This is a genomic window from Arachnia propionica (assembly GCF_003859805.1).
Lineage (GTDB): Bacteria > Actinomycetota > Actinomycetes > Propionibacteriales > Propionibacteriaceae > Arachnia > Arachnia propionica_C.
Genome location: NZ_RQZG01000012.1, coordinates 56516 through 109289, shown reverse-complemented (window position 1 = coordinate 109289; position 52774 = coordinate 56516). Strand labels below are relative to the sequence as shown.

42 protein-coding genes (1 of these 42 only partly in view) are annotated in these 52774 nt (G+C 67.5%); 14 read left to right on the top strand and 28 right to left on the bottom strand.

Features of this window, described 5'->3' with window-relative positions:
• Window positions 1-140 precede the first annotated feature (140 nt).
• The 3 genes from EII34_RS10935 to eccCa form a co-directional block, all read right to left on the bottom strand.
• Window positions 141-3047: a hypothetical protein gene (locus tag EII34_RS10935; protein ID WP_124845193.1), complete on the bottom strand. Its 2907-nt coding sequence runs from the start codon at window positions 3045-3047 to the stop codon at window positions 141-143.
• The gene (locus EII34_RS10930) at window positions 3029-3385 is read right to left on the bottom strand and encodes a hypothetical protein (RefSeq protein WP_124845192.1); all 357 of its coding nucleotides are present in this window, start codon (window positions 3383-3385) and stop codon (window positions 3029-3031) included. The genes EII34_RS10935 and EII34_RS10930 overlap by 19 nt, the downstream gene beginning before the upstream one ends.
• A 98-nt stretch (window positions 3386-3483) precedes the next feature.
• Window positions 3484-7461, bottom strand: coding sequence for a type VII secretion protein EccCa (gene eccCa, locus EII34_RS10925; protein WP_260425132.1), 3978 nt, complete (start codon window positions 7459-7461; stop codon window positions 3484-3486).
• Between the two features lie 125 nt (window positions 7462-7586).
• Here eccCa and EII34_RS10920 point away from each other — a divergent pair, with 125 nt between their 5' ends.
• Both EII34_RS10920 and EII34_RS10915 read left to right on the top strand, forming a co-directional pair.
• Window positions 7587-8927, top strand: coding sequence for a hypothetical protein (locus EII34_RS10920; protein ID WP_124845190.1), 1341 nt, complete (start codon window positions 7587-7589; stop codon window positions 8925-8927).
• A complete protein-coding gene (locus EII34_RS10915; protein WP_124845189.1) occupies window positions 8924-9853 on the top strand; it encodes a hypothetical protein in 930 nt (309 codons plus the stop codon). The genes EII34_RS10920 and EII34_RS10915 overlap by 4 nt, the downstream gene beginning before the upstream one ends.
• 388 nt (window positions 9854-10241) lie before the next feature.
• Here the strand turns inward: EII34_RS10915 and EII34_RS10910 are convergent, their stop codons facing one another.
• Entirely contained in the window at window positions 10242-10535 is a 294-nt protein-coding gene (locus tag EII34_RS10910; protein WP_124845188.1) for a WXG100 family type VII secretion target, read from the bottom strand.
• A gap of 24 nt (window positions 10536-10559) precedes the next feature.
• Window positions 10560-10871 carry a WXG100 family type VII secretion target gene (locus EII34_RS10905; RefSeq protein WP_185711303.1) on the bottom strand — a complete coding sequence of 104 codons (312 nt, stop codon included), beginning with the start codon at window positions 10869-10871 and terminating at the stop codon, window positions 10560-10562.
• A 251-nt stretch (window positions 10872-11122) separates the two neighbouring features.
• Between EII34_RS10905 and EII34_RS10900 the strand changes: the two genes are divergently transcribed.
• The 3 genes from EII34_RS10900 to EII34_RS10890 are packed head-to-tail and all read left to right on the top strand — an operon-like array spanning window position 11123 to window position 15002.
• Window positions 11123-12436, top strand: coding sequence for an EsaB/YukD family protein (locus EII34_RS10900; RefSeq protein ID WP_124845186.1), 1314 nt, complete (start codon window positions 11123-11125; stop codon window positions 12434-12436).
• Entirely contained in the window at window positions 12436-13800 is a 1365-nt protein-coding gene (gene eccB, locus EII34_RS10895; RefSeq protein WP_185711302.1) for a type VII secretion protein EccB, read from the top strand. Before EII34_RS10900 ends, eccB begins: the two co-directional genes overlap by 1 nt.
• Window positions 13776-15002: a S8 family serine peptidase gene (locus EII34_RS10890; RefSeq protein WP_124845184.1), complete on the top strand. Its 1227-nt coding sequence runs from the start codon at window positions 13776-13778 to the stop codon at window positions 15000-15002. Before eccB ends, EII34_RS10890 begins: the two co-directional genes overlap by 25 nt.
• A gap of 606 nt (window positions 15003-15608) precedes the next feature.
• Here EII34_RS10890 and EII34_RS10885 read toward each other — a convergent pair.
• Window positions 15609-16799 carry a Gfo/Idh/MocA family protein gene (locus EII34_RS10885; protein ID WP_395858084.1) on the bottom strand — a complete coding sequence of 397 codons (1191 nt, stop codon included), beginning with the start codon at window positions 16797-16799 and terminating at the stop codon, window positions 15609-15611.
• Window positions 16800-16999: 200 nt separating this feature from the next.
• On the opposite strand from EII34_RS10885, the gene EII34_RS10880 reads away from it, so the two are divergent.
• The 6 genes from EII34_RS10880 (at window position 17000) to EII34_RS10855 (ending at window position 23525) form a co-directional block, all read left to right on the top strand.
• Window positions 17000-17929, top strand: coding sequence for a TIM barrel protein (locus EII34_RS10880; RefSeq protein ID WP_124845182.1), 930 nt, complete (start codon window positions 17000-17002; stop codon window positions 17927-17929).
• Between the two features lie 9 nt (window positions 17930-17938).
• Window positions 17939-18943 (top strand): Gfo/Idh/MocA family protein, encoded by a 1005-nt coding sequence (locus tag EII34_RS10875; RefSeq protein WP_124845181.1) that lies wholly within the window; start codon window positions 17939-17941, stop codon window positions 18941-18943.
• A 12-nt stretch (window positions 18944-18955) separates the two neighbouring features.
• Window positions 18956-19822 carry a sugar phosphate isomerase/epimerase family protein gene (locus EII34_RS10870; RefSeq protein ID WP_124845180.1) on the top strand — a complete coding sequence of 289 codons (867 nt, stop codon included), beginning with the start codon at window positions 18956-18958 and terminating at the stop codon, window positions 19820-19822.
• Window positions 19823-19941: 119 nt separating this feature from the next.
• A complete protein-coding gene (locus EII34_RS10865; protein WP_124845179.1) occupies window positions 19942-20973 on the top strand; it encodes a sugar ABC transporter substrate-binding protein in 1032 nt (343 codons plus the stop codon).
• A 43-nt stretch (window positions 20974-21016) separates the two neighbouring features.
• Window positions 21017-22540, top strand: a complete 1524-nt coding sequence (locus tag EII34_RS10860) for a sugar ABC transporter ATP-binding protein (protein WP_124845178.1) — start codon at window positions 21017-21019, stop codon at window positions 22538-22540.
• Window positions 22533-23525 (top strand): ABC transporter permease, encoded by a 993-nt coding sequence (locus tag EII34_RS10855; RefSeq protein ID WP_124845177.1) that lies wholly within the window; start codon window positions 22533-22535, stop codon window positions 23523-23525. The genes EII34_RS10860 and EII34_RS10855 overlap by 8 nt, the downstream gene beginning before the upstream one ends.
• Window positions 23526-23574: 49 nt before the next feature.
• Here the strand turns inward: EII34_RS10855 and EII34_RS10850 are convergent, their stop codons facing one another.
• A complete protein-coding gene (locus tag EII34_RS10850) occupies window positions 23575-24537 on the bottom strand; it encodes an aldo/keto reductase (protein ID WP_260425131.1) in 963 nt (320 codons plus the stop codon).
• Between the two features lie 75 nt (window positions 24538-24612).
• On the opposite strand from EII34_RS10850, the gene EII34_RS10845 reads away from it, so the two are divergent.
• Window positions 24613-25209 carry a TetR/AcrR family transcriptional regulator gene (locus EII34_RS10845; protein WP_185711301.1) on the top strand — a complete coding sequence of 199 codons (597 nt, stop codon included), beginning with the start codon at window positions 24613-24615 and terminating at the stop codon, window positions 25207-25209.
• 85 nt (window positions 25210-25294) lie between these two features.
• Here EII34_RS10845 and EII34_RS10840 read toward each other — a convergent pair whose 3' ends face one another.
• Genes EII34_RS10840 through EII34_RS10810 form a run of 7 tightly spaced genes read right to left on the bottom strand, consistent with a single transcriptional unit; the run spans window position 25295 to window position 33092 of the window.
• Window positions 25295-26467: a levoglucosan dehydrogenase gene (locus EII34_RS10840; protein WP_124845175.1), complete on the bottom strand. Its 1173-nt coding sequence runs from the start codon at window positions 26465-26467 to the stop codon at window positions 25295-25297.
• Window positions 26468-26496: 29 nt separating this feature from the next.
• On the bottom strand, window positions 26497-27336 hold the full coding sequence (locus EII34_RS10835; protein ID WP_124845174.1) for a sugar phosphate isomerase/epimerase family protein: 840 nt from the start codon (window positions 27334-27336) through the stop codon (window positions 26497-26499).
• Window positions 27337-27357: 21 nt separating this feature from the next.
• Window positions 27358-28278, bottom strand: a complete 921-nt coding sequence (locus EII34_RS10830; RefSeq protein WP_124845173.1) for a sugar phosphate isomerase/epimerase family protein — start codon at window positions 28276-28278, stop codon at window positions 27358-27360.
• Window positions 28275-29348, bottom strand: a complete 1074-nt coding sequence (locus EII34_RS10825; RefSeq protein WP_124845172.1) for a Gfo/Idh/MocA family protein — start codon at window positions 29346-29348, stop codon at window positions 28275-28277. Before EII34_RS10825 ends, EII34_RS10830 begins: the two co-directional genes overlap by 4 nt.
• Window positions 29349-29352: 4 nt before the next feature.
• On the bottom strand, window positions 29353-30336 hold the full coding sequence (locus tag EII34_RS10820; protein WP_124845171.1) for an ABC transporter permease: 984 nt from the start codon (window positions 30334-30336) through the stop codon (window positions 29353-29355).
• A 3-nt stretch (window positions 30337-30339) separates the two neighbouring features.
• Window positions 30340-31875: a sugar ABC transporter ATP-binding protein gene (locus EII34_RS10815; RefSeq protein WP_260425130.1), complete on the bottom strand. Its 1536-nt coding sequence runs from the start codon at window positions 31873-31875 to the stop codon at window positions 30340-30342.
• A 50-nt stretch (window positions 31876-31925) separates the two neighbouring features.
• A complete protein-coding gene (locus tag EII34_RS10810) occupies window positions 31926-33092 on the bottom strand; it encodes a substrate-binding domain-containing protein (protein ID WP_124845170.1) in 1167 nt (388 codons plus the stop codon).
• A gap of 186 nt (window positions 33093-33278) precedes the next feature.
• On the opposite strand from EII34_RS10810, the gene EII34_RS10805 reads away from it, so the two are divergent.
• Complete coding sequence (locus EII34_RS10805; protein ID WP_124845169.1) at window positions 33279-34511, top strand: ROK family protein; 1233 nt, start codon at window positions 33279-33281, stop codon at window positions 34509-34511.
• 197 nt (window positions 34512-34708) lie between these two features.
• Here the strand turns inward: EII34_RS10805 and EII34_RS10800 are convergent, their stop codons facing one another.
• The 3 genes from EII34_RS10800 to EII34_RS10790 all read right to left on the bottom strand — a co-directional run bounded on the left by EII34_RS10800 (window position 34709) and on the right by EII34_RS10790 (window position 38595).
• On the bottom strand, window positions 34709-35377 hold the full coding sequence (locus EII34_RS10800; RefSeq protein ID WP_221620276.1) for a nucleotidyl transferase AbiEii/AbiGii toxin family protein: 669 nt from the start codon (window positions 35375-35377) through the stop codon (window positions 34709-34711).
• A 117-nt stretch (window positions 35378-35494) separates the two neighbouring features.
• Complete coding sequence (locus tag EII34_RS10795) at window positions 35495-36049, bottom strand: type IV toxin-antitoxin system AbiEi family antitoxin domain-containing protein (protein ID WP_124845168.1); 555 nt, start codon at window positions 36047-36049, stop codon at window positions 35495-35497.
• A 59-nt stretch (window positions 36050-36108) separates the two neighbouring features.
• Entirely contained in the window at window positions 36109-38595 is a 2487-nt protein-coding gene (locus EII34_RS10790) for a hypothetical protein (protein ID WP_124845167.1), read from the bottom strand.
• 148 nt (window positions 38596-38743) lie between these two features.
• Here EII34_RS10790 and EII34_RS10785 point away from each other — a divergent pair, with 148 nt between their 5' ends.
• Window positions 38744-39646 carry an SRPBCC family protein gene (locus EII34_RS10785; protein ID WP_124845166.1) on the top strand — a complete coding sequence of 301 codons (903 nt, stop codon included), beginning with the start codon at window positions 38744-38746 and terminating at the stop codon, window positions 39644-39646.
• Between the two features lie 376 nt (window positions 39647-40022).
• Here the strand turns inward: EII34_RS10785 and EII34_RS10780 are convergent, their stop codons facing one another.
• From EII34_RS10780 to EII34_RS10730, 11 genes are all read right to left on the bottom strand, one after another.
• Window positions 40023-40928 (bottom strand): aminoglycoside phosphotransferase family protein, encoded by a 906-nt coding sequence (locus EII34_RS10780; RefSeq protein ID WP_185711300.1) that lies wholly within the window; start codon window positions 40926-40928, stop codon window positions 40023-40025.
• A gap of 130 nt (window positions 40929-41058) precedes the next feature.
• Window positions 41059-42252, bottom strand: a complete 1194-nt coding sequence (locus tag EII34_RS10775) for a DUF418 domain-containing protein (protein WP_124845164.1) — start codon at window positions 42250-42252, stop codon at window positions 41059-41061.
• 224 nt (window positions 42253-42476) lie between these two features.
• The gene (locus tag EII34_RS10770; RefSeq protein ID WP_124845163.1) at window positions 42477-43121 is read right to left on the bottom strand and encodes a response regulator; all 645 of its coding nucleotides are present in this window, start codon (window positions 43119-43121) and stop codon (window positions 42477-42479) included.
• Window positions 43121-44311 (bottom strand): sensor histidine kinase, encoded by a 1191-nt coding sequence (locus tag EII34_RS10765; RefSeq protein WP_124845162.1) that lies wholly within the window; start codon window positions 44309-44311, stop codon window positions 43121-43123. The genes EII34_RS10770 and EII34_RS10765 overlap by 1 nt, the downstream gene beginning before the upstream one ends.
• 101 nt (window positions 44312-44412) lie before the next feature.
• Window positions 44413-45438 (bottom strand): NAD-dependent epimerase/dehydratase family protein, encoded by a 1026-nt coding sequence (locus tag EII34_RS10760; protein ID WP_185711299.1) that lies wholly within the window; start codon window positions 45436-45438, stop codon window positions 44413-44415.
• Window positions 45435-46847, bottom strand: a complete 1413-nt coding sequence (locus EII34_RS10755) for a GH1 family beta-glucosidase (RefSeq protein ID WP_124845160.1) — start codon at window positions 46845-46847, stop codon at window positions 45435-45437. The genes EII34_RS10760 and EII34_RS10755 overlap by 4 nt, the downstream gene beginning before the upstream one ends.
• Window positions 46844-47794, bottom strand: a complete 951-nt coding sequence (locus EII34_RS10750; protein ID WP_260425129.1) for a carbohydrate ABC transporter permease — start codon at window positions 47792-47794, stop codon at window positions 46844-46846. Before EII34_RS10750 ends, EII34_RS10755 begins: the two co-directional genes overlap by 4 nt.
• Window positions 47791-48810 carry a carbohydrate ABC transporter permease gene (locus EII34_RS10745; RefSeq protein WP_124845159.1) on the bottom strand — a complete coding sequence of 340 codons (1020 nt, stop codon included), beginning with the start codon at window positions 48808-48810 and terminating at the stop codon, window positions 47791-47793. The genes EII34_RS10750 and EII34_RS10745 overlap by 4 nt, the downstream gene beginning before the upstream one ends.
• 62 nt (window positions 48811-48872) lie before the next feature.
• Window positions 48873-50144, bottom strand: coding sequence for an ABC transporter substrate-binding protein (locus EII34_RS10740; RefSeq protein ID WP_124845158.1), 1272 nt, complete (start codon window positions 50142-50144; stop codon window positions 48873-48875).
• A gap of 119 nt (window positions 50145-50263) precedes the next feature.
• Window positions 50264-51301, bottom strand: coding sequence for a nucleoside hydrolase (locus tag EII34_RS10735; protein ID WP_124845157.1), 1038 nt, complete (start codon window positions 51299-51301; stop codon window positions 50264-50266).
• 453 nt (window positions 51302-51754) lie between these two features.
• Window positions 51755-52774, bottom strand: the 3' portion of a protein-coding gene (locus EII34_RS10730) for a CoA-acylating methylmalonate-semialdehyde dehydrogenase (RefSeq protein ID WP_124845156.1). 477 nt of this gene lie beyond the right edge of the window; 1020 of the gene's 1497 nt are visible here — the last part of the coding sequence; its start codon lies beyond the right edge, outside the window — the gene reads right to left on this strand; the stop codon is at window positions 51755-51757.

Here is a 52774-nt window from a genome sequence, read left to right as displayed (position 1 = left end):
GCTGCGTCGCCCAACTGTTCGGCAGAGCCTCCTCCTTCGGAAACACCTGACACCCAGCAAGACACAGAGCACCCCCCAGCACCATCACCACAGGCCACACCACACGACCCGGCCATCGAAACCGGAGTGCCACGCCCCACTCACCTCCTCCTCTGACGACTCGGATGCTCCGCATACTCCTGCCTCTCGTCATTCAACTTCTCATCGACCACGCTGATGAGCTCGTCATACCCGGCGCCAAACCCATCCCTTTGACTCAGATATGTTCTGTAGGCCTCCCGGGCCTTGGGGTGGGTGTCCCACCACCTCTCGGCGAACATATTCTCTGAGATATCTTGATGGTCAACCTGAGCCCTCTTCACAAAGTCCACTGGGACCTCCCCGGACTCAGCGGGATGTCCACGCAGCCTCCCGCCCTCATACACGACCCCAGCCAGGATGGATTTCATGACATCTTCCAATGAATCATCGTGCTCTGCCCTCTTGGCTCGCGCATCAGCAGCAGCATTCTCCGCAAAGATGTCCGTCATGGCGTCGTTGGCCGCCTTGTGGTAGGCCCGATCCACCCACGGCTGCGCCGATTTGCTGAAACCAAGGGCACCACCAACTTTGGTGCCACCGACAACGAACTCCGCCATCGCCTTGATCCGGCGCTTCATCGCGTCCTTGGCCTCTCCGATCGAGACATCAGCATCCGAATCAGAGGCATCCATCAGCAGCAACACACTCGCGGAGTCGTCAATGACCTTGTCCACATCCTGTTTCCGGGTTTCATTCAGTTCCTTGTCCCCCGCCTGCCACAGAACACCTTCCAGCAGTTCAGGATCATCCTTGGTCGGCGCCCGGAACGCATGCCACAGGTTTTCCTCATACCCCTGGAAGGCTGCATGCATCAGGACCTCACTGGCCGGGGGCTTCCCATGGGGCATCACATCATCCGTTGGATCGTCCGGAGTTGAATTGACATCGACCCTGTCATCCAGGGCAATGTCGGTGAAGATCCCATCATAGCCACGCAGCTTCTCCAAGAAGCCTCGAGACACGAGCAGCTTGGGACGATCCCGCAAGTCGTCACGGACCACGGTGACACCTTCATCCCCACCGAGACCGCCAGCGGAGATCGACTCCCCCATGTCCGAGATGTACGGGGCGAGGATCTGCCCAGACCAGTTCCGAAGCGCCTTGTTGCCCTCACCAAAATCATGCCGCCCAGTGACAGCGTTGCGTCCCGAGCGCTCCAGACCGTCCTGATAACCCTCCATGAACTCTGCGGCCACGACGGCAGCCTTCCGCTGCCTGCTGTCGAACCACGCCCCCCGCTCATCCCCGATCACCTCGGTGGCGACATGTCTCGTGCCGAAATCCGAGAGCTCAGCGATCAGCCTCCCCAAGGCATCCCCACCATCCGGCGGGATGTGGTGTGGGCTCCAGCGATGTCCGGTCAGGTACCGGGTCATGGTCATCGGATCATCCTCGGTCTCCGCGACATCCAGTTCCTCCGGAACATCACGGAGCATGAACTCCTGAACCGCATCGAATCGCTTCGCATCAGCCTCCTCGAATCCCTGCCATGACCGCGGAATCCTCGCCGGACCATGCTCAGGGACCACCGGTGCGTCCATCAGCGAGAACATTCCCTCCACGAAACCAGCACGGACCCGCTTACCGTCCACCGTGATCTCTGGCATGAGCCGATCCTGATGATCCTGCACACCAGGCCCCTGAGCTTTCTCAATGTCCGAGTAGTAGCGGTGTTCGAAGATCAACAGGTCCTCAGCAATTGACTGCCCAGCCTCAGGCTCTTCGAAAAAGTCTGGCCCAAATGCCAAGCCCTGATACTTGTTTCCCGCAGCCGCAAACATGAGCCCAAGATATTCATAGCCCTGGTCACGCTGGATGTCGGCGCTGCTCATGTTGCCAGCCATGGCTTGGTTGTACCGATCCATGTCCAGTCTTGCGTTCCCCGCTGTCTTCCACTCTTCCGCACGCTGCTGCCACAGCTCTTCCATCGTCAGTCCACCCGACGTCAGCAACCCCGGCCGGAACGCCTGATACGTTTCCCATCGATTCGGGTCAGCAGCCGCATCAATACCCCCAGTCGACATCACGAACGCATACCCCAGGCCAGCAGCCAACTCCTCGACGACATCCCGGTATTCATCAGTCGTCGATGCTTCCCCGAACTCATATGGCGCCCCACACCGCATGTGATCAGCATCACTGAGAAACTGCAGGATCTGTTCCGGTGACACGTACTCGTTCAGCGCGGTCATGAAGTACGGATCATCGAAGCGATCCTTGTACCTGTCATAGAACTCGACCACCCGATCCGCGTCCACCGTCTCATGATCGTCGAAGTAGTCAGCCGCATCCCTCGCCTGCTCCCGGGCGAACTCGTACTCCGTCTGCGCATCCACCAGCGGGATGTCATCGAAAAACAACGATGCCAACTCGGCCCGGCTGCCACCACTCTCGGTCCAACCATCCACCCCGATCTCCTGATCCAGCACCGCCTGCATCGCCGTCGCGACACGAGCCGCCAGATCATCAAGCTCCGTCATCACCCTCTTGTACTCAGTCAACACCTCCTGCTGCGCCGCTTCACGCTCCGCATCCGCAAGGAAACACTCAAAGATGGACGTCTCTTCAGGGTCGCGCGGCTCGAACACACCGCCCTTGCTCCCACGCATCCAGTCGTTCAGCGCCTGAATCCTGCGTTCATACACGCGCTGCGCCTCTTCATACCGCTCATGCAGCTCCGGCACCACCCGCACCGTCACATCCCCCACCTGGACCGACCACTCCTCCAGGTGCGACGCACACACCCCGATCGCACCCGCAATCCCCCTCACCTTCCCACCCAAGGCCCGGATCGACTCCGTGTAGGCATCCGCCGCCTCACCGATCCACCCCGGCACCTCCCCCTGGAACCCCGCCACCTGGGTGTCCGACAACCGCCGCACCACCTGCCCCAGCATCGTGGCCACCCCTCCGGCACGCATGTGGTTCACACCCTCCGGCGGCGGCATCAGATCGGCTGCACCCACGTCGGACCTCCCATCCGCTCGCTGATCTGCTGATACGCCCCAGAACTGGCGCTCTCCGTGGCATCCATGTCCACAATCGCCGACTCCTGCCCGGACCCCAGGATCGCAGCGGCATCAGAACACTCCGCCACCATCATCTGCACCGTGGTGAAACACCGACCCACCGCAGCCTCCAAGGCCGAGGCACCAGAGGCCAGGTACTCACCCACCGGCGTCGCGACCCCGGAGACCGTCACACCGACGAACGACCCCGCGATCTCACCGATCGTCGCCGCATCCGTCCAGTCCCGCTTCGCACTGACCCCCACGGCATCACGGTCAAACACCAGATCCGACACCACACCTCCTCATCGAGTCCGCTGCCAACAGCAGGACCAATGTAACGGCCCCCGGGAGCACCGGACAAGACCGCCCCCAGCTCCCCGACCCGCGGCGCTCACTCCACCGGCGGGCAGAACGGCAACTGAGCCATGAAATGGCCCAGATCCCGGTGGAACACCTGGGCGCGACCCGCCGGGAGCTTCGACGGCTTCGCCCGCCCCAGCAACATCCCCTCATCCGGGTTCCCGGACATCATCAACCCCGTCGCGTCGAGGTCCCGCAGCCCCTGCAGCAGCGGGTCGTACATCGCACGCGACGCCCCGCCCATCCGTCGCGCGATCACGACGTGGAAGCCGATGTCCAGGGCCTGAGCCAGCAACGGCTGCAGCACCGCCAGCGGATTGCCGGACTGTGTCGCCACCAGGTCGTAGTCGTCGACGATGATCCACCCCTCGGCGCCACGCCACCAGGAACGCTCCCGCAGCTGCTTGGTCGTCACCCCCGCACCCGGCAGCCGACTCCGCAGGTACTGGGCCAGCTCCTTGACGTACCCCTCGGTCTGATCCGGATTCGTCAGGTACTGCGCCAGGTACTCCTCCGGCACATCCCCCAGCAGCGACCTCCGGTAGTCGACCACGAAGAACTGCGCCTGATCCGGGGTGGCAAGACGCATCACCTCCTGCACCACCCCGCGCAGGAACGACGTCTTGCCGCACCGGCCGTCCCCGAACACGAACAGGTGACCCTCACGACGCGGATCGAAGGTCCACGCCCCCAGCCGGGTCTCCTCCACCCCCAGGGCCAACCGCCCGGGGTCCGTGCTGAGCGCCCGCACCTCGTCCAACGACACCATCGTCGGCAGCAACCTCAGCTTCGGCCCCGGCGACGGCGCCGCCTCCGCAATCGCGGCAAGCGCATGCGTCACCCCGTTGACCAACGTTCCCGGATCGGGGTCACCGTCGATCCTCGGCAACGCCGACAACACATGATGGTGCCCCGCATCCTGGCCCCGCCCCGGACGCGAGTGCGGCACCGTCCCGGCCACCTTCCGGTCGAACTGGGAGTCGAAGGAGTCGCCCAGCCTCAGCTCCACCCGCGACCCGAGCGCATCCGCCACCTGCTGCCGCATGTCCATCCACCGGCTCGTCGCCACCATCACGTGCACCCCGAACGACAACGCCCGGCCCATCAGCCCGATGATCCGGCCATCCATCCCCTCGAAATCCGTCTTCAACGTCGCCCAGCCGTCGACCACCAGGAACACGTCACCGTACCCGTCGTCGAACCTGCCCTCCGCACGTCCCGTCCGGTAGCTCTCCATCGAATCGATCCGATGCTGCCTGAAGAACCGCTCCCGATCATCGATGAGCGCCTCCACCTCCGCCAGCATCCGGTTCATCACGTCCCGCCGGTCCCGCGACGCCACCCCGGCCACGTGCGCGGCCCCCTCGAACGGCGTGAACGTGCCACCACCCAGATCGATGATGTAGAACTGCACCTCCTGCGGGGTGTGGGTGAGGCTCAGCGCCATCACCACCGAACGCAGCACCGTCGACTTCCCCGCCAACGGGCCACCGATCACCCCGAAATGCCCCTTCGCCCCCGAGAGGTCGAACTCCAGGACATCACGACGCTGCTCCAGCGGCAGGTCGACGACACCGGCCGGGAACCTGAGCGGCCCCTTCGCCCGCCACGACGGGGAGTGCAGCCCCAGCACCGGGTCCGCCACCAGATCCGGCATCAACTCGTCGAAGGTCGCCGGCACCTCCAACGGCGGCAACCAGATCTGGTGCGCCGGGGTTCCGTGCCCCTTCATCCGTGCCACCGCGATGTCGATCTGCGAGCGGCCACGCCACACGTCATCGCCCGCCACCGGGAGCTCCTCCGGGATCGCCGTCGGCTCCGGTCCATCCACCCGCCCGGTCGTGAACGGCAGGATCTGCACCGCCCCGCCCGGACGCGCCTCACCACCGCCACCCCTGCGAGCCGGGGGCGGGGCCGCGACGTACGACGCCCGGAACCGCACCATCTGCTCCGTGCCGGTCTTCAGATACCCGACCCCCGGGTACGGTGGCAGGTCGTAGGCGTCGGTGACCCCCAGCACCTCGCGCGACTCGGCGCCGGAGAACGTCCGCAGCCCGATCCGGTACGACAGGTGCGAGTCCAGCCCGCGCAGCCTTCCGGACTCCAACCGCTGCGACGACAACAGCAGGTGGATCGCCATCGAACGCCCCAACCGGCCGATCGCGACGAACAGCTCCACGAACTCCGGTTTCGCACTGAGCAGCTCCGAGAACTCGTCGAGGATGATGAACAGCACCGGCAACGGCGGTCCGTCGTGCACCCCCGCCAGCCGACCCTGCTCATAGTCGGTGACATTGGCGTAGTTCCCGGCACGGCGCAGCAGTTCCTGCCGACGCACCATCTCACCGCGCAGCGCCTCCTGCATCCGGTCGACCAGCGACAGCTCCGACTCCAGGTTCGAGATCATCGCGGAGACGTGCGGCAGGTCCGCCATCCCCGCGAACGTCGCCCCGCCCTTGAAGTCGACGAGCACGAAGTTCAGCTGGTCCGGGCCGTGCGTCAACGCCATCGCGAGCACCAACGTGCGCAGCACCTCGGACTTGCCCGACCCCGTCGCCCCGATGAGCAGGCCGTGCGGCCCCATCCCCTGCTGCGCGGACTCCTTGATGTCCAGCACCACGGCAGCCCCCTCCGGGGTCACCCCGAACGGCACCCGCAGCAGATCCCGGCCCTCCCGGCGACGCCACCGTCGCTCCGGGTCGAAGTCACGGATGTCACCACACCCGATCAGCTCCATCAGGTCCTGGGACCGTTTCGGGTCCGGCTTGCCCACCGGGGAGTCCGTCTCCGGGCGCGACTCCTTCGTCCACGCCACCATGCGACGCGCCACCGCCTCCGCCTGCGGCACCTCCATCAGGTCGGGCACCGCGTGGATCGGCTGCTGGTCCAGCAGCAGCAGCTCCAGGTTCGCCGCCCCAGCACCGTCACCACCGCGCAGGATCAGGCGCAGCACAAAACGGGAGGTCAACGCTCCCCACGACGTCACCGGTGTCACGACGCTGACCCCCGCCACCCCGTCGGGCCTGCCCAACGGGTGCAGCGCGGGAAGCTCAACCCCGTCCAGCACCAGCATCAACTGGGGCCACGGGGTGCCCTCACCACGCGGCTGGAACGCCCCACGTGTCAGGAACTCCTCCCCCAGCATCCGGGTCAGCTCCACCAGGTCCGAGGTCACCATCCTGGCCCCGCCCAGTGCGTCACCCACCTTCTCGGAGCGGGCGTGCGGCAACCACTTCACCCACTCCCAGTGCTTCTTCGCCGCCTCATCGCACAGCACCGCGACCCGGAGCAGATCCGGGCTGCTCAGCGTCGCCCCATGGGCGATCATCGCGCGGATCGAGGCCCGCGCCCTTGACGCGTCACCCGCCACCTCGATGCGGCTGAAGTCTCCCAGCATCACCCCGAAGGGCAACCGCTCCACCGTCGCATGGGTGTCGATGAACCGACGCATCGCCGACAGGCACACCACGTCCGGTTTCGCCAACGGCGGCAGCTCCGGCTCCACCAGTTCCATCGACAACGGCTGCGTCGACGAGCCGATCCTCACCTGCGTCGCGGTCTCGTCGGACACCTGACGCTCCCACAGGCGGCTCCCCTCCTGGGTGATCAGCACCAGGGAGTCCGGCTCCGGCAGGTGCCATCCCACGTAGTCACGTTGGCGTCTCGCAGCGGTCCGCACGGTGGCGCGGGTCTGCGTCAGGTAGGCCAGGTACTCACGACGTGTCGTGTCCACCTTCCGCCGATGCGTGGCCACCTGCCGATGGATGTTGAAACCGACCATCCCCAGCATCGCGAACACCATCCCGCCCGCCATGAGCAACATCCGCGTGTTCTGGGTCTGGGAGAAGGCCATGAACACCATGACCCCCATCGAGCCCATCATGGGAAGCGCCATCGCCAGGACGTTGCCCATCCCGGCAGCCTCCACCTGGTCCGGTGGGGACTGCACCTCGATGGTGCCCGACGGCAGCTCAGGGGCCTTCGACAGATCATCCCGCGTGGGTCGCACCACTGTCCGTACCGCCCTCTCGCACGTTTCGGCCGCCTGTGGGCGGTGCCGGAGGTGTCCACATACTATCGTCAGAGCATTGACCGGCCACAGTGGGAAACCGCGACGACCCGAGGGAGGAACGGATGGCGACGACGCTCACGTCCACCACCATCCGGTGCGGTGCCCGGACCTTCGACGTCGCCGTCCCGGAGGGCACGACGGTGGGCTCGGTCATCCACATGCTGGGCGCTGTGCCCGCGCAGGGGCCGTTCCAGGTCACCCGGGCCGACGGTGGTGCCGTCACCCCGAGCATGCGGCTGGGGCACGACCTGGCCTCCGGCACCCTCCTGCACGTCGCCGCCCGGGGCGACACCGACCCCGCTGAACACTCTGCCGCATCCGCCGGGGAACACCACTGGGTGCCGGCCGCCATCGTGACGGCCCTCACCCTGAGCGTGGTCACGGCGTCGGAGATCACCTTCCTGATCGGTCCCGCCCTGGGCTGGTGGCCGGTCCCGGGGTGGCTCCGGGCCGCGACGGCGGTGGTGTGTGGGCCGGTGCTGGTGGTCGCGCTGCTGCCCGCCACACTGCGCCGTAGCCCGTGGGGGCTCCCGACGGTCACGGCGCTGCTGGGGGTCACCAGCGTGGTGGTGGTGCCCTTCGTCGGTGGCTTCACCGCACTCATGGTCGCGGCCCTGGTGGGGTGGGCCGCGTTGGGTGCGACCCTGCTGGTCTGGGCGCTGGACCGCAGCAGGCTGGCGGCCGCCACGGCCGTGGTGTGGTGGCTCTCAGCCCTGACCTTCACCGTCGCCGGTCTCACCGACGTGCACCTGCCCACCCTGGCCGCGCTGCTGCTGGCCGCGGCGACGCTGAGCATCGGCCTGGTGCCCACCCTGGCGTTCCGGGCACCCGAGACGCAACTGCTCCACCTGCCCGCCGTGACCACCTCCAGCGCGACGGTGCGGGCCCCGAAGGTGCTGCCCCCGGCCAGGATCACCGGCCCCCGGGTGAGGCGTTCACTCCGGGACGCCGAGGCCCGCAGCCAGTTGCTGCTGCTGACCGCCTCCACGGTGGCCGCGGTGACCGCGTTCCCCGCCGCCACCCTCGCGCGGCCCGGCAGCCCTGCCGGCTGGGCGGGCCTGGTCCTGCTGCTGTGCGCCTGCCTGGGACTGCTGCTGACACCGCGGGGCTCGCGCGACCGGCTCACCCGGATCCTGCCCCGTGTGGCCGCGGTGGCCGTCGTCATGGCCCTGCTCACCTCGTCGTGGGTGCTGACGGGGCTCGGCGGTCACGCAGCGGCCGCCGTCGCCGTCGGGTTGGCGGTCGCATCGGGGCTGGGCGTGGTGGTCATGACCCGGGGGCGTGAGTCCGCGTGGCTCGGCCACATCGGGGATCTCGCCCAGCGGACGAGTCTGCAGCTGGTGCTGCCCGCCGCGGTCCTGGCCGGGCACCTGTTCGAGACGATGTGGCGGGTGATGTCATGACCGGTGCCGTCGCTCCCGACGAGCGGCCGGAGTTCCCTCCCGCGACGACGGTGCAGCAGTGGGTCGGCCCGTTGCTGGACGTGATGCTGCTGGGGGTCGTCGCCTGGACCACGTGGTGGCTGAGCCGTTCGGTGGTGCTCGTGACCCTGACGGCGCTGGAGGCCATGGTGGTGCTGCTGCTGGTGGTCGCCCACTCCGGTCGCAGCCCGGGTGGCCTGGTCGTCGGTGCTGCCCGGGTGCGGCAGGGCAGCACGCGCGCCCCCGGTCTGGGGTTGGGGTTGCTGCGCAGTGAGGCGATCGATCTGCGACGTGACGCCTGGCAGCGGGCCGAACAGCGAGCCGAACGTCGTCGGGCCCGGGCTGCGCAGACCGCTTCCCCGCCGCCTCGGGTCGCCGTGGTGACCCGACCCACCCGGACGGCCGCGACGGCACCGTCGCCGTGGAGTCCCGTCCCGATACCCAGCCCGGCCACCATCCCCACTCCGGCGCCGTCCCCGACGCCCGTGGCACCCCCTGCTCCGGGGCCGTCCCGGAGTGCGTCCCCCGCCCCGGCGGAGTCGATCTGGGCACCGCCGTCGTCGATGCTGCCCCGCCCCGTCGTCCCGCACCTGGTGCTGCCGACGGGGGAACGCGTCCCGGTGGACGTCACGCTGTACGTCGGCCGTTCCCCGCGGGTCAGCGCCCCGGATGCCAGGAGTGTCCCCATCCCGGAGGCGCCCGAGTCGCTGTCGCGCACCCATCTGGTGCTCTCCCCCGCCGAGGGCGGGGTGTGGGTGGAGGACGTCTCCGCCCACGGCTCCGAACTGCGTCACCGCAACGGCGAACGCCACCGCCTGGCCCCGGGCGAACGCACCCGGGTGAGCGTCGGCACCCAGATCGTGGTGCAGGGGGTGCTGCTGCGGATCACCGCAGGTGACCTGTCGTGATCCCGCGATGAGCCCGGCCCCCAACGGACCTGGCCCACCCCATACTTCCAGCCCTGCCTCCTTCTCCCCCACCTCCCACCTCACCCACCTCGCCTCTCCCCCACCTCACCTCCCCCTGGTTTGCCTGCCTTGTGACGGGTTCGCCTGTCCTGAGGGAGAAGTGCCTGTCTTGTTTCGAATTGCCTGTCTTATTGGACAGGCAATTCGATTTTAGGCAGGCAAACCCCACCCAAGGCAGGCGAAACTGCAGCAACACAGGCACTTCTGACCCGGGGCGGCGAAACGACGGGTCGGTCCGGTCAGTCCGACGGGTCGGTTCGATCAGTCCGACGACACGACGCAGGCGCGGCCCCACGTCACCACGTGGGGCCGCGCCTGATCCCTGTCGTCAGAGCATCCGCTGCGCGTTGGCCCGGTCGGTGTCGGCGTACTGCATCGCCGAGGCACCCACCTTCGCCTCCGTGTCGCCCAGGATCTCGTGCATCTGCGCCATCGAGGCGCTCCACCGCGCCTTGGCCTGGGCGAACGCCTCCTTCGCGTCGCCGTCCCAGTTGCCCCAGAGCTGGTTGGCCGTCGCCTCCAGATCGTCCAGCTGCGTCTGGATCTCCGCGGACTGCTGCCGCAGACCACCCCGGAGGGCCTCCATCGACGAGTAGTTGACCTTGATCTCACCAGTGCTCATGCTCGTTCTCCCTGTCTTCTCGTCTCAGCCCATCCGGCTCTGGATCTGGGTGTACACCGCGGTCTGCTCCTCCTCGGTGCGGACGTTCTCCGCATCCGTGATCCTGAGCTTGCCCGCCAGCTCCTCAAGAGCCGTGACGATGGGCCGCGCGGCCTCCGCCCAGCGATCCACGGTCGCCTGCATCGCGAGTGCCGCCGGGCCACCCCAACCCGCCGTCGAATCCCCCTTGTGGCTCACGACCGTATCGATCTTGGTCCGTACGGATGCCGCGACTTCCTCGGTCCGCTTGGCCGCTGACACCAGCGCCTGATCGACGACTCTCATCTGTTCTGCCATGGCTGTCCTCTCCGTCGAAGATCCGTCCACGCCGGGGTGGCCTGGAGCGGTGACAGCCATGAACTTACGGCCAAAAGGGGTCATCGCGAAAGTCCTGTCCGGGAGATTTCTGCCCCAGGAATCGACACACCTCACACATCTCGCCCTGACAAGGCACGACGCGGCGACGGTGGATCGGTGTCGATTCCTTCGGGCCAACCGGGTGGCAACCCCGCCTCCTCACCCGCCACACTGGAGCCCGAGGAGGAGCCATGTCGTCCACCAGATCCACCGATCTGCCACAGCTGCTGCCCATCACCGTGACCGCCCACGGGGAACAGGTGGACCTCAGTGTGCCCCCGGACATCGCCGTCGCGGAGCTGCTGCCCGGCATGGTGCGAGCGGTCAGCTCCCTCGACCCGACCTCCGCCACCCGGGGCTTCACACTGCGCACCGCCTCGGGGCGGGTCCTCTCCCAGGCACGTTCCCTGCCCGAGCAGGGCATCAGGGCCGGCGCGCTGCTGATGCTGGACGTCACCGGCGAGAGCCCCGACGACCAGCGCTACGACGACCTGGTCGAGGCCGTCGGCATCGCCGTAGCCGACCGTTCCACCCCGTGGAGCGAGCAGGACTCGGTGCAGCTGTCCGCCCACTGCGCCGCGTGCCTGGTGCTGCTGGCGGCCGTGCTGCTGGCGACGGGCAGCCGCGACGTCACCCTCACCGCGACCATCGGGATCGCAGGAGCGGGGCTCACCACCCTGGCCACCGCCGTCATCGCCCGCATCCCCAACCGTTCCGGCGCCCTGGCGCTCGGCCACACCGTCCCCGTCCTGCTCGGCTGCAGCGCCTTCGCGTGGGCCTCCGGTCCCTGGTTCGCCCTCCCCCTGATGGCCGCAGGAGCAGGTCTCGCCCTCGGCGCGACGGCCCTGCTGACCCTCCCCGCCGAACTCAAGGCCTCCCTGGCCGCACCGCTCACCACGGGACTCTCCCTCCTGCTTGCGGGTGGCCTGATCCAGCTCGGCCACACCCCACCGGAATCCGCAGGCGCCCTGGTCGTGGCGCTGCTGGTCGTGATCTCGCTCAGCGCACCGTGGGTCGCCATCGCACGTCTGCCGGTCTCCCTCGGCACCCGCGACGACCGGTCCCGCATCGACGGCGCCACCGTCGGTCGCGCCGTCGCCCTGGCCAGGACCCTGGTCATCTCGTTGAAGGCCGGGAGCAGCGTCGGTCTGCTGATCATGGCACCACTGCTCAGCACCTCGGCCGGAGGGATCGCGCTGCTCGCCACCGCCGGGGTGGCGCTGATGTTGGCCACCCGGGCGCTGCGGTCGTCAGTGGAGGTGCTGATCGGGGTGCTGACCGGCATGGTGCTCACCCTCGTCGCCGCGATCGCGACGAACCTCGTCCTGCCCGCCGCGTTGCCGTGGCTGCTGGGCGCGCTGCTCGTCACGGCGGGGCTGGTGCTGGCCGTCAACGTGGTCTCCCCCGCCCACCGCCCCGCATGGGCCCGCGTCGTCGACGCGGTGGGCGTGGTGGCGCTGCTGGCGCTGCTTCCCCTGGCCGCACTGGTGTGGGGGATCCTCTGATGCCCTCCCACAAGGAGATCCTGGAGGCCCAGAAGTACAACCGGCAACGCCTCGTGACCGCCTTCGCCTCGGGGGTCCCCGAGGGCAAGGAGGTGGAGCCCCGCTCGGCCTTCGCCCCGATGATGGTGGGTGTCGCCCTGGTGGCGGTGATGCTGCTGGTCGCGGTGATCCTCGGCTGGCTGTCACCGAAGCTGCCCCGCGACTGGCACAACTCCACCCTCATCGTCGTCAAGGGCTCCGGGGCGCGCTACTACAGCATCGACGCGGTGCTCCACCCCGTGACCAACATCACCTCGGCGAAGCTGCTGGCGGAGCGTGGCCGGTACCAGACCAGTGAGGTCTCCGCCGACACCATCGACGGCATCACCCGCGGTGCCCCCATCGGGTTGACCGGGGTGCCCGACGACGTCCCGTCGGCGAAGGACCTGCGCTCCGACCTGTGGTTGTCCTGCCCCCTGACCTCCGGCACCCACACCTGGGTGGCGGATCTTCCCACCGGGCACGTCAGACGCGACGCGGCGGTGGTGAGCACCGAGGACCAGCTGCACCTGGTCACCGACGGGGTCAGGCACCTCATCCCGCAGGAGCACCGGACGGCGGTGCTGCTGGCACTGGGGCTGGAGACCACCCCGCCGGTCACGGTGCCGGCCAGCTGGCTGGCCCTGTTCCCACCCGGCTCGGTGCTGCAGCCCCTGAGCGTCCCGGATGCGGGGCAGCCCGCCGCTGACATGCCACCGGCGCTGTCCGAGGCCGTGGTGGGCAGCGTCGTCGAGGTCGGCGACGGTGCCGCGAGTCGTCGCTACGTCATCACCGGGGCGGGACGGGCGGCCCCGTTGAGCCAGGTCGCGGCGAAACTGTACCCGTCGTCGGCACCACTGACCGCCTCGGTCAGTGACATGGCCGGCCTGGAGGTGGAGCATGCGGGCCTGGCCCCGGCGGACTGGCCCACCCAGATCCACGACGTCGTGCCGCCGGATGCCATCCCCTGCGCCAGCCTCAGCCGTGACGCGGCCGGTGAACCGCTGACCCTGCTGGGATCGATGGAACGCAACGCCCTGGCCGCCGCCCTGCCCGGCAACGGCACCGTCGAGGAGAAACTGAGCTCCGACAGGGCATCCAGTTCCGTGCTCGGCGGGTCCGGGGCGCTGGTGCGGGCGAATGCTGGTGGCGAGTTGGGGCAGGTGATGCTGGTCTCCGATCTGGGCCTGGTGCACGGGCTGGGGAACTCCCCCGAGGAGTCGTTGTCACGGCTGGGCTACGAGCAGGCACGCATCGTCGATCTCCCGGCGGAGTGGACCGGGCTGATCCCGCCGGGCACCACCCTCGACCCGGAGGGGGCGTGGGCGACGGTGGGGGTGCGGTGATGCGTCGGGTCGCGGCGCTGCTCGGGACGGCGGCTGCCGTGCTGACGACCTCCTGTCCGTTCCCGGCGTTCGCGGAGGAACCCCAGGACTGCCAGGTGGGGACGACCTCCTGGGTGGCGGGGCCACCGGCCGCGCTGGGCGTGCTCGGGATGGAGCGGGCGTGGCAGCTCACGCGCGGGGCGGTGACGGTCGCCGTCGTGGACTCCGGGGTGGCGGCCGACAACCCGCACCTGGGCGAGGCGGTGCTGCCGGGCCTCGACCTGACCGGGGAGGGCGACGCCCGGGTGGACGTGCAGGGGCACGGCACCGCCGTCGCGGGGCAGATCGCGGCACGGGCCGTCGACGGATCGGGGCTGGTGGGCGTGGCCCCGGAGGCGACGATCCTGCCGGTGCGGGTCTACACCGGCGACCGCAACAGCGACGTGCCGGAGCCGACACCGGAACTGACCGCGCAGGGCATCCGGTGGGCGGCCGAGCAGGGGGCGCAGGTGGTCGTGGTGCCGTTGGCGGCCACCGTCGACTCACCCGAGCTGCACGAGGCCGTCACCCACGCCACCGGGTTGGGCGCGCTGGTGGTGGCCCCTGCGGGAAACGTGGAGCGGGGCCGGGACCGCACGGGCCCCCGGTACCCGGCGGCCTACCCGGAGGTGTTGTCGGTGACCGCGACCTCCCTCGACGGTGTCCCGTCGGATGCGGTGGTCCACGGCCCACACGTGGAGGTCGCGGCACCGGGGGCAGAGGTGCTCACCACGTTCCTGGAGTGGGGTGACTGTGTGCTGGCAGGCGCTCAACCGGCGTCGTCGTTCGCGACGGGGTACGTGGGCGGGGTGGCGGCCCTGGTCGCGGCGGCCCATCCTGGGGAGTCCCCGGCGGACTGGGAGTACCGGATCCTCGCGACGGCGTTGCGGACGAACCGTGGCGCGCGGGACGACGTGCTGGGTTGGGGCCTGGTCGCGCCCCACGCGGCGTTGGCCCTCATCAACGACGGTGGCATGGTGGGGCCGCAGAACCCACGCTTCCCCGTCGTCGAACCGTCACCTGCCGAGGTGGTCACCCCACCGGCCGTCGCGCCCGACCTGATGCCCGCCCGGATGCGGGTCCTGGGTCTGGTGGTCGCGGCGGGCGCGGTGGTCAGCACGGGGATCCTGCTGGTGGCGCGGCTGGTCACCGGTCGCCGGGGATCGCGGCGTGCTGAACCGTGACCGCACCACCTCCTGCGCAGGAGTGGCCAAGCACCATCCCCCGATGTCGTCTTGTGGCACCCGACCACCTTTCTCGGCGATTCGTGATGAGACGAACCATGCTCCACCACTGGCCTGCTGCGTCCCGAAGGACGATGTCGGCACCTCGTGATGTCCTCGTCGCGGCTTGGCGGATGCACTGCGAGGGCGGATCGTCGCAGGGAACAGTGAAGTACCTGGCCAGAGCCATTTTGGCGCTTGCCTGAACACGCCTCCCGGAACCGTTGACCTTGGAGGAAACGGGGGAGGTACCTGGGGCACGTCAGGAATTCCTGCAACTGAATGAGAATCGGGGAGACATGCACAGAGGCAGAATCCACCGTTGGACGGGCAGAGGACTGATCCTGTCATCAGTGGTCACCACCAGCTTGGGTGCCGGCGCCATCTGGCTCGGAGCAGTGGCTGACGAGAGAAATCTGCCGGGGCACCCCGCACTCCCATGGCCGACCATCGGTTCCTTGGCGGGACTCATCTGCACTGCGGTTCCGGTTGCCGTGTGGCTGGCCGCCAGGGCTCCCGCTTCCAGTGCGCCACGAGGGGTTGACCCACCAGAGGCGGGCAGCCTGTTCAGTCGGCCCAGGTGGTCCTTCCGGTGACCTCGGGAACCCGGTGCCACTGGCCATCGGCCGCCGAACGGACCGCCGCCTCGTCGATCTCCGCCGCCGCCCAGCAGTCGGAGGCCGACGGGGCCAGCTGCTGGCCCGTGACCACCGAGCGGATGAACAGCGACGCCTCGACGGCCTTCATGTCGTCGAAGCCCATCGACGTGCCCGCACCGGGCTGGAACGTGGTGAAGTGGGGGAACTCCGGACCCGCCATCACGCGGGTGTAGCCCTGGAACTCCTGGTCACCACCGATGCAGACCTGGAGGTCGTTGAGGTGTTCGAAGTTCCAGCGCAGCGACCCGTTGGTGCCGTAGACCTCGATGACGTACTCGGCGCGCGGCCCCACCGCGATCCGGCTGGCCTCGAGCGTGGCGAAGGCCCCGCCCTCCAGCTTCGCCAGCACCGCCACGAGGTCCTCGTTCTCCACCGGCCCCATCTCGTCGGAGACCTCCCAGCCGGAGTGCCCCACCCCGATCTTGGTGGGGATCGGACGCTCCGTGATGAACTGCGCCGTCGTCGCCGTCACCGCGTCGATCCGCCCCACCAGGTACTGCATCAGGTCCGCGCCGTGGCTGAGCAGGTCACCCAGCACCCCGTGTCCGCACTTGGCGATGCTGTGCCGCCAGGTGAGCGGCCCCGTCGGGGAGCTCGCGTAGTCGGCGATCAGCCAGCATCGCACATTGGTGATCCGCCCGAGCCTGCCGTCGCGGATGAGCTGCCGGGCCCGCTGGATGGCCGGGGTGTGCCGGTAGTTGAACCCGACGGCGGTCACCAGTCCCGCCCGGTCCGCGGCCTCGGCGATCTCCTTGGACTCGGCGGCACTCACCCCCATCGGCTTCTCGATCCAGAACGGCTTGCCCGCTGCGATCGCCGCCATCGCCATCTCGTGGTGCAGGAAGTTCGGGGAGCAGATGCTCACCACGTCGACCTCGGGATCGGCCAGCAGCTCGTGGTAGTCGCGGTACGACCGCTCGAAGCCGAGGGACCGGACGGCCTCGGTGCACACGCTCTCCTGGGCGTCGGCGGCCGCGACGAGCCGCACCTCGACCCCGAGATCCTGGAACCGTTCCCTCAGGGCACGATAGCTGCGGGTGTGCAGCCGTCCCATCCAGCCCAGGCTGATGACCCCGACCCCGATGACCTTGTGTTCCACGTCGACCTCCACTCTGTGCACCCACTCCGGCGCTGTTTGTCCGCACATTAGCAGCACCACGCAACCTCCCGTGATCCGGGTTTCACAGCACGTCCACGACGCCACGGACCCGCGCGTCCACATCGTGTAGATCAATTGACAGAACATTTTGGGCTGCCTACGCTGAAGCTGCCCGAAGACGCGCATCACCCGGAAGGCCAATGATGGACAAGTCCCGCAACCCCGACCCCCGCTACCACAAGCTCACCCTCGGCGTGTGCCCCGACCAGTGGGGTGTGTGGTTCCCCGAGGACCCGCTGCAGATCCCGTGGGAGCAGGCCCTCGACCAGATGGCCGAGGCCGGGTTCTCCGTGATGGAGACCGGCCCGTTCGGCTACTTCCCCACCGACCCGAGGCGACTGGCCGAGGAGATGGGGGCCCGCGGCTTCCGGGTCGTCGCCGGAACCGCCTGGGGCATCCTGCACCAGGCAGAGGCCTGGGCCGACACCGAGGCGCTGTTCCGCCGGGTCGGTGAGACCCACGCCGCCGTCGGCGCCGAGTACGTCGTCCACCTGCCACCGATGTTCCGCGACGAACACACCGGCGAGTTCACCGATGTCCGCCATCTCGACGGCGAGGCCTGGGAGCTCTACATCACCAATGCCAACCGGCTGGGCCGGATGATGAAGGAGGACTACGGGCTGAAACTGGTCCTCCACCCCCACGGCGACTCCCACATCGAGACCCGCCAGGACATCGACCGGATCTTCCAGGCCACCGACCCCGAGTACGTCGGTTTCTGCCTCGACACCGGGCACATCGTCTACGGCATGGCCGACAACATCGAGCTCATCAAGGACTACCCGGAGCGCATCTCCTACGTCCACATCAAGGCGATGGACCCGAAGATCGTCAAGCAGGCCCACGACGAGGACTGGCCCTTCGTCAAGGCCGTCAAGGCGGGATGCTCCGTGCCACCGCCGGAGGGGGAGCCCGACATGCCGTCCCTGGTGGAGGCGCTGGCCGACCTCGACAAGGAGCTCTACGTCATCTGCGAGCAGGACATGTACGGCTGCGACCCCTCCTACCCGCTGCCCAACGCCATCAAGGTCCGCGAGTACCTGGCCTCCATCGGCCTGGGTGTGAAGTGAGGTTGTGACATGACACTGCGCATCGGAATGATCGGCCCCGGCGGCATGGGGCAGGCCCACATCCACCGCATCCACTCGGTCATCGCGGGCGGGAGGGTCGTCGCCGTCGCGGACCTCAACGCCGACAACGCGGTCAAGGTGGCGGGGATGATCGACGGGCAGGCCTTCGGCAGCTCGGCCGAGCTCATCGCCTCGCCCGACGTGGACGCGGTGATGATCTGCAGCCACGGCCCCGCCCACGAGGCGGACGTCATCGCCGCGATCGAGGCGGGCAAGTACGTGTTCTGCGAGAAACCCCTCGCGCCGACCGCCGACGCCTGTCAACGCATCATGGCCGCCGAGCAGCACGCCGGGAAGCGCCTGGTCACCGTCGGTTTCATGCGCCGCTTCGACCCCTCCTACCAGGAGATGAAGGCCCTCTACGACGCCGGCGAGATCGGCGAGGCGCTCATGGTGCACAACGCCCACCGCAACCCCACCGTGCCGGAGTCGTACACCTGGGACATGGCCATCAACGACACCGCGATCCACGAGATCGACACCATGCGGTGGCTGCTGGGTGAGGAGTTCACCCGGGTCCGCGTCGACAAACCGAAACGCACCAGCCACCGGTTCCCGCACCTGCAGGACCCGCTGATCCTCATCCTGGAGACGACCTCCGGGGTGCGGGTCGACGACGAGGTGTTCGTCAACTGCCAGTACGGCTACGACATCCAGTGCGAACTGGTGGGTGAGACCGGTGCGGTGCGGCTCGGCGACCAGGAACTGGTGCAGCGCGCCGACCTGCAGGGGCGGCGCAACCGGTTGACCATGGACCACAACCAGCGCTTCGGCACCGCCTTCGTGCGCGAGGTGCAGGAATGGATCACCGCCGTCGCGAAGGACCGGCACACCGGCTCGTCCAGCTGGGACGGCTACGCGGCCGCCGCCGTGTGCGACGCGGGGGTGCAGGCCCTGGAGGTCGACGGCTGGGTGGACGTCGAGATGTTGCCGAAACCCGAGTTCTACGCCTGAGGAGAAGAGAACATGGTCAAGATCCTGCTGGACCCGTCGATGTACCACCCGCACCTCAGCGTCGCCGAGGAGTGCTTCAAGGCCGCGGACCTGGGCTACGAGTACATCGAGCTGTCACCGCGCGCCGACTTCCACGAGTGGCACCACTACCCGAAGGTCGACGACGTCGAGATCGCGAAGGTCAAGAAGGCCATGAGCGAGTCGGGGGTGAAGATCTGGACGTTCAACCCCGTGTTCAACTGGTCCTCCCCCGACGAGCAGGAGCGGCAGGCGCAGGTCCGCAACTTCCGTCGCCTCCTGGAGATCGCGGAGGAGCTGGAGGTGCCGCTCATCGCCACCGAGTTCTCGGGAGACCCGAACGAGCCGCTGAAGTCGGAGCACCAGTTCTACCGCTCCATCGAGGAGTTGATCCCCGACTTCGAGAAGCGTGGCATCGAGTGCACGATCGAGGCCCACCCGTACGACTTCGTCGAGACGAATGAGCGGGCCGTGCAGATCGTGCGCGGGGTCAACAAGCCGTGGCTGAACTACGAGTTCTGCCTGCCCCACATGTTCCACCTCTCCCAGGGCCGTGGCGATCCGCGGGCGATGATGGAGTACGCCGGGCCACGGCTGCGCCACGTCCACATCGCGGATGTGTGGAACCACCTGGCGAACGTCGGGAACCGTTACATCATCAACCCGCCCGGCGTGGACGCCCGCATCCACCAGCACAACGAGATCGGCAACGGGGAGGTGCCGTGGGACGAGGTGTTCGGCTACCTGCGGGAGATCTCCTACGACGGCCCCGTCTCGGTGTGTGTCTTCGGCTGGGAGGAGGATGCCGACGCCATCCACGTGCGGATGCGGGAACGGATCGAGCAGGAGCTGAAGGGCTGAAGGGCACCCTGACGTAACAAACCGGCCATTTGTATTGACATATATGGCCCCGGTGGGGGAGGATCAACCCGTTGCTCGGTCGCACCCCGGCCGGGAGGCCACACAAGGAAGTGAGAACCATGAAGCGACTACTGAAGCTCCTGGCGCCGATGATGGGGGCCGTCCTGGCCCTGACATCCTGTGGCTGGACGGATGATCCCGCCCCCGCCCCCGACGCCGCGGACGGCCAGACCACCACGGTGGACTACGCCCCCGGTAACCCGGTCCTGCCGAAGGACACCGACAAGGTGATCCGCATCGGCGTCTCGTTCCCCCTGCTGGACCAGTTCCTGCAGAACGTCGCCAACGCCATCGAGGCCCGGGCGAAGGAGATCAACGACAAGGCCGGCAAGGAGGTCGTCCAGGTGACGGTCGTCTCGGCCGACGAGAAGATCGAGGTCCAGCTCAACCAGGTCGAGACCTTCGTCACCGACAAGGTCGACGCCCTCATCGTGCTGCCGCAGGACACCGCCACCACCAGCCAGATCACGCAGAAGGCGCAGGCGGAGAACATCCCCTTGATCTACGTGAACCGCCGCCCCAAGGATCTTCCCGACGGTATCCCCTACGTCGGCTCGGACTCCTTGATCTCCGGTCAGCTGGAGATGGAGGAACTCGCCAAACTGGTGGACCACAAGGGCAATGTCGCCATCCTGCAGGGCGACACCAGCCAGGAGGCCGCCCAGCTCCGGACCAAGGGTTGCGAGGAGGTCGCCGCGAAGTACAACATGCCGGTGGTGTTCTCCCAGACCGGCCTGTGGAAGCGGGAGAAGGGCCTGGAGCTCACCGAGAACCTGCTGCAGTCCGGAGCAGAGGTCAACGTGATCTGCGCCAACAACGACGAGATGGCGCTCGGTGCCATCACCGCCCTTGAGAACGCCGGGAAGCTGAACGACGTGGTCGTCGGTGGGGTCGACGCCACCGGGGATGCCCTCAATGCCATGGAGGCGGGGAAACTGGAGGTCACCGTCTTCCAGGACGCCAAGGGGCAAGGTCAGGCCAGCGTCGACACCGCCATCACGATGATCAACAAGGACCGCGTCGACGATGTCATCAACGTCCCCTACCAGCTGGTGACGCCCGAGAACATGGACCAGTACCGGAACCGATGAGCAGGCCTCAGGTAGCTGAGACTCCATCTTCGAAGGAGAACACATGCACGAGGTGATTCTGCGGATGCAGGGCATCCGCAAGACCTTTCCGGGCGTCGTGGCCCTGGACAACGTGGACCTTGACGTCCGCAGCGGTACCGTCCACTCCCTCATGGGGGAGAACGGGGCCGGGAAGTCGACGCTCATGAAGTGCCTGATCGGGATGTACACCCCCGACGAGGGCATCGTCGAGCTGGCCGGCGACATCGTCAACTTCAAGAACACCAAGGACGGGCTGGAGCACGGGATCTCGATGATCCACCAGGAGCTCTCCCCCGTTCCCGAGATGATGGTGGCGGAGAACATCTGGCTGGGTCGTGAGCAACGCGGACGGTTCGGGCTGCTCAGCCCGAAGGCCATCATCGACAAGACCCAGGAGCTGTTCGACGAGTGGGAGATCGACATCAACCCACGCACTCGGATGAAGAACCTGACGGTGGCGAAGCAGCAGATGGTCGAGATCGCGAAGGCCATCAGCTACGACGCGAAGATCATCATCATGGACGAGCCCACCTCCGCCATCCCGGAGCGGGAGGTGGCGCACCTGCACAGGATGATCAAACGGCTCACCGACTTCGGTGTCGCCATCATCTACATCACGCACAAGATGGACGAGGTCTTCAAGATCTCCGACGACATCACCGTCTTCCGCGACGGCCAGCACGTCGGCTCGTACGAGGCCAAGGAGCTGAACCGTGACAAGCTGATCCAGTTGATGGTCGGGCGCGAGCTGACGGACCTGTTCCCGAAGCTGGAGGCCGAGATCGGGGAGGTCGTGCTCAGTGTGCGGGGGCTCAACCGGGGCAAGCTGGTGCGTGACGTCAGCTTCGAGCTGCGTCGAGGCGAGATCCTCGGTCTGGCCGGTCTCATGGGGGCCGGGCGCACCGAGGTGCTGGAGACCATCTTCGGCATCGAACGGGCCGACTCCGGTGAGGTCTGGCTGGACGACAAGAAGCTGGACATCAAACAGCCCGCGGACGCGATCAAGGCCGGGATAGCCCTGCTCACCGAGGACCGAAAGCTCAACGGCATCATGGGGGTGCTGTCGGTCAGTGACAACATCACCGCCGCGGCCCTGCCCCGGTACAGCCCGAGCGGCATCCTCAACGTCTCGAGGATGAGGACCGACGCCGAGGAGCAGCGTGAGAAGCTCCGCATCAAGACGCCGTCGCTGCACCAACTGATCCAGAACCTCTCGGGCGGCAACCAGCAGAAGGCACTGATCTCCCGCTGGCTGCTCACCCTGCCCGAGGTGCTCATGATCGACGAACCGACGCGAGGCATCGACGTCGGTGCGAAGTCCGAGATCCACCGTCTGATGTGCCTGCTGGCCCAGGAGGGCAAGGCAATCATCATGGTCTCGTCCGAGCTCCCCGAGGTCCTCGGGATGAGCGACCGCATCCTCGTCATGCACGAGGGGCGCATCTCCGGTGAGCTCTCCCGCGAGGAGGCGAACCAGGAATCCGTCATGCACCTGGCCACCGGAGGCGATGACGCCGCCGCGTTCGAAGGAAACACCAATGTCTGACACCGCAAGCATCTCCCACCCCAGCGCCCGATTCGACTGGGGCAACTTCCTGCGCACCTACTCGATCCTGTTCATCCTGCTCGGCATGGTGATCCTGTTCGGCATCATCACGGGTGGTCGGTTCCTGCAGCCGACCAACCTGCTCAACGTGGTGGTGCAGGTGGCCCCCATCGGCATCATCGGTCTGGGCATGATGGCAGCGATCATCACCAAGGGCATCGACCTGTCCGTGGGCTCCACCGCTGCGCTGGCGGCCGTGGTCGCGGCCTCACTCGCCCAAGTCCCGGGAGAGGGCACCTTCTTCGCCGGGCTGCCACGGTTGCCGATCTTCGTCTCCGTGATCGCCGCCCTGCTCGTCGGCACCCTGGTCGGCGGTGTCGTCGGCAGCCTGGTCGCGATCTTCCGCATCCCGCCGTTCGTCGCGACCCTCGGCATGATGACCGCCGCACGTGGCGCTGCGAACCTGTACTCCGACGGCCGCCCCATCTCGAACGTGGCCTGGAAGTTCAACCTGATCGGTGCGGGGATCACTCCCATCTTCATCCTGGTGCTGGCCGCCGTCATCATGTGGTTCGTCCTCAACCGCACGCGTTTCGGCCGTCACATCTACGCCATCGGTGGCAATGAGATGGCGGCGAAGGTCTCCGGTATCTCGGTGCCGAAGACCCAGTTCAAGATCTACGCCCTGATCGGTCTCCTGGCAGGTGTGGCGGGCATCATCCTCACCGCACGCACCGGTGCCGGTGCGCCCACCTACGGTCTCGTCATGGAGCTCGACGTCATCACCGCCGCAGTCATCGGCGGCACCTCCTTCAGTGGCGGCATCGGTACCGTCTGGGGTGTGATGGCCGGCACCATGATCATCGGTGTGATCAACAACGGTCTGAGCCTCATGGGTGTCTCCACCTACTGGCAGTGGGTGGTCAAGGGCGCGATCATCGTCGTCGCGATCATCATCGACGAGCGGAAGAACCGTAGACGCTGATCCTCAACCAGCACTGCGGGGCCCGGAGCGATCCGGGCCCCGTTGCGTTTCACTCCTCCGCGCTCACCCCGAGGCGCCCGTACCGGTCACCCTGGGCCCTGATCCGGTCGAGCCCGGCCAGGTCGTCCGGGCCGAGCCCGAGCTGCAGGGCCTCGAGGTTCTCCTTGAGGTGACGGCGACGCTTGGAACCGGGGATCGGGATCACGTCGTCGCCCTGGGCCAGCACCCAGGCGAGGGCGACCTGCCCGGGGGTGGCGTCGTGGCGGGCAGCGATCTGCCGGATCAGCTCCACGGCCTGGAGGTTCGCCGTCAGGTTCTCCTTGCGCCAGCGTGGCAGGAAACGACGGTAGTCGAGGAGCGAGAGCTTCGTCGTCGCGGCCTCCGAGCCGGTGAGCATCCCCCGCCCGAGCGGCGAGTAGGCGACGACCGCCACCTCCAGCTCCCGGGCGACCGGCAGCACGTCGTCCTCCAGGGAGCGGGAGAACAGCGACCACTCCATCTGCACCGCGGCGATGGGGTGGACGGCGTGCGCGCGGCGCAGCTGGTCGCCGGTGACCTCGCTGAGCCCGATGTGGCGGACCTTGCCCGCCCGCACACCGTCGGCCAGGGCCTCGACGCTGTCCTCCAGCGGCACCTTCGGGTCCACGCGGTGCAGGTAGTGCAGGTCGATGTGGTCGGTGCGCAGCCGCTTCAGCGAGCCGTCGAGTCCCCTGCGGATGGATTCGGGGCGCCCGTCCAGGCCGGTGGGGAGCCCACCCAGTCGGGTGCGGATGCCGGTCTTGGTGGCCAGGATGACCCGGTCGCGGTACGGGGCGAGCAGCGGGCCGATGAAGGCCTCGTTGCGACCACCACCGTACATCTGGGCGGTGTCGAAGAGGGTGACCCCGGCGTCGACGGCGGCCTGCAGCGTCGCCGCCGCCTCCGCCTTGTCCACGGGGCCGTAGGACATGGTCATGCCCATGCAGCCCAGGCCGATGGGGAAGGTCTCCAGGGTGCCGATGGTGCGGTTCACTGCGCTATCCTCTCAATGCGAGCATCAACTCGCATTCACTGTACGAGCTTTTGCTTGCATTCACAAGGAGGAACTGTGGCGACCCAGCGTTCCGCCCGCGGCCTGGCCCGGATGGCCGCCATCATCGAGGCCGCCGTCGTGGTCTTCGCCCGCGACGGCGTGGACCGGGCCACCACCAACGCGATCGCTGCGGAGGCCGGGATCTCACCCGGCTCGCTGTACCAGTACTTCAGCGACCGCACCGACATCCTGCACGCCGTCGTCCGGGACTACCTCACACGGCTGGGCGAGGTCTACGGCCAGGTGTGGCCCACCATCGACGCCACGACCCCCCGCGACGGGATGATCGCAGCGCTCCTGGCCCCCCTGGCCGAGTTCAAACGTGCCAATGCGACCTTCACCATGATCTACGCCCACCCCAACCTGCCCGAGGAGCTGCGTGAGGAGGTCGACGGCGCGAACCAGGCCTTCGCGACCCGCCTGGTCGACCTGCTGGCCGCTCGCAACCCCACCCTCCCCCGCGCCGAACTGGAGCTGGCGGCCCGCCAGGCCACGGCCCTGTTCCGGGGCACCCTCCCCTTGCTCGGCACCGTCACGGGAGACGAGCAGGCCGACATCGCCGAACTCGGCACCGTGATCGACGCCTACCTGGCCAGCCGGGGGATCAGCTGAGGGCCGACCACCGGTGTTTTCTGCCATTTTCTCGCCGACAGGGACCCGTCGAGCAGGGAGAATGGCAGAAAACACCGCACCTGGGTCAGCCCTCGACCGTGGGCACCTCGACCCAGCTGCCCGACGCCGCCGACTCGACGATGGCGTCGTCGATCAACGCGATCTGGTAGCCATCGGCGAAGTTGGGACTGACGGCACCACCCTCGACGATCGCCTTGAAGAAGTCGTGCGCCTCGATGATCTTCGTCTCCCCGTACCCGATCCCCAGCGCGGGAATCGGCCACAGGGCATCACCACAGGGATGCGCCGGGCCCGTGTAGACGGTACGGAATCCCCGACGGTCCGGATCGTCGGCGGCGAAGCAGACCTGGAGCTCGTCACGTCGCTCGTAGTTGAAGTGGATCGAGCCCTCGGTTCCGTGGATCTCGAAGGTGATGAAGTTGTTCCGCCCGTACGCATTCCGGGTCGCCTCCAGCGATCCGATGGCACCGTCCGCGAACCTCAGCATCGTGATCACCTCGTCATCGACATCGACCTCGGCGCGGGGACCGTCAGAATCCTTGCTGGTCCCGAGCAGGTCAGCCCCTCCGGACTGGACCGGGCGATCCGGGATCCACGTGGTCATCATGGCGTTGACCGACGCGATCTCACCCACCAGGTACCGCGCCATGTCGATCACGTGGGTGGCGATGTCACCCAGTGTGCCGGAGCCCGCGATGGACTTCTGGAACCGCCACGACAGCGGGGAGTCGGGATCGGCGCTCCAGTCCTGGAGATACGTCCCGCGGAAGCTCAGGATCTTCCCGATGGCCCCCTCCTCGATGTACTTCCTGGCCAGCATCACCGCGGGCGTGCGGCGGTAGTTGAAGGCGACCATGTGGACGATGCCCGCATCCTTGACCGCGTCGTACATCGCCTTGGCCTCCTCACTGGTCCGGGCCAGAGGCTTCTCACAGATGATGTGCTTGCCGGCCCGGGCTGCCGCGATGGCCGCCTCCGCGTGCAGGTTGTTCGGGGTGGCGATGTCGACGACATGGATGTCCGGGTCCTCGATGATCTCACGCCAGTCAGCGGTCGAGCGCTCGAACCCGAATCGCCTGGCCGCCGTGGCCGCCAGCTCCGCGTCGGCCTCCGCGACGATCCTGCGCACCGGGATGGCCGGTGCCGGCCAGAAGAACATCGGCATCGCGGCGTACGCGAGCGAATGGGCCTTGCCCATGAAACCGCCGCCGATGAGTCCCACGTTGAGTTCCTGCATGTCTGTTGCTCCTTGTCCGTTCTTGTCCGTCAGTCGAGTGGGATGCCGGCCTCGGCCAACACCTTCGTCAGGTGGTCCTTGCTGATGCGGGCGGCCTCCTGCGGGTCGCCGTCGTACTCGTCGAGCTCCACCATGAGCCAGCTGTCGTAGTCGGCCTCGGCGATGGCGGAGATGATGTCGGGCAGATCCAGCACCCCGGCCCCCAGCGGCAGGAACCCGAAGGGGTCCGGCCGGAAGTCCTTGAGGTGCACGTGTCTGACCCGATCGGGATACCTCCGGATGAGTTCGGCCGGGTTCCCACCACCGGCCGCGAGATGCGCGGTGTCAGGGCAGAAGGCGATCCGGCTCCTGCCGAGCACTCTCTCGATCTCATCGGGGTTCTCGACGATGGTGCCGAGGTGCGGGTGGTAGCTGGCCTCCAGACCGTGCTCCTCCGCGATGTCGCACACGACATCCAACGATTCGCCGAGCCGGGCGTAGTCCTCATCGGTGGTGCCTGCGGCCCGGCGGGCACCACCCCCGACCACCAGCCGTTTCGCGCCGAAGCTGGCAGCCAGCTGGGCCGCACGACGCACCCGGTGCAGCTCGTCGGGAAGGATGTCGGCGTAGATGAAGTTGGCCCCCGTGTAGACGCTGACGAGTTCCAGTCCCGCCGCCTGCAGGGCATCGGTGAGGACACGCGGGTCACCCTCGAACTCGGCGACGTTGCCGTCGAACATCTCGACACCCCGGTACCCCACCTCGCCGATCTCCCGGACCGCCTGGAGTGTGTCCCCGTTGGCCCGGTAGAAGAGGTCCTTGACGCTGGTGACCCCGGCGGGGTGGCCCACCACTCCGCCCCAGGTGATTGAGCAGTAGCCCAGTTTCATGATGTTTCCTTTCCTGATTGTTCACGCGACCATCAGTGGTCGCAGGGTCTGGTGCGCGATCTGCAGTCCTGTCTTGACCTTCACCTCGGTGCCTCCCCAGACGGGGTCCTCGTGCTCCACCGAGAGCACACCGTCGAATCCGTGCTCGTAGAGGGCGTCGACGACTCGCCTCCAGTCCACCTCGCCCAGTCCCGGCACCCGGTACCGCCACCAGCCGACGTCCCAGGGGTCCTGCCGATTGACGGTGACACCGGGCCAGCCGTAACGGTCACGCCGATCCGGGAAGAGCTGGATGTCCTTGGCCTGGGCGTGGGCGATGCGATCCACGTAGGGCGTCATCGCCGTCACCGGGTCGATGCCCATCCACACCAGATGACTGGGATCGAAGTTGAGGTGGAGGCCGAGCGAGAACATCCACTCCCACAGCTCCGGCGAATAGGCGAGGTTGCCCGGGTAGCCGTCCGGGTGCCAGCCCTCCATGACGCAGTTCTCGATGACGAGCTTGACCCCTTTCTCACCGGCACGGTCCACGAGCGGCCGGAAAACCTCCTCGGCCTCGCTGAGGTTCTCCCGGACCGACCTGGTCCAGTCCCTCCCGATGAACGTGCCCACGGTGGGCACACCGAGCAGCGCGGCCGCGTCGATGCAGGCCAGGACGTGGGTGTTGATCGCCTGCCGCTCGGTGGGGTCGGGGTGCAGATTGTTGTCGTAGTAGGCGAGGGAGGAGATGTCGACCCCCTTGTCGGCGAGCAGTTCCTGCACCTGATCGACCTGCTCGGTCCCGAAGTTCTCGGCGACGATGTGCGTTGCGGTGAACGGTCTGTGGCCGAGCGCCGGCCAGGCCGCCACCTCGAGGGCCTCGAAACCCTCGTCGGCCGCCCAGGACACGATCTCCGCCAGGGATCGGTCGGGCAGACATGCTGTCAGGAATCCCAGTTTCATGGGATCAGCTCCTTCCACGTTGATTCAGCGGATGAGGCCACCACGGCCTCGGTGATCCGGGCCGCACGCAGGCCGTCGTCGAAAGTGGGCAAGCCATCAGGGGTACCTCCTCGGAATGCCTCGTGGACATCAGCGACGAAGGCGCTGAAGGCATCCTGGTAGCCCTGCGGATGACCGGCTGGAAGGCGGGACAGCCTCCCGGCCCCCGGGTGTTCGGTGAGTGGGTTCCGCGGCAGGATGCAGCTCTCCTCACGCCGTCCGACCCACAGCCATTCAGGTGACTCCTGGTCGAAGGAGAAGGACGCGTCCGTGCCGTCGAAGGAGAACCACAACCGGTTCTTCCGCCCCGGTGAGACCTGGCTGACCACCAGCGATCCTGAGGCACCACCGTCGGTCTCGAACATGACCACCGCCCCGTCCTCGGTCCCGGAACGGTTGTCGAAGGCCTGCGCCGTTCGGGCCGAGAGCCGGACGATCCGTTGTCCGGTCACGAACTCCATGAGGTCGCACCAGTGCACACCGATGTCCCCGAAGGCCCGGGAGACGCCCCCCACTGCAGGGTCGACCCGCCAGTTCGTGTCGTCGCTGCGCGACAGCCAGTCCTGCAGGTAGGAGCCGTGCAGCATCCACAGCCGACCGGCATCACCTGCGGCGATCCGGGCCCGGGTCTCCCGCACGTGCGGATGGAAGCGATAGACGAAGGGGACGGCGGTCAGGACTCCGGCCTCACGGGCCAGCTCGGTGAGCCGTTCGGCATCCGGGACCGTCGTCGCCAGCGGTTTCTCACAGATGACGGCCTTGCCGTGGGCGATGGCCTGCTGCGCGAGCGCGGCATGGGTGACGTTGGGGGTGCAGATGTGGACGATGTCGACGTCGTCGGAGGCGATGAGTTCCTCGGGGGAGGCCGACGCCTCCTCGGCACCGAGCCGCCCGGCGGCCTTCCGGCCGGACTCCAAGGTTGCATCGGCGATGCGGGTCAGTCGCCCACCGGCGGCCCGTACCGCATAGGCATGCACGCCTCCGATGAACCCGGCCCCGATGATGCCGGAACGAATCTTCTCTCTGGTCATGGGATCACTTCTTCCGGGCCAGGGCGACGGCGAGGATGATGATGACGCCACGGATCACCTGCTGCTGGCTGGAGTCGAGACCGGCCAGGATCAGTCCGTTGTTGATGAGTCCGATCAGCAGGGCTCCCATCAGGGTCCCGACGATGGCGCCGGAACCACCGAAGAGGCTCGTTCCTCCGAGGATGACGGCGGCGATCGCGGAGAGTTCATCACCGGCGCCCCACTGGAAACGCCCCGACTGGAGTCGTCCCGCGTAGAGCATGCCCGCCAGGGATGCCGCGACTCCGGAGATCAGGAGGACGGAGAACTTGATCCGCCTGGTGTTGATCCCGGTGAACTCCGCTGCGGTGCGGTTCCCTCCGGTGGCCAGCACCTGGCGCCCGAACCTGGTGCGGTTGAGGACGATCGCACCGACCGTCACCGCGAGGATCATCCAGATCATCAGTCCGGGGATCGGACCGATGTCGCCGCCACCGAAGATCGTGTTGAAGGTGTCGTCGAGGATGGGCTGCGGGGCCGAGGCCGTGATCCACTGGGCGACACCGAAGGCGATGCCCAGCATGCCCAGGGTCACGAGGAACGACGGGATCCCCAGGAGGCTGACCAGCGCACCGTTGGTCGCTCCGACGACGGCCCCGACGGCGAGTCCGGCGATGATCCCCGGGATCAGCCCGTAGGACGCGATGGTCATCGCGCTGACCACACTCGACAACCCGGCCACCGACCCGACGCTCAGGTCGATCTCGGCACAGGCGATCACGAAGGTCATGCCCACCGCGATCACCGAGATCGTCGCGGTCTGACGGAAGATGTTGAGCAGGTTGTTCTGGGAGAGGAAACCGGAGTTCCCCAGGGTCACCGCGAACAGCAGGAACACCACGGCGAAGGCCATGTAGATGATGTAGCGACGCCAGTCCAGCGAACTGAGCCTTCGCGCCAGCAGCGGCACCCCCTCGGTCGTGGGCGACGCGGTTGTTGAATTGGACATGTGTCAGACTCCTAGTACAGCGAGTTGAAGAGTTTCTTCGTCCGGGATCTCAGATCGCTCGAGTTCCCTCACGATCTGACCTCCGCGCAGGATCAGCACCCGGTCGCTGACCGCAAGGAGCTCCGGGTACTCGGATGAGATGACGATGACACCGCACCCGGAGTCCGCCAGCCCGCGGATGATGGTGACGATCTCGGACTTGGTCCCGATGTCCACACCGGCCGTGGGTTCATCCATGATGAGAACCTTGGGTTCGGTACCGAGCCATTTGGCGATCACCACCTTCTGCTGGTTGCCGCCGGAGAGGGTCCGAACCGGTTTGTCGGCATCCACCACCTTCACCGAGAACCGGGAGATGAGGTCGGCGGCGAGCCGTTTCCCCGCGCCGTGATCCAGCAGTGGACCGGAGCGGACGCGGTCGAGGAGGGGAAGCAGGATGTTCTCTCGGATCGAGTGATCGAGCACCAGGCCCTGGTCGCGTCTGTCCTCGGGGATGAGGGCCATGCCTGCCGCCACCGCTGCGCGGGGACTCTGCACATCCACCGCGTGGCCGTCGACACGGATCTCCCCGGAGTCCGGGCGGTCGATGCCGAAGAGGCAGCGGGCCAGTTCCGTCCGGCCGCTGCCCATGAGGCCCGCCAACCCGATGATCTCCCCGCGACGCAGCTGGAACGAGACCCCGTTGACCCGGTTGCCCGCCCGGAGGTCGACGGCCTCCAGCAGGACGTCGTCGCCGACGGCCTGCTCCCGTTCCCGGTACTCGAGGGCCCCCTCGACACGTCGCCCCACGATCCCTTCGACGATCTCTTCCGGGGTCACGGAGCTCAGGGGCTCGGTGAGAAGCCGTTTCCCGTCCCGAAGGATCGTGATGCGGTCGGCGATGCGGTAGACCTCGTCCATGCGGTGGGAGATGTAGACGGTGGAGATGCCCCGCTGCTTGAGGCGTTCGATCAGCTCGAACAGCGCCTCGACCTCATGCCTGGCGAGGCTGGCCGTGGGCTCGTCCATGATCAGCACCCGTGCTTCCCGGGACAGGGCCTTGGCGATCTCGGTCAGCTGCCACAGGGCGGTCGGCAGGCTCTCCACGGTGGCCGCGGGGTCGATGGCCACCCCCATGTCCTCGAAGAGCCGGGCCGCTCGGCGTCGTGCCTCCTTGTCGTCGATCAGCCCAGCGGTCCCGGTGGGCTCCGCCGTGAGGAAGATGTTCTGGGCCACGGTCAGGCTGGGAACCAGGCTGAACTCCTGGAAGACCATCCCGATTCCGGCCGCCCTCGCGTCATGGATCGACCTCAGCTCCACGTGCCGCCCGTCGATCTCGATCTCACCGGCATCCCGGGGGTGGACCCCCTGGAGGATCTTCATCAGCGTGGACTTGCCCGCGCCGTTGCCACCGGCGAGTGCGTGGACCTCTCCGGGCAGGATCTCGAGATCGACATCGACCAGCACAGGGACACCATGGAAGGACTTGCTGATACCACGCATCTGCACGAGGGGGGATGGCTCGACGGGAGCCGGTTCGGGGTCTGGACGAACAGTCATCACTTCCTCCTTGTCACTGACGAGATGGTGTGTTCACCGTCGCGTCGGCCTCACTGCTCGAAGGCACCGGCCAGGTCCTCCGGGGCGTCCTTCTGGTAGACCTGTTTCCAGGCCTCGAGCACGTTGGCGTGCTGCACGGGCAGGGCGGGCAGGGCGACGTAGGGGGCCGCCTCCTTCCCGATCAGCGCCCCGGCCGCCAACCTGGCCTCGGTGACCCCCTGGTCGTAGGGACGCTGCGCCCCGAGCCCGACGATCAGCTCGTTCTTGGCCAGCCCGATGCCCACGTTCTTCCCGAGGTCCTGGGTGGCGATCTTCAGGTCCTTGCGGCCTGAGGCCCGGGCCGCGGCCATCACGCCCTCCGCGGGCACGTCCCACACCGCCCAGATCCCGGCCAGGTCGGGGTGCCGGTTCAGCATCGCGTTGGCAGCGGCCTGGGCGTCTCCTGCGAAGTCGGGGCCTGCGATGCCCTGCTCGGCGACGATCTCGATGTCGGGGTACTCGGCCTTGATCGTCGAGGTGAACCCGTCGTGACGCTGCGTGGTGACGAAGAAGTCGGCCTCGTGATGGATCACGCCGATCTTGCCCGCTCCACCGAGCGCCTTGGCCATGAGATGGGCGGAGACCACCCCGTTGCCGTGGTTGTCCGCCGACACCACGGAGACGTAGTCCTCGCCTGCCTTCAGACCCTGGGGCGAATTGTCCATGAAGACGAGCTTCACCCCGGCGTCGGCTGCCTTCTTGTAGGCCGACGCGGTCGCCACCGGGTCAGTGGGGATCGAGACGATGATGTCCGGTTCCTTGCTCAGGACGGTCTCGATGTCGGACACCTGCTTGTCGGGTTTGAAGTTCGCGTCGGTCACCGCGACGACCTCGATCCCGAGCCTCTCGAACTCGGCGCGCAGACCATCCACCTGGGCGTTGGACCAGTCGTTTCCGCCGTAGTGCATGACGATGGCCGCCGTCGCCCCCAGTGCCTTGACCTCGGCGATCTCGTCGTCGCTGAGCTCTGCGGTGTCGGCCGTGGCAGGTTCCTCGTCGTGCGGCCCCTTGCTGAGGACCGTACCTTCGAGCTTCTTGAGCGCGGCATCGACCTTGGCGTCGACCTCACTGTTGGAGGTGGAGGTGGCCCCGCCCTTCGTGGAGCACCCCGTGAGCAGCACCGCGAACGTCGCGACCACGGCCAGGGGGCGAATGAGGGGACTGATGAACCTAAGCATGTGACTCCTTTGGCTTGCTTTGGCTTGTGTCATGCGATCTTAAGTATCTGAAAGACCAAAGTCAACTCTTGGTAGACTCCGGGCCGTGTTGCACGAGTGAGTCATAGCCAGGGCACCTCCGGACGGATGACCTGAAAGGTGAGCGCAGTGGACCCAAAACCCCTTCTCAGCACCGTGTCCGAGCAGATGCGAACCCTGACGGACGTCCTGAACCTGGTCCGTCTGGGCAGCGCCAGGACCCGTCCCGAGATCAGCCGCCAATCCGGGCTCGCCCGCAACGTGGTCGCCGACCGGGTGGATCAGCTCATCCAGGCCGGCCTGCTGGCCGAAGGGCAGCTGGGGGCCTCCACGGGCGGGCGCGCCCCTCGGGAACTCCGGTTCAAGGCCGACGCGGGACACATCCTGGTGGCCGAGATCGGGGCCACGACGTGCGAGGTCGGCGTCGCCGACCTCTCCGGCCACCTCGTCTCGACGCTGGAGGCCCCGGTGGACGTCAAGGAGGGCCCGGTGGCCACCCTGGGGTATGTCGGTGCGCTGCTGGACGGGCTGCTGGGCGATCTACCCGCCGCATCCGTGTGGGGCGTGGGAATCGGCCTGCCCGGCCCCGTCGAATGGGCGACCGGGAAGCCGGTGGCCCCACCGATCATGCCGGGGTGGGACGGTTTCGACGTCCGGGAGTTCTTCGAGGCACGCTATCGGTGTGCCGCGTGGGTCGACAACGACGTCAACGCGATGGCCACCGGCGAGGTGCGTGCCGGGGTGGCCCAAGGGCACCAGGACGTCATCTACGTCAAGGTCGGGACAGGCATCGGCTCCGGGCTGTTCTCACGAGGCCGGATCCATAGGGGCGCGCAGGGCGCTGCGGGCGACATCGGGCACCTGGCCGTCGGCACCCGGACCGACGTCGTCTGCCGGTGCGGGAACAACGGCTGCCTGGAGGCCCTGGCCGGGGGTGGCGCGCTGGTCAGGGACGCCCGGACCCTGGCCCGGGATGACCGCAGCACCCATCTCCGGAGTGCCCTCGAGGCCGACCGACCCCTCGACGTGGGCCTCATCGTCGAGGCCGCGCTCTTCGGCGATCCCGTCGCCATCGACATGTTGTCCCGATCCGCCCTGGCCGTCGGGGAGGCGCTCGCAGGCATGGTGAGCATGTTCAACCCGTCGGTGGTCGTCGTCGGCGGGCGGGTGGGCCGCTCGCTCGACCTGTACCTGGCGACCATCCGACGGGCCGTGCTGGCGCGCTCCCTGCCCTTGGCCACCCGCTCGCTCCTCATCGTCACCTCACCCCTCGGGGACCGGGCCGGACTGATCGGCCTGGCCTTCACCGTCATCGACGAGCTCCTGGCCCCGGAGATGCTGTCGAAGTGGCTCGCCCAGGGCACCCCGACCACCCTCAAGGACTGGACGCAGGAGGACTGACGCCACGGCACGCAACAACCACCCCAGTCCAGGGCGGCCGGGTCAGCACCTCACCGACCGGGCGCGAGGGGCACCCAAGAACCTCGGCACCGTCATCGACGCCCACCTGGCGAGCAGGGGGATCAGCTGAGCTCAACAACTTCACCCACAGGCACCACCCATCTGTCAGCATTTCCGCCGAGAGGCCCTCACGCCCCCTACGCCTGCTTTCCGAGGATCGGGTCCATGAACCCCGCCACCAGCATGGCCTGATCTTCCAGACTGGCTTGACTGACAGCCTCAAGCCCCTCCTTACGCCGCCATGCCGCCCATTTTCGCTGTCCCGCCATTCCGTATCCCTTGAGAGTTTCAGCAACGCTTCCCACGAGAACTCCACGAAATTGAGCCACCTTCTCGACCGAGCGCCGCAGTTCTCCGGAATCAAAACCACGCTCACAGAGCCGCACGATGTCAACCAGATCTCGCCATCTGGTGCTGGAGATTCCACGCCCAAAGATGGTGACAACCTTTTCCGCAATGATGCCTTCCACAGCGTAGCCGCGCACTCGAAAGGGATCACCAAGCAGGCGATCAATCGTCACTAGCCGTGGCGGAGGGATGATCGGGGCTCCTGTGGTGACGTCCCATGCAGCCACTCCCTGCCATGGGCCGATGGTAGCCCGTAGGCGGACCCTGCAGCCAGGATGCTCACCCTGCTCACGAATCTCCTGAACACTCATGGAGCCCAGATCAAACTCCACGCCGTCCTCTTCTGACATCCGCGCCAGGTCAACAAGCACATGCGCCAAGTACTCAGGAGAAACTTCTGCGCCGACAGCGTTGGCATCAATGTCCCTCGCCGTGCGCGGAGTGACTGAGTCGGTCAAGGAAAGACTCCAAGAGATGACGGGTCAAGTACTCCTGCGTCGGAGTCGGACCGCCTTGTCTGGCAGCATCAGAGCGTGCCTTCGCCTGAAAGGCACGGAACACTTCTTCCCCTCGGGTCACGCCAACAACTCCAAGGCTCGCAGGACAGGAGTTCTTGCCCTCGGCAGCTGCTGCGCGATATCCATCAGGTCAGCTGGCTTGCCACCGCGCCGCAGCCACTCCTTGAGCGCGTCGCGTGCTGTCTCGTACCCGAACTGGCCGCGCAACCGGAAGGCATCCACGATGCAGCGCTCAGGGGAGTAGATACCTATCGACAGGTCCACACCGGGGATCACCATGTCCACGCGCCCGAGCTCGAAGCTGGCCACATCGAAGTGATGCCAGGCGATGGCAGCCTTGGTCGCCGGAGGCCGAGCCCCACGGGGGATCGCCACATCAAGGCTCTCAGGGATGGCATCACTCAGGTCGTGCTGCACGAGCGCCGAGATGAGGCAGATCGTCGCATCTGGGCGCCGCGCCGCCGCTTCGACGAGGTCCCAGTCCGCAACAGCTGCCGAGGACAGATAGACACCCCGAGCGATCCGGTCATACCTCCCTGCCCGTGCAGCACGGTAGAGGCCACTGCGAGACAGGCCGTTCTTTGCCGCCGAGGCTGGAGTCACCACACTCATGACCATCTCCCTGGTGAAACAAATCGCGCATAGACAACTATATCTGACAACGTTTCATCTCAGGATTCTTCCGTCTCCTCCCTCATCTGCACCGCATTGGCAACCAGACGCGCTGTCCTGATCGCCTTCGAGCTGCCCTTGCGTCCGGCCAGCGCGGCGACGCTCGGGAGATCGACCGTCACGTGTCCGGCTACCTCCGGTAGGAAGCGCAGCAGCGTCTCCAGGATCAGCCCGGCGCTGCTCGGCGGACGTTCCGGGGCCGCGACGCGCTCCGCCAGCGCCACCAACGACGGCCAGACCAGCGCCAACCCCGTCGCCTCCGCCAGCGCGACGAGCAGGGCCACCTGACGCTGATGGGAGCCGAGGCGCAGTTCGTCGGCCCAGCCGCACCGCCACGGTTCCGCGAGGTCCTCCGGGGAGAGCCGGCCCTCATCCCAGGCCGCCAACAGGGCACCGGCGATCCGGTCCCGGTGGGCAGGGGTCACGTGATCGACGGCGGCCACGGCAGCCAGGGCCGTCACCGGCCCACACTGGAACGCGGAACCGAGCAGTAGCTCCAGGTGAGAGGTGGTGGTCGCGGCCCCCACCTCGGGAAGTCGGGTCAGCACCTCGACGGCCGGGCGCGATGGATGGGCGGGCAGGAATCCCATCGCCGCCGCATGTTCACCGTGCACCCTCGGGCGAGGCCAGAAGGTACGACTCCACGAGCTGCCGTTGCCCACCAGGTCCGCGGCCCGCAGCTCATCGCCCTCGATCTCGACGCCTCGTCGCGGCGCCTGCGTCACGGTCCCCACCGCGTCCCGGAACCGCAGCTCGGCAGGCGGATGGAACTGCAGCCAGAGCTCCAGCACCTCCCCCACCCCGACCCCTTGCTCACCGACGGGGACCTCCGCCAGATCCGCCCAGTCCCCGATGCCCTCGATCCGGGCGAGCCCGACGAGCAGATCGGTGGGCAGCAACGGTTGGCCGCACTCGACGAAGCGCCCCACCCGCTGCCGGAACTCCTGCCAGCACACGCGGTTCCCGGTGTGGGTCGGTGTGGACAACAGGCAGGGCACCCGGCCGATGGCCTCCAGGGCCTCGCGGGCGCGCCAGCCGACGAACTCGCTGAGCGGGGCCCGCTGCACCCACATCCGGAACTCACCGGTGTGGACCTCGTGGCGGACGCTGATGATCTGGTCGGCCAGGATGCTGGGGTGGCAGCACTCCTGTCGGCAGCCCTCGCCGTCGGGGTCGTCGTCGAAGTTCGACGTGCCGTGGCGGTCATTCAGGATGAGCCACCGCAGCTCCTGCTCCTGCACCTTCTCGGATGCCGTCTCGAGGAGCTCCCCCAACCGGGTCCACACCGCCTCACGCCCCTGGTCCCACCCCACCGCGACGAGTCCGGCCAGGAGCTGCTCGTGGCGGAGCGGGTCGTCCTCACCGGACTCGGCGAGGAGGTCCCCCAGCTCGGCCCACAACTCCGGCTCCGTGAGCGGCACCACCGGCGTCGCCACCACAGCCCCCGTCGGTTCCCGCCACAGCCCGAGCCTCACCGTCGTCGCGGCGTGGCCCCAACGCTCCAGCAACGTCGCGGCCCGACTGGCCACGGTGGCATCCACATCGTGGGCGGCAGCCGCCACCACCTCCAACAGCTGCTCCGACGGCGCCGCCACCCGCTCCAGGGCCTTGACCACGGCCCGTTTCGGGGTCCTCTGTGGGCGGGTCAGCACCTCGGTGGCCAGCATCGTGAGCTGGTCGTCGTCGAGGTCGAGCTGGGGCAGCCGTTCGACGACGCGGGCGACGACGGCCGCGTCGGCACCGGGGAGAGCAGGCAGCCACAGGTCGGGGCGCTCCCAGAACAGCTGATCGAGCCCCAGCCCCTCCGCCCAGATGAGTGCCGTGCGCTGCGGGCCACGCGCGTCCCCGCGAGCGATGACCTCGATCAGCGCCCGCAGCAGAGCCTCGTCGTCGACTGGTTCCGCGGCACGGAGCACCGCCATGTGCTCCCGCAGCCGGGCGAGGAACCCGGAGGCGTCGGTGTCCCTCCAGCCGAGGCCATTCGGCACGGCACAGGCGGCGATGAAGTGCTCCTGCCAGCGTCGGCCAGGCCGCGGGGTCACGTCGCCGAAGTGCCATTCCCGCCAGAACCCGGGGTGGGTCGGCAGCGGCAGGTCGTGGGCGAGGATCAGCTCATCGAGCAACCAGACATGGAACCAGTCCACGTCGCGACCGGGCAGCCTGCGCTGCAGCTCCAACGCCCAGTCAGGACCGAGTGCGGCGAAGGAATCCCGGACGAGGTCCAGGTGCTCGGGGTCGTCCATGAGGTACCCGAGCAGGCCCGTCCTGATGATCGGGACGACCTCGGCCGGGCTGGCCCCGATGCCAGCGGCCACCACCATGAGCACGGCGGGCTCGATGTCCTCGACGAGCCGGGGCAGCGCCCTCCTCAGCCCCGTGGCGGCAGCCGAACGGTCGTCGTCGGACAGCTGACGGACAGCGCGGATGGCCTCATCGATCCCCGTCCCACCGACGAGGGCGAGGAACTCATCTGGACCCCAGGACATCGGGTACCTCCTCGTGGACTGCACCAGATGATGCCAGCCAGCCCTGACATCTTCCGTCCCCGCCCGAGAGCGCGGTGTTCTCTGCCATTCTTGGGCCACACGGGGCCTCCCCGGCACGAAGAATGGCGGAGAACACGGAAGGCATCGAATGAGCACGGACTGGACGCAGCGGATCAGCGCCTTGGCGGAGGAGGAACAGCAGCGCTCCACCCACCCAGAGGTCGATGCCGACCACCTGCTGCTGGCCCTGCTGGGCCTCGACGGTGCGGTCAGCGATGCGTTGCGACAGCAGGGCGTCACCCTCGAGGCAGCCCGTCAGGCGTGCGAACGCATCCACACGCCCCACCACGAGGAGGATTCACCTGGCGAGGCCAGGTACCGGGACGGGATCCGCGCCACCTTGGAGCGGGCCGCCAGCCAGACGCTCCCCGATGTCGCCCTGCTCCAGCTCCTGCTCCAGGACCCATCCGAGCGGGTCAAGCAGGTGCTGCAGGAGCTTCACATCACCTACGAGAACCTGCGGCTCCCCGCCCTGAAGGGGATTCCCCACGAGGTGCAGTTCACCCACCAGCGCGTCATACCTGCCTCGCCCAAGACCGTGTGGGCCGTGGTCTCCGACCCCACCCGCCTGCACGAGTGGGCCAGCTCCTTCTTCGATCACTGCGAGCTGGACCCGATGGGCGTGCCGATCACCTGGAACGACCCCCGGACTGAACGTCGCTGGCTGGTCACCGTCACCACGCACGACACCAGGAGCGAGCACCTGCTCATCGTTGAGAAACCTGTGCGAGAACTCCGGTGGGACACCGTGGACCCGGAGGACCGCACGACGCCTCCCCACCGCTTGCGTCTCACCCTCGACCCCCACGAGCAGGGAACCGACCTGACCCTGACGCTGGAGCTCACCGATTTCGACACCTCTGAGCTGCCGACCAACTTCGCCTTCCGCAAGATCGTCCTCCCCGCTGCGATGTGGTACATCCGTCGGGTGGTGACCAAGCAACTGAAGACCTTCGCCACGGACATCGCCAGCGCAGCGCAGACCTCATGACCCCCGGCCCGGCTTGAGGCCCGTCACATCGCGGTCCCAACCGCGGTGAGTTCTGCCACCGGTACGGTGTGCGACACCTGCTGGAGCGGGCCGCGACCGCTCCTCGGCCGGACGTCGCCCTCCTCTCGGCCCTCCTCAAGGAACCCTCCGGGCGCATCGCAGAGGTGCTGTCGGCCCTCGACGTCAACCCCGAGAGCCTGGAGTTCCACGACGCGGAACCGCCCTCGCCGGAGGCCGGGCTCACCCATCGACGATTCATCGCGGCACCCCCTGAGCAGGTGTGGGCGACACCGTTGGACCCGAAGCCGTGGCGCGATTGGAACGACCGCGCCCCTTCCACGACCCTCGCTTCGCATCTCGGTGCCACGAGCGACACCTACAGATCCGCGAACATCGTCCCGGCGATGTCCCACGAGATCTCCTCCCGATCCTGGAACCCCTGCTCCCGGAACCACATCGCGTCACCGATGCTGCGCACCAGACACCAACGACTGACGGCCGACGACTCCAGCTCGGCCACGTCCGCGAACCGTTCCAGCGGTCGCCGCACCGTGGTCGTCGTCCCGCCACCGCCCCGGATCTCGCTCCAGCGGTTGCGAAGCAGCGGCACCACCTCGTACGCGGCGTCTCCCTTGAGCGGCTTCGGGTCGATGACGACCCACGCGTCGTCACCACGACCGAGGATGTTGCCGTAGTGGTAGTCCCCGTGCAGCAGCCAGGACTCCGACGCCAAACCGGCGAGTTCCCCGCACACCTCGACAGCCGAGGACAGGAGCCGTTCCGGGCATGGTCGACCGAGTCGCCGCCACTTCTTGCGGAACTCAGCGCCCCACCGGGCGGCGATGTCACCGATGCCGGTGAGCTCAGGGGGAGCAGGGACACGCAGTGCGCGAAGAAGCTCGGCGGCGATGTCGAGCGCCTCCTGGACCGGGACCTCCAGCAGGACTCGGCGCTCATCCAATCGCTCCAGCAACATGGCACCGAGTTCCTCGTCAGCACGGAGCAACGCGACCGCCCCACGTCCATCCCACTCGCGCAGGGCGACGGGTTCGAGCCGGGTCTCGTCGTCGACCCAGGTCACCTTCAACACACAGCGACGACCGTCCTCACCAACAACCGGCACGACGACGGCGCACATCCCGTACCACGGTGAACCTGCTCGGCGAAGGTACCAACGGTCGAGCAGGTCCTCGATGACACCCGGCAACGACTCCAACCACTCCCGGGCAGCCTCGCCCTCCCTACCGAGGATCATGGTCGAGAAATCAGCTGGGACCCGCATCAGTGTGAACCTCACTCCGGAACGCTCGACGACATGTATCGCCATTCTGCCCGAGCGACGTGGCGGGGAAGGCGTTCGGCACTGACATCGCCGGACCACAGAGCTCGTGCCCCCTTTGACTGAGAACGCCTCAGGACCTCGAGGCACCCCATCCCGGCGTCAGACGCATGGCCGCCCGGTAGCTCACCGCCCAGAGGCGTTCCAGCGGTCCCTGGCCGAGGAGCCGTCGCCAGAGGTGGGCGAAGACCAGCAGGATCAGGGCCACCAGCAGGAAGCAGGACACGATGGTGCCCGCCCCGAAGGAGGCCGGGAACCGGCCGTCGAGGTTCAGTGCCCAGTCGCTGAGCAGGAACATGCACACCACGTTCTGGCCCACGTAGCAGCTGAGCGCCATCCGCCCCACGTCCTCCAGGCGACGACCCACCCAGCCCGGTTCCCGGGTCAGGTAGAACTGCGCTGCCGCGGCTGCGACACCGAGCGCCACGAACACCGGCAGCAGGTAGCGGTGGCTCAGCGTCGGGGCGAAGGGCAGCGGGGTGACGACGGGAGCCACCACCAGGAACATGTCGAGGGCGAACACCAGGGCTCCGACCGTCATGAGCCAACGCCTCATCCTGGCCCCCTCCGGCCGGAAGAGCCCGCGCCGCAGCAGATACGCCCCGAGCAGGAACGTCGAGAAGGTCATCGGCAGGATCATCAAGGCCTCCATCCGGTTGTGGAGCAGATTCGTGGCCCGATCCACCACCCCCTCCCACCAGGTGGCTGGAATGTGCCTCTCCGCCTCCCCTTCGGCGCCCAGCATCGCCTCGAGGACGTCCTTGCGGAAATAGGTCAGGAAGTCGTAGGTCACGACGATGGCCAGATGGATGGAGGTCGCCACGATCCACACCACGCGCTGGGTGCGCGGACTGGTCAGCAGCAGATGGGCGACGACCATCCCGGTCAGCGAATAGGACATCAGCACGTCGAACTGGAAGACCAGCACGTAATGGAGCACCCCGTCCAGGAACAGCAGCACCGCGCGCCAGATGTAGACCTGGGGCCACCGCCTGCCACGACTCCGCGCCGAGTCGTGCTGGATCAACAACCCCATGCCGAACATCAAGGTGAGCAACGCCAGGAACTTCCCGTTGCTGAACTGCCCGAGCACGGCCCGCAGGGGGTCCACCGTGACCATCTGCACGTTCTCGGCGAACAGGACCTCGTCCCCGGGCAACACCACCCAGACGAAGATGTTGCTCGCCAAGGTGCCGAGGATCGCGATCCCCCGGAGCACGTCAAGAACCCTGATCCGCTCCTGGGCCGCTGATGTCGTCTGCTGCATGGGCTGGCTGTCCTTTCGTCAGGAATCCATCCCAGCAGCGACGACGCAGGTACACAGTCCCGCAGGAGCGACAAAACCGGTGGTCAAAAACCGATCACTGTCGTCAGATGATGACATCTTGGCCCGATTCCCTGCACACGGCGCAGGGGTCTCGACACGGACTGTCCACTGGCACTCGCGGTCCGGCTCGACCACCGGAACACGGGGTCGACCGACAGGAGCGACTACATCAGCCCACCCTCGTAGGCGATCACCACCAGCTGGGCGCGATCCCTGGCCCCCAGTTTGCCGAGCAGCCGCCCGACATAGGTGCGGGCCGTCGCAGGGGTGACGTGGAGCCCAGCCGCCAGTTCGTCGTTGGACAGGCCCTGCGCGACGAGCCGGAGCGCTTCACGCTCCCGGAGGGTCAGCGCGGCGATCCGCTCAGCCACCGCTGGATCGCGTGGCGCCATCCGACCGATGAGTCGTCGTGTCACCTCCGGAGCCAGCAGCGCATTCCCGGCATGGACGACCCGGATGGCGTGCAGGATTTCCACCGGCGGACTGTTCTTCAGCAGGAACCCCGCCACCCCGGCTGCCAGCGCGGCCTGGACGTACTCATCCAGGTCGAAGACGGTGAGCATGATGATGCGCGGCCCGCGGGACAACTCTCCGAGCCTGCGCGCCGCCTCCAGGCCACCCATGCCGGGCATCTGCACGTCCATGAGCAGCACATCGGGATGTGTCTCCCGCGCCAGCTCCAGGGCAGCTGCCCCGTCGCTGGCCTCCCCGACGACCACCATGCCGGGGTCGCTGTCCACCAGCATCCGCATCGCCCCGCGCAGGGCCGCCTCGTCGTCCACGAGACCGACTCGGATCCTCAGGCTCATCACCGCCTCCCCACCGGGATCCGTGCCTCCACCTGGAAACCGGTCCCTTCGGACACATTGCTGAAACTGACTCTCCCACCGCACTGCTCGACGCGCTCCCGCATCCCGCTGATCCCATGGCCGGGCCTCAGGTCCGCAACTCCCACACCGTCGTCGACGACACGGACGGTGATCCCACCCGGCCAACTCGCCAGGGTGATCCAGCAGTGCTGGGCTCGGGCATGACGCACGGTGTTGGTCAGGGACTCCTGGATGAGCCGTTGTGCCGTGAGGGCGACGGCGGGTGGCAACGCCCGGTCCGCAATCTTGTCCCCGTCCTCGAGGAGGACCACTGCACCTGTGGCCCGCACCTGATGCATCGCCTGGTCGAGGGCTGGCCGCAAGGTTCGATCAGGAGCGCAGGTGTCCTCATCGAGGATCTCCCGGAGTTGTCGGAGCCCTTCCCGGGCGTCATGTTCGATCTCGCCGAGAAGACTGAGAAGCGTCTCCTTCGTCTGTCCCGGAACCTGCACCGCGACCCCGGCCCGCACCCCGATGGTGCTGAGCGAATGGGAGAGCACGTCGTGGATCTCGCGTCGGAGTCGCAGCCGCTCGGCCAGCACCGCCTCCCGCGCCACCTGTTCCTTGAGCAAGCGGGAACGCACCCCCAGCTGCCACGAACCGACCAGCACCAGGACCGCGAGCATCAGGTGATCGGAGGCGAACCAGAGGTACACATCCCCCCAACGCACGGTCAGCGCCAAGTACAGGTTGGACGCTTGAATCATGTGGAGGGCCTGCGCCACACACAGCACCAGCGCCGCAACGCATCCGGCCACGGACCAGCGTGACATGCTGCGTCGGCCATGGTGTTCAGCCACCGTCGCGAAGCACAGCCCGAACAGCACCCCGACATCGGAGGACAGCCACAGCACCCCGGCCAGGAGGGTCGCGGTCAGGGCGACGGCGAAGCACGGGATCGGGAAGCGTCGCCGCAACAAGGCGGAGACGGCGGCAGCTGCGGCCAGGAGCACCCCGAGCCAGAACAACCACTCCGGGGTCGGCACCGGTTCCACCCTCTGATCACCGAGGTGGAGTTGCCAGGACCTCCCGGTCAGGCGGGCCGACACCAACGGCAGAACCCACAGCACCAGCACCGTCGGCACCACGACGAGCAGGTCTCGGGCCTCGGCTCCACGTCTTCGGAACATGTCTCCTCCCGGTCCCAGTCTGTCCCGGGCGCCAAAACCCGGCACAGAGCGCCCGGCTCGACCGAGGGGGGCAGAGAAGTCGAGCCGGGCGCAGCCTTGGGTCAGACCCGTGCCAGCAGGCCTGAGCGCAGGTCGTCGAAGCCCGCCAGCCAGGCGTCGACGACGCGGTCCTCGAAGCCCGGCGGAATCGGCTCCGCGAAGGCCCCGAGGGATTCCTGGTGGGTGATGTGGTCGCGGGCAGCATCGACCAGCGAGTGTTCCCAACGGAAGTCCGGGAACTCCTCACGGAAGCGGTCGACCCTGAAGTAGAGGTGGTGGCTGGTGAGGTCCCGCAGCAGGCTCTGCTCCACCTCGGGCCGGTCCAGGGCGTACAGCACGTCCGTGGGGATGTGCACGATTCTCGGCTCCACCCCGACGGCCTCGCCGAAGACCCGCAGGTACTCGTCATAGGTGACCGCAGTGGGGTGTGCACAGTTGTAGGCCAGCTCCTGCGGCTCCACCTCGCACAGCCTCGCCACCATGAGCCCCGTGTTGTGGGCCGCTCCCGCGTCGATGAGCGTCGTGCCGTCACCCGGCGAGAACACCGGCAGCCCCTGCCGCAGCCGGGAGACGAGCCCCGTCGCCTTCAGACTGAAGGCCGTCAGCGCGAACGACTTGCCCATCGAGTATCCCGGCCGCACGATGGTCAACCGGGCCCCGATCTCCTCACAGGCCCGCTGGTACAGCTCCTCGATGGCCTTCTTCGACGCCGCGTACTCGCTGGTCGGCGGCCGCCACGGGTCCTCTTCGCGCATCGGGAGCCGGCTCAACGGATATCCGTAGACATCCGCCGTGCTGATGAACACCAGCCGGGCGACGGGGTGCGCGCCGAGCGCCCGGATCACCGTCGCCGCCTGCTCCACGGTGAAGCAGGTGCAGTCCACCACCAGATCCGGGGTGAACGACGTCAAGGCCTCGGTCAGCGCCGTCTCGTCGTCGCGATCCCCCTGGAAGACCCGGACGTCCAATCCCAGCAGCCCGCCGGGGCTGCGCTTGAGCACCGCGACCTCCCAGCCCAGCTCCAGCAGTCGCGCGATGGTGGACTCGGAGATGTTGCCCGGCCCACCCAGGAACAGTGCGCGACTCACGGCACCTCGAACCGGTGGGTGCGGGCGACATCGGCGTACCACAGGGCGCTGGCCTTCGGGGTGCGCGTGAAGGTGTCGTAGTCGACACGCACGATCCCGAACCGCTCCGTGTAGCCCATCGCCCACTCGAAGTTGTCGAGGAACGACCACACCAGGTAGCCGCGCACGTCGGCACCGTTGGCCATGGCCTGGTGGAGCGCGACGAGGTGGTCCCGGATGTAGGCCAGCCGATCGTCGGTGTCGTCGACGAAGCCGTTCTCGTCGGGGACGTCCCGGTAGGCGGCCCCGTTCTCCGTCACGACGATCGGGATCCCGGCGGGACCGGTGTAGTCGCGGTGGATGCGTTCCAGCGTGAGCCGGAAGTCCTCGGCCAGGACCTCCCAGCCCATCGAGGTCTGCGGCAGGTCGCGGAGCTTCGGCTGCACCGTCTCGCTGCCGACCATGGGAGAGGCGTGCTCGTACCCGTGCTCATCGACGGTGACCTCGCGGACCGCGCCCGGCTCGGCCCCGGCGTGGACCGAGCCGTTGTAGAAGTTGACACCGAGCACGTCGATGGGTTGATGGATGATCGCGAGGTCCTCGGGCGTGGCCAGTTCCTTCAGCCCGGCCTCGGCCATGTCCTCCAGCACGTCGGCGGGGTAGGAACCCCTGAAGATCGGGTCGAGGAAGAATCGCATGAACCCACCGTCGACGCGACGGGCGGCGTCCACGTCGGCCGGGTTGTCGGGGTCGTGGGGGTGCGAGTAGGTGGTGTTGACGGTGATGCCGACCTGGAAGTCACCGGCGGCCCGCAGCGCCTTCACCCCCAGTCCGTGCGCGAGCAGCAGGTGGTGGGCGGCCGCGACGGCGGCGCGCGGCTCCACCCGGCCGGGCGCGTGCACCCCACCCGCATACGACAGGAAGGAGGCGCACCAGGCCTCGTTGAGGGTGGTGAAGGTCTCGACGCGATCACCGAGGGCCTCGGCCATGACGCCTGTGAAATCGGCGAACCGGTGGGCGGTCTCCCGGTTGGTCCAGCCGCCCTCCAGCTCCAGCGCCTCCGGGGTCTCCCAGTGGAACAGCGTCACCCAGGGCGTGATCCCGGCGGCGAGCAGCTCGTCGACGAGCCGGGAGTAGAAGTCCACTCCCTTGGGGTTGACGGTCCTCCCGTCGGGGCAGACCCTGGCCCAGGAGGTGGAGAAGCGGTAGGCGTTCAGCCCCAGCTCCTTCATCAGGGCGACGTCCTCGGGCATCCGGTTGTAGTGGTCGCAGGCCATGAGCCCGTTGCTGCCGTCGAGGATGCGGCCGGGCTGCTCACAGAACGCGTCCCACACGGAGCGGCCGCGCCCGTCGACGTCCCCGCCCTCGATCTGGAAGGCGGCGGTGGCGGCCCCGAAGAGGAAATCCTCGGGGAATTCGTAGGTGGTCATCCCTTGACAGCTCCTTGCATGACACCGGCGACGAGCTGCCGACCGGCGAAGATGAACAGGATCATGAGCGGGACGGTCGTGATGAGGACCCCGGTCATGACGAGTGAGTAGTCGGTGAAGTAGCGACCCTGCAGCAGGGTCAGGGCGACGGGCAGCGTCGGGTTCTTCGAGCCCAGGACGATGAAGGGCCAGAAGAAGCTGGTCCACGAGCCCACGAAGGTGAACATGCCGAGCATCGACATGGCGGGGCGGGCGGCGGGCAGGGCCACGTGCCAGAAGGTGCGGATCATGGAGCAGCCGTCGACACGGGCGGCCTCCACCAGCTCGTAGGGCAGGGCACCGCGCAGGTACTGGGTCATCCAGAACACCCCGAAGGCCGAGGCCAGACCGGGCACGATGACGGCCTGCAGCTCACCGACCCAGCCCAGCTTGGCCATGATCATGAACAGCGGCACCACGCCCAGCTGGGCGGGGACGGCCATGGTGGCGATGATGAAGACCAGCAGAGCGTTGCTTCCCTTGAAGCGCAGCTTGGAGAAGGCGAAGCCGGCCAGGGTGGAGGTGAGCATCACCGAGACGGCGGTGACCACCGCGACGATGACGGAGTTCCAGACCGCCTGCCAGATCTTGATGTCGGATTCGAAGACCCGCTGCAGGTTCACCAGCAGCTCTCCACCGGGCAACAGTGACGGCAGCGATTTCTGGGCCACCTCGGCACCGGTGTGGGAGGCCAGGATGAGGGAGTAGTAGAGCGGGGCGAAGCAGGCCGCCACGACGATGGCGAGGAAGAGGTAGGTGAAGATCCCCGGCCGACGATCCACCCCGAATGCGGCGCCCCTGGACTGCGGCACCTCACCGTTGCGGATGGCGCGACGGCGGGCGGCCCGTGCCGCTCCCTTCCCGGCGAACTGTTCGATGGCCGGGGCCGACATCTGGTCGCGGCTCATGCGGAGACCTCCTTGGTGCGACGGGTGTTCCTGCGCTTGTTCGCCCCCGGTTCCTCCGAGGAGATCAGCCTGACGATGAGGTAGTTGACGGCGGCCAGGGCGATGACGATGAGGAACAGCAGCCAGGCGATGGCAGCGGCCCGGCCGAAGTCACGTGTCGCACCCCACCCCATGTCGTGGAGGTACATCGTCAACGTCATCCACTGCTGATCAGGCCCTCCCCGACCGCTGGAGTCGAAGGTCTTGGGCTCGTCGAAGATCTGCAGTCCACCGATGGTGGAGGTGAGCACCATGAAGATGAGAGTGGGGCGGATCATCGGGATGGTGACGAAGAAGAATCGCCGTACCCGGCTGGCCCCGTCGATGATGGCGGCCTCGTAGAGGTCGCGGGGGATGGCCTGCATGGCGGCCAGGATGATGAGGGTGTTGTAGCCGGTCCAGCGGAAGTTGACCATCGTGGCGATGGCGAAGTGCGCCGCCAGTGGGTCGACGTGCCATCCGACGGGATTCTGGTTGACGACGGCCAGCAGGGCGTTGACCAGGCCGCTCTGGTCGGCGAACAGCTTGCCGAAGATGAGCGAGACCGCGACGGGGGTGACGACGTAGGGCATGAGCACCCCCAGCCGCCAGAAGGTCTTGGCGCGCAGGTTGGCATCCAGTGCGGCGGCGATGAGCACCGCCGCGATGAGCTGGGGAATCGAGGACAGGACGAAGATGGAGAAGGTGTTGCCGAGTGACTTCCAGAAGTTGGGCTGCCCCAGCACGGAGGAGAAGTTCTCGAATCCGACGAAACCCTGATTTCCCTTGATGAGATGCCATTCATGGACAGAGATGAAGGCGGTGTAGAGCATCGGGAAGAGCCCGGTGAGCCCGAAGATGATGAAGAACGGGGCCACGTAGAGATAGGGACTGACCTTCATGTCGAGGCGGTTGAACCGCTCGCTGCCGGTCATGCGCAGTCTCGGGGCCGGGAACTGCGTTGCCAGCTCCGGCTGCTCCTTGGATGTCACTGTCATGTCATTCCCCTTGCTGAGGGCACCCCGGGCGGGGTGCCCTCAGCCGTGTTGGTGGACGATGGTCACTTGACTTCGTTCTTGTACTGCTCCAAGGCCTGCTGCCAGGAGTCCTCAGCACTGGCAGCACCGGTGTCGACGCGTCCCAGGGCGTCACCGACGATGCCACGGATCTGGGCGTACCGCTTGCCGGTGAAGGGCTGGACGGTGATCTTGGAGGCCATGTCACCGTAGATCTTGCCGACCGGCGCGTCGTTGAAGAACTCGCTCTTGGAGTCAGCGATCTCGGGGGACTCGACGGCCTTCTTCTGGCTCGGGAAGGTGTCCTTCACCTTGTAGGCCTTGAGCTGCTGCTCGGGCGCGGTCAGCCAGTCGGCCAGTTTCTTGGCCTCCTCCTGGTGCTTCGACTGGGTGGGGACCATCAGGTAGGAGCCACCGGAGTTGCTGGGGCCACCGGGGAAGACCGGGGCGATGTCCCAGCCCGTGACGCCTGCGGCCTGGTCCTTGATGACACCGGCCATCCAGCTCGGGCACATCGTGGTGGCGAACTTCGGCTCACCCTGGAAGGCAGCGGTCCAGTCATCGGTCCAGGCGACGAGGTGGGCCGACTGGTCCATGTTGGCGCTGATGAGGTCGTAGACCTTCTTCATGTCGGCGTTCTGGTCCAGCGGGATGGGGGTGTCGTCGCTGTTCTCGAAGGCGTTCGGCATCTGCGAGATCATGCCCTGGAAGACCACCGAGCTGGAGTCGAACCACGCGACATCGGGCTTCTTGGCCTTGAAGTCGGCCCCGACCTTGAAGTAGTTCTCCCAGTCGCCCTCCAGCAGCTTCGCGACCTCCTCGCGGTCGCTCGGCAGCCCGGCCTCGGCGAAGACATCGGCGCGGTAGCAGATGGCGTTGGGGGCGGAGTCGGTGCCGTAGCCGAGCAGCTTGCCGTCCGGGGAGGTGGCCTTCTGGGCCTTCCAGTCGAACCAGCGGTCCTTCACGTCGTCGCCGCTGAGGTCGACCCACTGGTCATCGTACTGGACCAGCTCTGGCATCCAGTCACCCTCGACGGCAACGACATCGGCCAGCCCGGACCCGGCGGCGATCTTGGTGTTCAGGTCGTCGCGGGCGTTGGTCGCCTGGGCGGTGCGCTGCTCCTCGATCTTGATGTTCGGGTTCTGCTTCATGTACTCCTTGTACAGCTCCTCGTACCCGAAGTCGTTGAACAGTGAGATGGTGAGGGTGACCTGTCCGCCGTCGCCGTCTCCGCTCTGTGAGCCACCGCATGCGGTCATCGCGAGCAGCACGCCGGTGGTCGCGGCCAGCGCGAGTGCCTTCTTCCTGATTGTCATTGGGAACTCCCTTGTTCAGTGGATTGTTTCCGCTGGTTTTCTTGTCTGGTGATTTCCCGATGGTGTCACCGGGGAACCGTGGTGGATTCACTTCCTCGACAGTGCTGTCGTCCGGGGTTTCAGACGTCGGCCTGCCACTTGGCGAATTCCTCGATCTTGAGGCACAGGTCCTCAACGATCAGGCGCATGTCGATGCTGGTGTAGACCCGCATGGGCCGGGTGCCGTGCATCGGTCGGTAGTCCCCGGACTCCATGATCCGAGGTGTTGGTTTGACGATCCATCGCGACGACGAGGTGTCGGCCTCGTAGACCGTCTGGAGCGCGGTGAGCAGCACGAGGGCGTTGTCGCCGATGTCGTAGCCACCCGTGACGGGTTGCCCGGCGGCGGCGCAGTCGTCGAGCAGTTGTTTGATCTCGCGGTACATGTACGCGCCCAACGGTCCGCTCTGGCCGAGCCGGATCCGCAGCACCGACTCGGAGATGATGGCCTGCCGGTAGGTGTCGCGCGGCACCTGCCAGATGGTCAGGTCCTGCGCGTCGAAGCAGACACGGCCGGAGTTGACGTCGATCATGAGGTTGTACTCGATCGGCATCGCACCGGGCGGCGGGTCGCCGAGCCCGGCGTACTCGGAACCTCCGACCCACACCAGGGTGAGGCGTTCGGCCACCTCGGGTTCGATGAGGATGGCCGAGGCCAGATCGGTGAGCCCACCACCGGCCGCGTAGTACAACGGGCGAGGATCGTCCCTCAGGGCCTCGGCGATGATGCGGCGGGCGGCGGGCGAGTCCTGCGGGGTCTCGCAGTCCGCCAGGGCCTGCTCGGCGCCACGCCAGATGAGCTCGGTGGATTCGCACCCCATGCGGGCCAGCAGGTCCAGCGCGATGAGTTCGGCGTCGGTGGCGGTGTGGGATGAATCGGTCATGGGGTCGCCGTCGCGCAGGTGGGAGGCGACGACGCCGACGACCTCCACACTCGGCGAGAGCAGGTGGTGGACGAGCTGGTACAGGTCGTCCGGGTCACCGGCGAAGTCGTTGTCGACGATGACGCGGGCGGCAGGCGGGCACGGTGGGACGTCGCGCCACGGGGTCTCGCCGTAGCGCCACCGCTTGCTGGCCGGGATGCCGTGATCGACGCCCGGGGCGGGAACTCTGGTCATGCCACCTCCTCGTGTGTGTTGAGGAGACAGTACCGCACTTCTCGCCAGGATGGAAGCGCTCTCACAAACCCGCTCAAGAACCTCTCATCGACGGCATCTGCAGTAGCCAGAGCCAAGTTCAGTGGCCCCTCTCCGGGCGGAAAACGTTACCGATTCGAGACCTTTGCCCGACCCATCGGTCGCCCACCCGGCACCCCACCTGCCGCACCCACCATCGCCCCCACGAAGCCGACCCACGACCAGCCACGGCACCTTCCCGCCGCTGGTCGAGCCGGGCCGCGAACCTGCGAAGGAAACCGTGCCGAGACCCGGCGAGGTCTCCGCTCCACCTGAGTTCCGGCACCGGGTCCCGGAGGCCTCGACACGATCGCTCAGCTTCGCGGCTCGACCAGCTGGGAGGACGACAGAGCGCCGGGGAGGCCTCTCGACCTCCCCGGCGCTCTCAGCTCTGGCTCACTCCTCGCGCTGGAAGCTCATCGTCGCGGCGTAGGCGCCGGACTCCGAGGGCCACCGGCTGGTGATGGCCTTGGCCCGCGTGTAGAAGTGGACACCCTCCGGGCCGTGGATGTGGGTGTCACCCAGCAGCGACTCCTTCCACCCACCGAAGGAGTAGTACGCCACCGGCGTCGGGATCGGCACGTTGACACCCACCATGCCGGCCTCCACGTCCAGCTGGAACCGACGCGCGTAGCCACCGTCGTTGGTGAAGATGGCCGCACCGTTGCCGAACTCGGAGGCGTTGACGATCTCGATGGCCTCGGCGTAGTTCTCCGCCTCGACGATGCACAGCACCGGCCCGAACACCTCGTCCTTGTAGACCGGGGCGTCCAGCGGCACCTTCGTCAGCACCGTCGGGCCGACCCAGAAGCCGTCCTCGTAGCCCTCGACCTTGCATCCACGACCGTCGAGCACCACCTTCGCACCGCGCGCCTCACCGTCGTCGATGAGCCCGACGATGCGGTCGCGGTCCTTGGCGGTGATGACCGGGCCCATCTGGACCCCCTCATCCATGCCGTAGCCCACCTTGATCTTCGCGCCGTTCGCGGCGACGAGCTCAGCCAGCCGGTCACCGACCCCACCGACGGCGACCACCACGGGCAGCGCCATGCAACGCTCACCGGCGGCACCGAAGGCGGCGGCGGAGATGTGCTGGGCGGCGAACTCCAGGTCCGCGTCGGGCATCACGATGGCGTGGTTGTTGGCCCCGCCCAGGGCGTGGACCCGCTTGCCGTGGGACACACCGGTGTCCTGCACGATGTGCGCCACCGGGGTGGAGCCGACGAAGGAGATCGCGTCGATGCCGGAGTGGGTGAGGATGTCGGAGACCAGCTGGCGGTCACCGGCCAGCACGTTGAACACGCCGTCGGGCAGCCCCGCCTCCTTGTAGAGGCGCGCGATGATGAGCGACGCGGTGGGGGTCGGCGAGGCGGGCTTGAGCAGGAACGCGTTGCCGGTGGCGATGGCGATGGGGTG

What these genes read in the sequence shown, in the direction of transcription:
- EII34_RS10910 (WP_124845188.1), bottom strand. Translation starts at nt 10,535, where the DNA reads ATGAGCACTGGTGAGATCAAGGTCAACTACTCGTCGATGGAGGCCCTC.
- EII34_RS10900 (WP_124845186.1), top strand. Translation starts at nt 11,123, where the DNA reads ATGTCGTCCACCAGATCCACCGATCTGCCACAGCTGCTGCCCATCACC.
- EII34_RS10795 (WP_124845168.1), bottom strand. Translation starts at nt 36,049, where the DNA reads ATGAGTGTGGTGACTCCAGCCTCGGCGGCAAAGAACGGCCTGTCTCGC.
- EII34_RS10790 (WP_124845167.1), bottom strand. Translation starts at nt 38,595, where the DNA reads ATGTCCTGGGGTCCAGATGAGTTCCTCGCCCTCGTCGGTGGGACGGGG.
- EII34_RS10785 (WP_124845166.1), top strand. Translation starts at nt 38,744, where the DNA reads ATGAGCACGGACTGGACGCAGCGGATCAGCGCCTTGGCGGAGGAGGAA.
- EII34_RS10755 (WP_124845160.1), bottom strand. Translation starts at nt 46,847, where the DNA reads ATGACCACCTACGAATTCCCCGAGGATTTCCTCTTCGGGGCCGCCACC.
- EII34_RS10740 (WP_124845158.1), bottom strand. Translation starts at nt 50,144, where the DNA reads ATGACAATCAGGAAGAAGGCACTCGCGCTGGCCGCGACCACCGGCGTG.
- EII34_RS10770 (WP_124845163.1), bottom strand. Translation starts at nt 43,121, where the DNA reads ATGAGCCTGAGGATCCGAGTCGGTCTCGTGGACGACGAGGCGGCCCTG.
- EII34_RS10880 (WP_124845182.1), top strand. Translation starts at nt 17,000, where the DNA reads ATGATGGACAAGTCCCGCAACCCCGACCCCCGCTACCACAAGCTCACC.
- EII34_RS10750 (WP_260425129.1), bottom strand. Translation starts at nt 47,794, where the DNA reads ATGAGCCGCGACCAGATGTCGGCCCCGGCCATCGAACAGTTCGCCGGG.
- EII34_RS10920 (WP_124845190.1), top strand. Translation starts at nt 7,587, where the DNA reads ATGGCGACGACGCTCACGTCCACCACCATCCGGTGCGGTGCCCGGACC.
- EII34_RS10905 (WP_185711303.1), bottom strand. Translation starts at nt 10,871, where the DNA reads ATGGCAGAACAGATGAGAGTCGTCGATCAGGCGCTGGTGTCAGCGGCC.
- EII34_RS10830 (WP_124845173.1), bottom strand. Translation starts at nt 28,278, where the DNA reads ATGAAACTGGGATTCCTGACAGCATGTCTGCCCGACCGATCCCTGGCG.
- EII34_RS10820 (WP_124845171.1), bottom strand. Translation starts at nt 30,336, where the DNA reads ATGTCCAATTCAACAACCGCGTCGCCCACGACCGAGGGGGTGCCGCTG.
- EII34_RS10855 (WP_124845177.1), top strand. Translation starts at nt 22,533, where the DNA reads ATGTCTGACACCGCAAGCATCTCCCACCCCAGCGCCCGATTCGACTGG.
- EII34_RS10810 (WP_124845170.1), bottom strand. Translation starts at nt 33,092, where the DNA reads ATGCTTAGGTTCATCAGTCCCCTCATTCGCCCCCTGGCCGTGGTCGCG.
- EII34_RS10775 (WP_124845164.1), bottom strand. Translation starts at nt 42,252, where the DNA reads ATGCAGCAGACGACATCAGCGGCCCAGGAGCGGATCAGGGTTCTTGAC.
- EII34_RS10815 (WP_260425130.1), bottom strand. Translation starts at nt 31,875, where the DNA reads ATGACTGTTCGTCCAGACCCCGAACCGGCTCCCGTCGAGCCATCCCCC.
- EII34_RS10870 (WP_124845180.1), top strand. Translation starts at nt 18,956, where the DNA reads ATGGTCAAGATCCTGCTGGACCCGTCGATGTACCACCCGCACCTCAGC.
- EII34_RS10860 (WP_124845178.1), top strand. Translation starts at nt 21,017, where the DNA reads ATGCACGAGGTGATTCTGCGGATGCAGGGCATCCGCAAGACCTTTCCG.
- EII34_RS10765 (WP_124845162.1), bottom strand. Translation starts at nt 44,311, where the DNA reads ATGTTCCGAAGACGTGGAGCCGAGGCCCGAGACCTGCTCGTCGTGGTG.
- EII34_RS10915 (WP_124845189.1), top strand. Translation starts at nt 8,924, where the DNA reads ATGACCGGTGCCGTCGCTCCCGACGAGCGGCCGGAGTTCCCTCCCGCG.
- EII34_RS10840 (WP_124845175.1), bottom strand. Translation starts at nt 26,467, where the DNA reads ATGCAGGAACTCAACGTGGGACTCATCGGCGGCGGTTTCATGGGCAAG.
- EII34_RS10825 (WP_124845172.1), bottom strand. Translation starts at nt 29,348, where the DNA reads ATGACCAGAGAGAAGATTCGTTCCGGCATCATCGGGGCCGGGTTCATC.
- EII34_RS10805 (WP_124845169.1), top strand. Translation starts at nt 33,279, where the DNA reads ATGCGAACCCTGACGGACGTCCTGAACCTGGTCCGTCTGGGCAGCGCC.
- EII34_RS10835 (WP_124845174.1), bottom strand. Translation starts at nt 27,336, where the DNA reads ATGAAACTGGGCTACTGCTCAATCACCTGGGGCGGAGTGGTGGGCCAC.
- EII34_RS10745 (WP_124845159.1), bottom strand. Translation starts at nt 48,810, where the DNA reads ATGACAGTGACATCCAAGGAGCAGCCGGAGCTGGCAACGCAGTTCCCG.
- EII34_RS10875 (WP_124845181.1), top strand. Translation starts at nt 17,939, where the DNA reads ATGACACTGCGCATCGGAATGATCGGCCCCGGCGGCATGGGGCAGGCC.
- eccB (WP_185711302.1), top strand. Translation starts at nt 12,436, where the DNA reads ATGCCCTCCCACAAGGAGATCCTGGAGGCCCAGAAGTACAACCGGCAA.
- EII34_RS10865 (WP_124845179.1), top strand. Translation starts at nt 19,942, where the DNA reads ATGAAGCGACTACTGAAGCTCCTGGCGCCGATGATGGGGGCCGTCCTG.
- EII34_RS10780 (WP_185711300.1), bottom strand. Translation starts at nt 40,928, where the DNA reads ATGCGGGTCCCAGCTGATTTCTCGACCATGATCCTCGGTAGGGAGGGC.
- EII34_RS10735 (WP_124845157.1), bottom strand. Translation starts at nt 51,301, where the DNA reads ATGACCAGAGTTCCCGCCCCGGGCGTCGATCACGGCATCCCGGCCAGC.